Origin of the sequence: Wenyingzhuangia gilva (assembly GCF_030519655.1) — a bacterium.
Lineage (GTDB): Bacteria > Bacteroidota > Bacteroidia > Flavobacteriales > Flavobacteriaceae > Wenyingzhuangia > Wenyingzhuangia gilva.
Window position 1 is genome coordinate 57672 of record NZ_JAUMIT010000005.1, and the last position, 57671, is coordinate 115342.

Annotated in this window: 30 protein-coding genes and 2 tRNA genes (2 of these 32 cut by a window edge); 24 read left to right on the top strand and 8 right to left on the bottom strand. The window is 33.4% G+C overall.

What is annotated here, in order from left to right; translation table 11 throughout:
* The 3 genes from QVZ41_RS10505 to QVZ41_RS10515 all read left to right on the top strand — a co-directional run.
* Window positions 1-1985, top strand: partial view of an HD family phosphohydrolase gene (locus QVZ41_RS10505; RefSeq protein ID WP_302884531.1) — the 3' portion only. The gene continues 76 nt to the left of window position 1, outside the view; 1985 of the gene's 2061 nt are visible here — the last part of the coding sequence; its start codon lies off the left edge, out of view; the stop codon is at window positions 1983-1985.
* Window positions 1986-2064: 79 nt separating this feature from the next.
* Window positions 2065-2148, top strand: a tRNA-Ser gene (locus QVZ41_RS10510).
* Window positions 2149-2168: 20 nt separating this feature from the next.
* Window positions 2169-2243 (top strand) — tRNA-Pro (locus QVZ41_RS10515).
* A gap of 105 nt (window positions 2244-2348) precedes the next feature.
* Here the strand turns inward: QVZ41_RS10515 and QVZ41_RS10520 are convergent.
* Window positions 2349-2603, bottom strand: coding sequence for a transposase (locus QVZ41_RS10520; protein ID WP_302884726.1), 255 nt, complete (start codon window positions 2601-2603; stop codon window positions 2349-2351).
* A 3-nt stretch (window positions 2604-2606) separates the two neighbouring features.
* Window positions 2607-2738: a transposase gene (locus QVZ41_RS10525; RefSeq protein WP_338140803.1), complete on the bottom strand. Its 132-nt coding sequence runs from the start codon at window positions 2736-2738 to the stop codon at window positions 2607-2609.
* 81 nt (window positions 2739-2819) lie between these two features.
* On the opposite strand from QVZ41_RS10525, the gene QVZ41_RS10530 reads away from it, so the two are divergent.
* Window positions 2820-3698, top strand: coding sequence for an AraC family transcriptional regulator (locus QVZ41_RS10530; RefSeq protein ID WP_302884532.1), 879 nt, complete (start codon window positions 2820-2822; stop codon window positions 3696-3698).
* Window positions 3699-4163: 465 nt separating this feature from the next.
* Here the strand turns inward: QVZ41_RS10530 and QVZ41_RS10535 are convergent, their stop codons facing one another.
* From QVZ41_RS10535 to QVZ41_RS10550, 4 genes are all read right to left on the bottom strand, one after another.
* A complete protein-coding gene (locus tag QVZ41_RS10535) occupies window positions 4164-6377 on the bottom strand; it encodes an alpha-L-arabinofuranosidase C-terminal domain-containing protein (RefSeq protein WP_302884534.1) in 2214 nt (737 codons plus the stop codon).
* A gap of 424 nt (window positions 6378-6801) precedes the next feature.
* Window positions 6802-7071, bottom strand: coding sequence for a fibronectin type III domain-containing protein (locus QVZ41_RS10540; protein WP_338140799.1), 270 nt, complete (start codon window positions 7069-7071; stop codon window positions 6802-6804).
* Between the two features lie 238 nt (window positions 7072-7309).
* Complete coding sequence (locus QVZ41_RS10545) at window positions 7310-8707, bottom strand: alpha/beta hydrolase family protein (RefSeq protein WP_302884536.1); 1398 nt, start codon at window positions 8705-8707, stop codon at window positions 7310-7312.
* 17 nt (window positions 8708-8724) lie between these two features.
* A complete protein-coding gene (locus tag QVZ41_RS10550; protein WP_302884537.1) occupies window positions 8725-9654 on the bottom strand; it encodes a helix-turn-helix domain-containing protein in 930 nt (309 codons plus the stop codon).
* A gap of 354 nt (window positions 9655-10008) precedes the next feature.
* Here QVZ41_RS10550 and QVZ41_RS10555 point away from each other — a divergent pair, with 354 nt between their 5' ends.
* The 12 genes from QVZ41_RS10555 (at window position 10009) to QVZ41_RS10610 (ending at window position 36365) form a co-directional block, all read left to right on the top strand.
* Window positions 10009-12507: an L-rhamnose mutarotase gene (locus QVZ41_RS10555; RefSeq protein ID WP_302884538.1), complete on the top strand. Its 2499-nt coding sequence runs from the start codon at window positions 10009-10011 to the stop codon at window positions 12505-12507.
* A gap of 6 nt (window positions 12508-12513) precedes the next feature.
* A complete protein-coding gene (locus tag QVZ41_RS10560; RefSeq protein ID WP_302884539.1) occupies window positions 12514-13578 on the top strand; it encodes a Gfo/Idh/MocA family protein in 1065 nt (354 codons plus the stop codon).
* A 19-nt stretch (window positions 13579-13597) separates the two neighbouring features.
* Window positions 13598-15184, top strand: coding sequence for a sodium:solute symporter family transporter (locus QVZ41_RS10565; protein ID WP_302884540.1), 1587 nt, complete (start codon window positions 13598-13600; stop codon window positions 15182-15184).
* Window positions 15185-15251: 67 nt separating this feature from the next.
* Complete coding sequence (locus QVZ41_RS10570; protein ID WP_302884541.1) at window positions 15252-17441, top strand: alpha-L-rhamnosidase-related protein; 2190 nt, start codon at window positions 15252-15254, stop codon at window positions 17439-17441.
* 9 nt (window positions 17442-17450) lie between these two features.
* Window positions 17451-20315, top strand: coding sequence for a glycoside hydrolase family 2 TIM barrel-domain containing protein (locus tag QVZ41_RS10575; RefSeq protein ID WP_302884542.1), 2865 nt, complete (start codon window positions 17451-17453; stop codon window positions 20313-20315).
* Between the two features lie 84 nt (window positions 20316-20399).
* On the top strand, window positions 20400-21455 hold the full coding sequence (locus tag QVZ41_RS10580; protein ID WP_302884543.1) for a glycoside hydrolase family protein: 1056 nt from the start codon (window positions 20400-20402) through the stop codon (window positions 21453-21455).
* Window positions 21456-21492: 37 nt separating this feature from the next.
* On the top strand, window positions 21493-24720 hold the full coding sequence (locus QVZ41_RS10585; RefSeq protein ID WP_302884544.1) for a glycoside hydrolase family 2 TIM barrel-domain containing protein: 3228 nt from the start codon (window positions 21493-21495) through the stop codon (window positions 24718-24720).
* Complete coding sequence (locus QVZ41_RS10590) at window positions 24720-28112, top strand: glycosyl hydrolase (protein WP_302884545.1); 3393 nt, start codon at window positions 24720-24722, stop codon at window positions 28110-28112. The genes QVZ41_RS10585 and QVZ41_RS10590 overlap by 1 nt, the downstream gene beginning before the upstream one ends.
* A complete protein-coding gene (locus tag QVZ41_RS10595) occupies window positions 28109-29539 on the top strand; it encodes a sialate O-acetylesterase (protein ID WP_302884546.1) in 1431 nt (476 codons plus the stop codon). The genes QVZ41_RS10590 and QVZ41_RS10595 overlap by 4 nt, the downstream gene beginning before the upstream one ends.
* Window positions 29540-29562: 23 nt before the next feature.
* Window positions 29563-31884 (top strand): DUF5703 domain-containing protein, encoded by a 2322-nt coding sequence (locus QVZ41_RS10600; protein WP_302884547.1) that lies wholly within the window; start codon window positions 29563-29565, stop codon window positions 31882-31884.
* Window positions 31885-34341, top strand: coding sequence for a pectate lyase family protein (locus QVZ41_RS10605; RefSeq protein WP_302884548.1), 2457 nt, complete (start codon window positions 31885-31887; stop codon window positions 34339-34341).
* 5 nt (window positions 34342-34346) lie between these two features.
* On the top strand, window positions 34347-36365 hold the full coding sequence (locus QVZ41_RS10610; protein WP_302884549.1) for an aceric acid hydrolase: 2019 nt from the start codon (window positions 34347-34349) through the stop codon (window positions 36363-36365).
* Window positions 36366-36431: 66 nt separating this feature from the next.
* On the opposite strand, the gene QVZ41_RS10615 is transcribed toward QVZ41_RS10610, so the two are convergent.
* Together QVZ41_RS10615 and QVZ41_RS10620 are read right to left on the bottom strand one after the other, a co-directional pair.
* Complete coding sequence (locus QVZ41_RS10615; RefSeq protein WP_302884550.1) at window positions 36432-39203, bottom strand: T9SS type A sorting domain-containing protein; 2772 nt, start codon at window positions 39201-39203, stop codon at window positions 36432-36434.
* A 122-nt stretch (window positions 39204-39325) separates the two neighbouring features.
* Window positions 39326-40528, bottom strand: coding sequence for a T9SS type A sorting domain-containing protein (locus QVZ41_RS10620; protein ID WP_302884551.1), 1203 nt, complete (start codon window positions 40526-40528; stop codon window positions 39326-39328).
* A 482-nt stretch (window positions 40529-41010) separates the two neighbouring features.
* On the opposite strand from QVZ41_RS10620, the gene QVZ41_RS10625 reads away from it, so the two are divergent.
* From QVZ41_RS10625 to QVZ41_RS10660, 8 genes are all read left to right on the top strand, one after another.
* A complete protein-coding gene (locus tag QVZ41_RS10625; RefSeq protein WP_302884552.1) occupies window positions 41011-43515 on the top strand; it encodes a T9SS type A sorting domain-containing protein in 2505 nt (834 codons plus the stop codon).
* Window positions 43516-43854: 339 nt separating this feature from the next.
* Entirely contained in the window at window positions 43855-47238 is a 3384-nt protein-coding gene (locus tag QVZ41_RS10630) for a SusC/RagA family TonB-linked outer membrane protein (protein WP_302884553.1), read from the top strand.
* Between the two features lie 25 nt (window positions 47239-47263).
* On the top strand, window positions 47264-49216 hold the full coding sequence (locus tag QVZ41_RS10635; protein ID WP_302884554.1) for a RagB/SusD family nutrient uptake outer membrane protein: 1953 nt from the start codon (window positions 47264-47266) through the stop codon (window positions 49214-49216).
* A gap of 69 nt (window positions 49217-49285) precedes the next feature.
* Complete coding sequence (locus QVZ41_RS10640) at window positions 49286-51016, top strand: polysaccharide lyase (protein ID WP_302884555.1); 1731 nt, start codon at window positions 49286-49288, stop codon at window positions 51014-51016.
* A gap of 77 nt (window positions 51017-51093) precedes the next feature.
* Entirely contained in the window at window positions 51094-51759 is a 666-nt protein-coding gene (locus QVZ41_RS10645; RefSeq protein ID WP_302884556.1) for a DUF3826 domain-containing protein, read from the top strand.
* A 32-nt stretch (window positions 51760-51791) separates the two neighbouring features.
* On the top strand, window positions 51792-53453 hold the full coding sequence (locus tag QVZ41_RS10650) for a polysaccharide lyase (RefSeq protein WP_302884557.1): 1662 nt from the start codon (window positions 51792-51794) through the stop codon (window positions 53451-53453).
* 36 nt (window positions 53454-53489) lie between these two features.
* Entirely contained in the window at window positions 53490-56642 is a 3153-nt protein-coding gene (locus QVZ41_RS10655) for a DUF6298 domain-containing protein (protein WP_302884558.1), read from the top strand.
* Between the two features lie 15 nt (window positions 56643-56657).
* Window positions 56658-57671: the 5' portion of a glycoside hydrolase family 140 protein gene (locus tag QVZ41_RS10660; protein ID WP_302884559.1), read on the top strand. The gene runs 399 nt beyond the window's last position; the window shows 1014 of its 1413 coding nt (coding positions 1-1014); the start codon lies at window positions 56658-56660; its stop codon lies off the right edge, out of view.

Below are 57671 nucleotides of genomic sequence, written 5' to 3' on the forward strand. Positions count from 1 at the left end.
TTTCTATTGTTTATTTTTTTCCAAAAGGAGGGAAGTTTAAGTACGAGTTTCAAAAAGGAAAACCTTGGCAATACGAAAATTTATTAGCTCCTTTTGATTTTGCTATTCAGAAAACTGAAGCAGAAATCAACAAGGAAAAAAATGAATTGGTTAAAAATTCAAATGTTTATTATGAATATAAAGAAGGGGTTGAAAGTGAGATAAAAAATAAATTTTCGGTCAATTATGATGATGCAATTATTAGTAAGGGATTAAAAAAAGAATTTAATACTTCCATTTATAAAAAAACAGCAAACGATTTAATTGCTTTTATTTATGATTTGGGTTTTGTAGATACCAGTGTTAAAGATGAATATCCAGCTGATAAATCTATTTTTTTAAGAAAGCAGCAAGAAGTTAGTAAAATGGATTATGGGAGGTTAATTACTCCTAGAGAATTGTTACCACTGATTAATTCAACTTTGAATGATCAAATGGATTATGCTTACAGGAGCATCATCACAAACATTCTTACCGAAGTTTTGGTTCCCAATGTGTTTTTTGATAAAGAGTATACGGAGAAGGATTTACAAGAAGTGTTGAACAACATCTCTTACACCAAAGGGAAAATATCAGCCAAAGAATTAATTATTGCTAGAGGTGATATTGTAGAGGGAAGAAAATTAGAGGTTTTAAATTCTTTAAAGCAAGAATATAAATCTCAAATTTGGACCAAAAAGAATTATGCATGGATTTTGGTAGGATACATTATTTTGGTATCTCTAGCCATGGGAATGTTAATGTTGTTCTTGTATTTAGACAGGAAAGAAATTTTTGAAAACAACACGCAAGTCACTTTTATTTTTCTGAATGTTTTGTTAATGGTGTTTCTAGAAACATTTATTATTAAGCAGTTACCAGATTATTTATATGCAGTTCCCATATGCATTTTACCCATAATAATGAAAGCTTTTTTTGATGCACGTGTTGCCATGTTTTCATATTTATTGATGGTATTAATGCTAGGGTTTGTAGTGCCTAATAGTTTTGAATATATTTATTTACAAACCATTGCTGGTTTTATTACCATTTTAACGGTTTCTGACATTCATAAAAGAGGAAATTTATTTATTTCGGTGTTTAAAATCACCTTGGTGTATATGGTTACCTATTTAGCATTTTACATTATTCATGAAGGTGGAATAAGCCAAATAAAAGGACGTTATTTTGGATTGTTTGCGTTGAATGGAGTATTGTCATTTTTATCGGTATTCTTAATTTGGTTGTACGAAAAGTTATTTGGACTAGTTTCCGATATTACATTATTAGAATTATCTAGTACGAATAGTGTTTTGTTAAGAGAGTTGAATGAAAAAGCCCCAGGAACTTTTCAACATTCTATGCAAGTAGCCAATTTGGCTGAAGCGGCAGCAAATGCCATTAACGCCAATGTAATGTTGGTAAGAACTGGAGCATTATACCATGATATAGGTAAAATGTTAAATCCTTTTTATTTTACCGAAAATCAATCTACAGGTGTAAATCCACACAATGAGTTGCCTCCAAAAGACAGTGCTAAAATTATTATTGGCCATGTAACAGAAGGAATAGAACTAGCTAAAAAACAAAGGTTGCCAGACAGAATTATTGATTTTATTAGAACTCATCACGGAACTAGTTTGGTGTATTATTTTTATAAAAAAGAATTAGATGCAAACCCAGAAACGGTAAATATTGAAGACTTTAGATATCCTGGTCCTATTCCTTTTTCTAAAGAAACTTCAATATTAATGATGTGCGATGCTTCTGAAGCTGCTTCAAAAAGCTTGTCAGAACCAACAGCTACTGCTATTGATGAGTTAATTGAAAAGATTATAGAGAAACAAAAGGCCGAAGGTCAATTTTTAAATGCAAATATTACCTTAAAAGAAATTGAGACTGTAAAGAAAGTGATTAAGAAAAAGCTTAAAAACATCTATCATGTAAGGATTGAATATCCGGAGTAAAAAAAACTAAAAAAAGGTTGCAAGCATTTAACTAAACATATATATTTGCACTCGCAAAAGAAAGTAGTTAAATACTTTTGGAGAGGTGCCAGAGTGGTAATGGAGCAGATTGCTAATCTGTCGACGGGTAACTGTCGCCAGGGTTCGAATCCCTGTCTCTCCGCATTTTTTAGATGACTTTTTCGGGGTGTAGCGTAGCCCGGTCATCGCGCCTCGTTTGGGACGAGGAGGTCGCAGGTTCGAATCCTGCCACCCCGACAAAAATCTAATATTAGAGATAAAAAAACACCGATGATCAAAAGATTATCGGTGTTTTTTTATGCGTTTTTTAAATAAATATTGGATCATGCCTAATTGTTGTGTTTAGGCAAAAATATTGGTCAATCTAAAGAGGAAGAATTCTAGATTTTTTACTCCTCTGAATTGAGCTCTAAAGGCTTTTATTTTGGCATTGAAAGATTCAGTAGAAGCATTAGTACTTCTGTTATTAAAGTAATTTAGGACCGTTCTGTAGTTTAGTTGTGTTTTATTAGTAATTGTATTAAAAGCTTTAAGTCCTGATTTCTCTACTTGATTATACCATTGTGCTAGTTTTATAGAGTTGTTTTCCCTGTCAATAGCTTAACATCTATGTTTAATTCTAATATCTTGTAAAGCTTCTAATGCTAGTTTTTGTACATGAAATCTGTCGGTTACTTGTGTGGCTTTAGGGAAGCAAACTTTGATAATTGTTTTGAACTTGATCCCAAATATTCTTAATTACATTAAATCTCAAAATAGATGTACATTTGGTTTTGATGAACTATCTTATTATTTTAGCACAAAAAGCATATCATGATTAAATCTGATGGATTTCAGGATGAACGGACCGTTATTCTTCCAGAATTAATTATCGAAGAATTACAGGAAGATCCAATAAGCAGGAGCTTATATATAACAGATATAGGTTTTTATCCGAAAGCTAAAGATCATCTAAGAAAAAGACCAGAAGGATGTAAACAGTATATCTTAATGTATTGTGTTGATGGAGAAGGATGGATTTTAATGGGAAATACAAGAATTATTATAAATGCTAATCAATATTTCATAATTTCTCCTAATATTACGCACTCATACGGAAGCTCAAGCAAGAATCCATGGAGTATTTATTGGATTCATTTTAGTGGTGAAAATGCAGCATACTATTTGGAAACAACCCAAGAAGCGCAAAGCATTACTACTTCAGGAATATCACGTATAGATGAACGATTGGTGTTATTTGAAGAGATGATTCAAAATCTGGAAATGGGTTATAGCAAAGAGAATATTACTTATGCCAATATTTGTTTATCGCATTTCCTGGCTTCATTCAGGTATCTAAGTCAGTATCGTCAAGTAAGAAAATCTCAAGAGAAAGACTTAATTGAAAGTTCCATTCATTATATGAGAAAGCATCTGGAAGAAAAGCTTACGCTTGAGGATTTAGCTGAACAATCCAATCTATCCATTGCTCATTATTCGATGTTGTTTAAGCAAAAAACCGGACGTTCTCCTTTAAATTATTTAATACAGTTAAAAATTCAGAATGCGTGTAGATTATTAGATCATACGCATCTTAATATTAAAGAAATAGCCATTCGTATTGGTTATGATGATCCTTACTATTTTTCAAGGATATTTAAAAAGGTAATGAGCTTGTCTCCCAAAGAATACAGAAATAAATTGAAAGGTTGATGGAGGTGTTATAGTACAAGAGCTAATAACTAAATACGGCCAGAGACATGATGCAAAAAACATAGCGAGATGTTATGTCGAATTCAAAAGCATCACATTTAATATTTTAACTGATATTTCTAGTGAGATTTAAAGTGTTGAAAAACAGATATAAGGAATTGTGTTTTGTTAATTCTTTAAAAATTAGCGGCTTAATGTTTTTTATGTTCTCTAACACAAAAACATGCTTCAGAATTTAAGTATAAAAGTTTTTTCAGAGACATACTGCTTTTTTACTTCAAGTGAAAAAAGAAATTTATCGGATAATGGAATTTTCTATGGCTTATTCGGATTAGCATGAGCTAGGCCGTAGGTTAATACACCTCTTGGAACCTTTAGAAACAATGATAACGGAGTTAGAGGCAAACATAATTTAAAATAAGCTCCACTTCATTTTGCGGAGCTTATTTTAAACAATGAAAAAAACTATTTTTTTAGGGTAATTACAGTATAAGAATACCTTGGAAAGGTATAAGTTGCATTCTTTTTAGCAATTACCGCCTTAATTGGTCTAAAAACAACATTGTTTTGTTTTTCATAAGTATTGTATTCCGACAGATCGCAATCACCAATAACTTCGATATTTGCGTTAGGTTGGTATTTGAAATTGGAGATATTTAAAATGGCTTGAAGTGGTTCATTGCTCATGTTTGCCACATAAAGAGTCATTTCTGTTTTATCTTCATTAATTTTTGCTGTAATATCAAGTGAGTCGTTGCTACTCTGGGTTTTAACAACATTAGGTTTCCATGTTTTCATCATCATTTCATCTATATGTGCTGAAGGTTGAAACCACATTGCATCGTTTGTATAGTGAATACGCCCTTGATCCCACATATAATGTAAGCCATGAGGTTGAAAGGTATTTGCAGTACCAAGCATTTTAAAACAGTTACCATATCGTTGAAGGGTATTCCAATTGCTGGCGTGAGCAAGACCACGATACCAATCACATCGCTCCCCATTCTCCTCCATACAGGTAAGTGTTAATTTAAATCCTGGGAAATCTTTAGCTAACTCTTGTTGAAGTATAATACCCATTTCGTTTTCAAACCATTCTAAGTTATCAGAAAAGACAATATCTCCTCCATGATTATGTGCATCCCAAGCCAAATGGTTGCTTTTACCCTTTTCAATAAACCATTTTACCATTTCGGAAGCCATTGTGTAATTTTTACTTCCTCTTTTATAATAATCATATATATTAAGAGATGTCATAATGTTCATTGAAGCATCAACTTTCCATGCACTTGTTGCAAATTTTTTCATATTGTTTATATAGTCTTCAGAAATTGGGCGTTCGTTGTCTACTTGAATATACTCGAGGTTATATGGTTCAGGATGTCCTTGTTCGGCACGCAGTTTTCCCCATTTAGAAGTAATAGGTCCATTGACATATTCTACAAAATCACGAATATCTTCGGCCGTTTCATCCATACTCATACCTATAATGGCAACTGCACCAACAGCCTCTGTAAATTGAAGCATTTCTATAATACCAAAACTATGAGTAGCATACATATTAAATCCATTTCGAAGGGTAGTTCTTCTTTCATCTATAGGTCCAAGCATTTTCTTCCAATGATATAATTGTTTGTCTGCTCCTTGATCGACCATAGACCCATTGTATCGAATTGCCTTTATACCTTGTCGTTTAAGTGCCTCTACAAATTCTTTTCGAATATGATAACCATTTACACGCCCCCATTCACCTGGTTCTAAAAATGCAAAACCAAGTTCTATAGTTCCCTTTTCCTTTAATGTAATGCCAAATCTACCGTTAAGGGTACCTTTATTCGGAGTCAACTTAAATTCTACCTTTTCATACGTGCTATTTCCTTTAAGTTTAAATGGTTTCTCAGCTAGTATTTGTCCGTTTTCGTTCTGGATAGAAAGATATATCGTTGTAGGCAAGTCCGATTTAACTCGTAAAACACCTTCATAGAGCTTATCTTTCTCGAACTTTATACCCGTCTTATATAAGCCTTGGTTATATAAACCAACAGAACCAGAACCTTCTATAAAAGTGATTTTCTGAGTTTGACGACCTACGTATGCATTTCCGTCACGAATTAATTCATATTTAAACTGTGGATCGCCAGTAACTTGTTTGCTCCAAAATTTAGAAATTTGCTCATTTCCATTTATTCGCTCTAGCATTAATTTCTGAATATTGGGAGATAAAGAATCGAAAGGCATGAATCGGTGAGTAAAATATAGACCTGAAATATTTAGAGGAACTTTCAACTTCTTGTTAGTATAAACATCTTGAGATTTAACATCATATAACTCATTTCTGTCATTCCATTTTACTTTAGAATAAGCACTTGTCTGAGTAATTAAGTGAGGAATTCGTTTTTCATCGAGCAAAATGTAGATTTTGGAATAGTCTTTTCTTTCGAGATTTAGAAAATCTCCGTCAACATTTTCCTCAAAAATTTCACCATGAAGTAACTGGCTAAAAATACCTCCGTTGGTCTGATTATTAAGGTCCTCGATGTTAGTTCCATTAAATAATTTGGTTACAGTTGCAATTTGAGTTCCTGCATCTATATCCAACTGCACTGGCTTATTTTGCGCTTCAACTGAAGCAATTAATAGAAGAAAGGATAAAGTGTTGAATATTTTTTTAATGTTCATAGTTTTTAGGTTTTATATTAGTCAATAAAAAATCGAATATATTTAGTACTTGCGGCCTTATGTTTTAATAGTGTTTTGAATTAAACTCACCTCCAGTGGGAGCTTATGTTAAACAAAAAATAATTTCCAGATAAAATGTAAAGTAAGTTACTAGTTAGCTTAAATGGTTTCATAATTTTCCTGTTATTAATCTGGTGGGGTTTGTAGAATCAATAGCAAAATTCCATGGCCATTAAGAGTTTGTATTTCACGTACCTGACAAAATGCTCCCATTGAAAAAAACACTAATAATACCGAAAGAAGTGAAAAATTATTATTCATAACTATAAATTAAAATTATATCCGTTTGATGATGACCAATTTATAGATTTTGTAAAGTTTAAAAAATGGATGATTTGTGCTAAATAATGGATTATCTCTTTAATTAATATAAATGATAATTTTTACCTCCAGCTAATAGATGCCCGTTTGAGTAAATACTATAATCATAAGTTGTTGAAGGTTTAAGATTCGTTAGAATTACTTCATTAAATTTATTTCCTTCGTGTTTCACTAAATTACCTTTAACAGTAGTTTTGGTTGTTTCATTGATTTCATTAAAAATCACTGTACAACTTTCAGCATCTTTATTGGTTTTCCATGTAATAGTAGTTGTGGTAGGTCTTATCATTTGTAAATAAGGCTGGCGTAACAATATGGGTTTGATCTCTGAAGTACTTTTTTTAACGTTTGTTGTAGATTTACAGGCTAAAAAAAGTGATAGATAATAAGAAGAGTAAAAGATTTTTTTTCATGGTTGGTTCTAAGATTTAAGTGCTGTTTTTTTGAAGTTTTAAATGGATAAAATTTCATTTTACTTTATAAAGCAAGCAAGATAAACCTAAATAGTTAAATAGAGATTAAGGTTTGTTTACCAATAGATGATGTTTGTTTTATTTTGATTTACTGAGGTATTCCATAAAAAAATCATATAATTTTTTTAGGTCTTTTGTTTTTTGAGGAACAGTATGTCCTTTTCCATAATTAACAATCGTTTTGTTGGGGATGTTTAAACGATTTAATTTTGTTTTTAAATGTTGATATTGCACTAAATAATCAGGGCTGTCATCTGTGTTATGGAAAAATAATACGGGAGCTGTTACATTAGTCTCTACTAAATATTCCGACCCCATGGTTTTCCATAAATTGTAGTTTTCTTCTAAATTTCCCCAAGCCCAAGGACATCTAAGCTCTAGGTTTTTATCTCCATCATCAAGAGTGTTATAAATAATGGTATAATCAAATATTCCAGGACCAAGAACGGCAGCTTGTACCTTGTCAGAAACACCTATATGGTAACCTGTGTTTTCAAAAACCAAAACAGATTTGTCCCCTATAGCCATGGATCCTGCACTAGATCCTCTTGAGAAACCATATATTCCAATACTTTCTGATAAGTTAAAATTATCTTTCATTGCTCTTAAGGTTCTAATGGCAGATTTTACTTTTTGTGCAGTATCGGGATTGGTTTGATAAGATTTATAAGTATCGTTTTTTCCGTTTTCGGGTTTTCCACTTCCCCACGAACAATATTTTGGGTGGTCGGCAATAGCCCATGCAAAACCACTGGCAGGAGCTCCTTCTAAAAAAGAATCGTTAAATCCTGCTAAAGTATAGCTTAAATTTAATCGTTGATGTTTATTGGCATCAGTAAGTTTTTTTAAATCACCATTGTATGTAGCATAGCTGTTTGCGTAAGAAAATGATAGAATTACAGGAACTTTTGTTTTAGTATTTGCAGGATATACAATATCCATATATAACAAATCACCTTCAGTATATTCTTTAGGTCTGTTATAAATTTTAGGATTGTCTCTAAAATAAGGAACATCACGAGCAATTCTATAACCTTCAAATAAAATATAAGATCTGATATTTGAAAAATTATTAAGTCCGCAAAAATCATTAGAAGCCATGGCTTTATTTATGGCTATTATATCTATATTAATTTTGGGAGATACTGCACATGAGTGATGGTTGTAGTTTAATTCGATAACTCTATATCCTTGAGACAAAAGCCATTTTACATCTTTTTTGTTGTCGTTTTGTCCTATTTTATCAAAGCCTAAATTTTCTAAATAAACAACAGTCATCGGTTTTCCATAAAAATCTAAAGAAGCATTTTTGGCTTCGTTAACTTTATAGGTGATGTTTTGTTTTGTAACCTTACTTTTCCAAGTTCCTGTAGAGGAAGCCCAGAAAGTAAAAGGAAAGACAAGGGTAAAAATCCAAGTAATTAAGAAGTGATGGTTTGAGGAGTTTTTTGTGAAGAGGTTATTTTTAAGAGTCACTTAGATGTTGATTTTAATTATTTCTTGTATTTGCTAGGGCTCACTCCAATTCGTTGTGAAAATGTTGAGGTAAAATGTTGTAAAGATGAGAATCCACAAGCAAAAGCAATATCAGACATATTCATTTTTTTATGATTGGTAATTAAATCAATGGCTTTTTCTATTTTTAAATTGATGATAAAACTATTAGGAGGATATCCTGTTAGTTTTTTTACTTCATAGGTAAATTTGGTTTTTCCCATTCCAAATTTATAGGCCAAATCATCAATAATCCATTTTTTATTGATGTCATCAAGAATCATTTGAGAAAGATTGTCTATAAAATTATCTTCTTCATCTATTCTTTGTTTTCTAAAAGCCAATTGTCTGTGTATTTCAATAAGTAAATTTTCTATTAAGTTCCCAACAATAATTTCATAACCATCTTCTTCGTTAGAAAGTTCCTTTTCTAATTCTATAAAATATTTTTTAAACGTTTTGGCTTTTTCTATCACCAAGTTAGTTTCATCTGCAAGTAAATTCCCCAAACTTTCTTGAAAAGATTTAGGTAGCTTTGTCCATGAACCTAAATTTAAAGGAGTGTCTATACTAAATTCTTCAGGTTTAATTACAAGCCAATTTATTTGACCAATATCCATTTTTCCTTCAGGACTTCCATTTAATTGCCATGGAGCGGTAATGGATAAGTTATCTGGTAATAATTGAATATGATTATCATCAATCACCCAATTGTATTTTCCGCTGTGTACAAAATGTATTTCGATACCATCATTTAAATGTGGTTTCATGTTGTCATCAACATTCACTTTAGAAAATTTCATGCTCCCAAAATGCTTAATAAAAGGCATGTTTCTTATAGGGCCGATATTTTCTTTATGCCACCAAACTCCTTGGTTTCCTGATTTGTTTTTCTTTTCAGAGGAATTTTTTATTGGGGTGTTTTCCATGTTAAACTTTTAAAAATCAATTATGTATTTAATGTGTTTTGAGGTGTAAGTTTATAAAATTTAGAATAATAAATTTATAAAATTGACCATCGATTAAAAATAACACTAATTTATTATTAAAATCTCAATATTAGCGGAGTTTTAGCAAATGTTCTAGTAGAAAATCTTTTTTGATGAAAATGATTTGAATTCGTTCGGTAATAAAAATAATGATAAACAATTGCTTTAACAAAATTATTAATTCTTTGACTGATATAAACATTGTAAGATGAGCTTAATTATCGGATAAAAAACGATAAAAAAAATGATATCTTGTTTTTAGTAAGTAAAGTTGATAATGATTAAAACAAAAAAATGAAGACACAAGGAGCGTATAAATATGTTATTTTTCTATTACTATTATTTGTAGGTTTTGCAGGTAATGCCACAGAAATATGGGTGAGTAGTACAGGAAAAGATTCAAATGTAGGAACCAAAGAAAGTCCACTTGCGAGTTTAAATATGGCTTTGCGTAAGGCAAGAAATATGAGGCGTTTACATGACCCGTTGGTAAAAAACGGAATTCATATAATTTTAATGGATGGTGTTTATAATTTAGAAGAACCTGTATTTATTCGTCCTGAAGATTCTGGAACCAAAGAAAGTCCAACAATTATTGAGGCCGAAGCTAATGCTAATCCTGTTTTAAGTGGAGGTGTTCAAATAAAAAACTGGAAAAAAGCTAAAAAAATAAACGGATTAAAAAAAGGAGTAGTTTGGGTAGCTGATGCTCCTACCAAGGCAGGTGAAGTTTTAAATTATAGACAAATTTGGATAAACGGTAAAAAAGCAATCAGGGCAAAGAGTACCTCAGGTGATAAAATGGATAGAATTTTATCTTGGGATAAAACTTCTGAAACGTGTTGGATTCCTTATAATGATGAGTCTATAAAGTTTCAGCCAGGTATGGAAATGTTTATTCAACAATGGTGGGCAATAGCAAATCTACGTATTAAAAATATGGAGTTGAATGGTAATAAAGCCAAATTGTATTTTGAGCAACCAGAAAGTCGCATTCAGAGTGAACATCCATGGCCAGCCCCTTGGATTTCTGAAAAAACAGGGAATTCTGCTTTTTATTTAAATAATGCATTGTCTTTATTAAATGAACCTGGAGAATGGTATTTAGACAGAGCTAATGCAAAGATTTATTATTATCCAAGAGAGAATGAAGATTTAACATCTGCAATAGTTATGGTGCCTATGTTAGAAAATATAATCACCATTAAAGGGACCATAGATGCTCCAGTGCATCATGTTTATTTAAAAGGATTAACATTTAAGTTTAGTAGTTGGTTAAGACCTTCAAAACAGGGGCATGTGCCTTTACAAGCCGGGATGTATATGTTAGATGCATATAAATTAAAGGAGCCAGGTACGGAGGATAAGGCCGGACTTGAAAACCAAGCTTGGTTAGGTAGACCACGTGCTGCTGTTGAGGTCAACTACTCAAATCATATTCAATTAGAATCATGTTCCTTTAAACATTTAGCTTCTACAGGATTGGATTTACATAAAGGAACCAATCACAACATTGTAAGAGGTAATTTGTTTAAAGATGTTGGAGGAAGTGCTATTAATGTTGGAGTTTTTTCTGATGAGGCTTTTGAAACACATTTACCGTATCATCCTGAAGATGAAAGAGAAGTTAGTTTTAAGGATGTTATTACAGATAATTTAATTACTGATGTTACTAATGAAGATTGGGGTTGTTTAGGAATTAGTGCAGGGTTTGTAAAAAATATTACGATTGCTCACAATGAAATTTCGGATGTTTCTTATTCTGGAATTGGTTTGGGTTGGGGTTGGACAAAAACGATAAATACCATGAGTGGTAACAAAGTGATTGCCAATAAAATCCATCACTACGGAAAACATCTGTATGATACTGCTGGAGTTTACACACTATCAGCACAGCCAGAAAGTGTGATAGCAGAAAATATGGTGTATGATATTTATGAGAATCCATATGCTCACGATCCCTATCACTGGTTTTATTTATATACAGATGAAGGTTCGTCATATTTTACAGTAAAAAACAACTGGGTCCCTGCCGAAAAATTCTTGCAAAATGCCAATGGTCCAGGGAATGTTTGGGAAAATAATAATGCTTTTGTAGGTGATCATATCAAACACAATGCAGGAATTAGAGATCCTTATACTTCTTTGTTAAAAGAAGTGGTTATTGATAAAAGTTGGCCTTTACAAGAAATACCACATTTTGCAGCGGTAGAATTAATAGGTGAAAATTTTGATCCAGAAAAAATTAAATCAATTGCCAAAACCAATGGAGTGATTAATGCTCAATTGTATCAATGGAAAAATCATACGGTTTTATATGCCAAATTAAATCATATAGAACATTTAAAAAGTGAGTTGGTTTTGGAATATCCTAAAGCTGAAATCAAAACATATAACACTCCTGTATATCAGTTTAGCAAATCAGAAAGATGTGATGATGCAAATTTAGCGGCCGAATGGGATCATGTGTTGTTAACTGCAAACCTTGTTGAGGATGTAAAACTTCAGCAAGAATACCTAGAGTATCATAAAACTCAGTTTGAGAAGTGGCCAGAAGTGGCTCAAGGATTTTGTAATGCCGACTTTCAACAATTGCAAGTGTTTAAAAATGGAAGACAATTAATGTTAATTATTAGTATTCCAAAAGGAGCAGATTTAGATGCATTAAATCCTAAAACAACAGAAAATAATCCACGTGTAAACGATTGGAATGCCATAATGGCAAAATATCAAACAGGAATTAAAGGAACAAAACCCGGAGAAGTCTGGGTGTTTTTAAATAAATTAAATTAACGACAAATGTTAAAAATAGCTATTCTAGGTCTTGGGGAAGGACGTAGTACCATGTCTGCAGTTTTGCAAAGTGAAAGGTTGGAGTTGGTAAAAGTTTGCGATATAAATGAGGCACTTTGTTTGCAAAGAGCTCAGGAATTTGACTTTCCTTTTTATACTACCGATTACAATGATTTGTTACAAGATGAATCTATTGATATCATAGCTATTTATACACCAGATTATTTGCATGCATCTCATATCAAACAAGCTTTGTTACATGGTAAACATGTGGTTTGTACAAAGCCTTTTATTGATGATTTATCAAAAGCAAAGGAATTATTAGAGTTGAGTGATCAAACAGGAAAAAAAGTTTTTATAGGTCAAAGTTCTCGATTTTTTGAACCGATGAAACGTCAACGTGCAGATTTTGAAGCAGGAGTTATAGGAGATTTAATTACTATTGAGGCTCATTATCATGCAGATCATCGTTGGTTTTTAGAAAAAGAATGGTCTTTATTAGATGCTTTTAAATGGCTGTATGGAGGTTTAAGTCATCCTGTAGATTTTATTAGATGGTATCTGCCCGATATTGAAGAGGTAATGGGGTATGGTATGGTTAGTAAAAATGCAGAGGAAGCTGGTTTAAAAAATGAAGATACCATGCATTTTATTTTTAAAGCAACCGATGGTAGAATTGCAAGGGTAAGTGGAGTGTATACTTCGCCAACGCAACCTACAAAAAGAGATAGTGGTCTAAGTTGTATTTTAAGAGGAACAGAAGGGGCTAGTCAAGGTGATTATCATGAACTACGTTATTCTGTAACTACTAAAGAAGGAGAAGAGAAAATAATCCATTGGGGTGATGATAAATTAAAGTACTATTTTAGGTTTCAAGGACAAACCCATCATGCAGGAGAATATCAAAATTATTTAGAATATTTTGCCGATAGTATTGAACAAGATTTTACCGCTTATCCTGATATGGAAGAAGGAATAGGTACAGTGGCTTTGTTACAAGCAATGGATAGATCTTTATCAACTGGTTTACCCGTAAAAGTTTCCGATATTAGAGCAGAATTTAACATTTAATAAATAGGTTTTATATAGTATGAGTCAAATCAGTAGTTTTTTAGAACCCATAGATTATCTTGTTATTGTTGGATATCTTATTTTATTAGTAGCTTTTGGATATTATATTTCTTTTGTAAAAAATAAAAAAACGGATGCCAGTTATTTTTTAGCAGGAAATACTTTAGGTTGGCCAAGTATTGGTTTAAATATGTGGGGAACTAATGTAGGGCCTTCTATGTTAATTGCTTCTGCAAGTGTTGGTTTTACTACAGGAATTGTAGCAGGTAACTTTGCTTGGTATGCTTTTATATTTATTTTGTTATTAGCGGTTGTGTTTTCTCCAAGATACTTAGGAGCCAATGTGGTTACTTTACCAGAGTTTATGGGAAAACGTTTTGGCGATTCTACACGTAATATTTTAGCATGGTATACACTTATTACTATTTTAATATCTTGGTTGTCATTAACCTTGTTTGCAGGAGGTATTTTAGTACAACAGTTGCTAGATTTACCAATGTATCTTTCTGTGATTATGATGGTAATTTTGTCAGGTTTTTTTGCTGCTGCAGGTGGATTAAAAGCTATAGCTTATACCAATGTTTTTCAAATGTTGTTGCTTATTGGAGTTTCTCTTTTATTGGTTGTAATGGGAGTTAACAAAGCGGGAGGATTAGAACATATATATAACAGCACTCCGGGGTCTTATTGGAATTTATTACTTCCGGCAGATGATGCAAACTATCCATGGGTAGCTATTTTATTGGGATATCCTGTGATGGGGGTTTGGTTTTGGTGTACAGATCAATCTATGGTACAGTCCATGTTAGGAGCTAAAAATCTAAAAGAAGGTCAGTTAGGAGCTAATTTTATTGGATGGTTAAAAATATTAGACGTTCCATTATTTATTTTACCAGGAATTGTTTGTTTTGTTTTATTTCCTGAGCTAAAAAATCCTGATGAGGCTTACATGACCATGGTCACTCAATTGTTTCCTGCTGGATTAAGAGGATTGATTATTGTGGTTTTAATTGCTGCATTAATTAGTACGATTGGTTCGGCATTAAATTCTTTAAGTACAGTTTTTACTATGGATGTTTATGTAAAGAAATACGAACCCAAAGCAAGTCAAAATAAAATTGTAAAAACAGGGAGGTTGGTCACTTTGTTTGGTTCTATACTAGCAGTCTTAATTACCTTAGCAATTAATAGTATTAAAGGATTAAATCTGTTTGATATTTTTCAATCTATTTTAGGGTTTATCGCTCCACCTATGTCTGTCGTGTTTTTGTTTGGAGTTTTGTGGAAAAAGACCACGACTCGTGCCGCTAATCTGGTTTTAACTTTAGGAACTGTCATTAGTTTAGGAATTGGGGTTTTGTATTTGTGGATATTTCCAAATCAAATATACAATTGGCCACATTTTTTATTGTTGTCTTTTTACATTTTTGTAGGACTTTCAATCATGACTTATTTGGTTTCTATTACAGATAAAACAGCTCAAGATAATCATGATGTATTATTAAAAATAGATCCTAAAGCAAAACCAGACAATCAGGTTAAAATTTTATGGGTGGCTCTTACAATAGTTATGATATTATTATATGTGTTTTTTAACGGACATTAAAGAATGAAATTTACACTTAACTAAAATGATATAAAGCTCATTTTTAAATTTAAAATAATTCACAATTATGTGTCATAAAGTATCAATATCAGTATTCAAAATTTATTTCGGAATACTGTTTTTGTTTTCAACTTCTTTATTTGCTCAAACAAATAGCAAAGAAGCTACTTGGATTTGGTATCCAGGAGATTTTGAAATTTGGCTGAGCAATAAAATGCAAGTAAGGAGAACTGAACGTGAAGCTGTTTTTCCTCCTTTATGGAAATATTACAGCCCGTATGCTTTGGTAACGTTTCAAACAGAAGTTGATTTTCCTGAAGCTGATGATATTAAAATAGTATCCGAAGGACCTTTTCAATTATTGGTAGATGGTAAGCAGATTTATGGACAACCAAAATCGATTACCATTCCTAAAGGAAAACATAAAATTTCTTTAAAAGTTTACAATCAAGAAGTATTACCTGCCATTTTTATTGATGGAAAATATATTAAATCTAATGAAGATTGGATGGTTACCAACGAAGATAAACTTTGGATAGATGAAGCAGGAAAAGCGCAACAATCTGGAACCCCATGGGTGTTTGTAGGTTCATGGAATTTCAATACACCTAATAACAAACCATCAGAGTTTAAACTTGAAACGGAACCTTGGGCAGCTAAAGGGGCTGAAAAAACAGAGAATGGGGAATTGATAGACTTTGGAAAAGAAACCTTTGGTTATATTAAAATTCACGGTTTAAAAGGAAAAGGAAAACTAGCATTGTATTATGGAGAATCTAAAGAAGAAGCCTTAGATACTGCTAAATGCGAAACTTTGGATCATTTATATTTTGATGGAAATCAATCAAAAACGTACACTCATAATGGTTCTAAGGCATTTCGTTATGTGCAAGTTCAAAAAGAAGCTTCTGTACAGTACGATTCTATTTCTATGTTGTATGAATATTTACCATTAGAATATCGAGGAGCTTTTAAATCATCAGATAAATTATTGAACGAAATTTGGGATGTATCTGCGTATACCATGCATTTAACTACTCGAGAATTTTTTATTGATGGAATTAAGAGAGATCGTTGGGTGTGGTCTGGAGATGCTTATCAAAGTTATTTAATGAACTATTATTTGTTTTTCGATTCTGCATCGGTAGAAAGAACTTTGTTAGCACTACGTGGTAAAGAGCCTGTAACGGCTCACGTAAACACTATTATGGATTATTCTTTGTATTGGTTTGTGGGAATTTATGATTATTACTTGTATACCGGTGATACAAAATTTATAGAAACATTTTATCCAAGAATGAAAACTTTAATGGAATATTGTTTGGGTAGAAGAAATAAAAATGGATTTTTAGAACCTTTAGAAGGGGATTGGGTTTTTATTGATTGGGCTGATGGCTTACCTAAAACAGGAGAGGTTAGTTTTGAACAAATGTTGTTAGCCAGAAGTTTAGAAGCCATGGCAATAAGTGCAAAAATTGCTGATGAGACAGCCGATGAAAAACAATATCAAAAATTGGCACAAGATTTAAAAGAACAATTGTTTGAGGTGTTTTGGGATCAGGATAAAAATGTTATGAAACACCAACGTATTGATGGTGAAATGCAAGACATCGTAACCCGATATGCCAATATGTTTGGAATCTTTTTCAACTATTTTGATGAAGAACAAAAACAAAGTGTAAAAAATAAAGTATTGCTGAATGATGACATCCTAGAAATTACGACTCCTTACATGAGATTTTATGAGTTAGAAGCACTTTGTGCTTTGGGAGAACAGGAATTTGTATTAGATGAAATTCGCGATTATTGGGGAGGTATGTTAAAAGAAGGAGCGACATCTTTTTGGGAAAAATACGATCCAAAACAAACAGGAGAGGAACACTTAACTATGTATGGAAGACCTTATGGAAAAAGTCTTTGTCACGCTTGGGGAGCAAGTCCTATTTATCTGTTTGGAAAATATTACTTGGGAGTACAACCTATTACTGCTGGATACGAAACGTATACAATTGAACCTAATTTAGGTGGTTTAAAGTGGATGGAAGGAAAAGTACCAACGCCTAAAGGAAATATAGAGTTGTACATCAGTAGTAAAGAAATGAATATCAAAACAATTAGTGGAGAAGGAACTTTAATCATTCATAGTAAAAGCAGACCAAAAACAAACTTGGGAGCAATTATGCAAGTGGATAAAAACAAATATCAGTTAGTATTAGAGGCTAATAAAGAATATCAAATTCAATACAAAGCATTATAATTTAAAGGAATGAGCAAATTTATTTACAGATTATCTATTCTTTTGGCAGTTGTCAGTTTTTCGGCAAAAGCTCAAAATACAGAAACTCAAATTCAGTATTTATCAGGTAAAGGATATCAAGATACCAAAGAGTGGGAATTTAAAATTTCTGATGGAAGAAAAAGTGGAGAATGGTCTACCATTAATGTGCCTTCTGTTTGGGAACAAGAAGGATTTGGAAAATATCAATACGGAATTCGTTTTTACGGAAAACCTTTTCCAGAAGGAATTGCTGATGAGGTAGGAGAATATAAATATACGTTTGAAGTGCCAAAAGCATGGGAAAACAGACGTGTAAAAATTGTTTTTGATGGTGCTATGACCGATACAAAAGTTAGAATTAATGGACGTTCGGCAAGTGATGATGAACATCAAGGAGCTTTTTACAGATTTAAATATGATATCACAGATTTATTAAAGTTTGGTAAGAAAAACGAGTTGAGTGTTGTGGTGAGCAAAGAGTCTAAAAATGCCAGTGTAAACTTGGCTGAAAGACGTGCAGATTATTGGAACTTTGGTGGTATTTTCCGTCCGGTTTTTTTAGAAGCCTTGCCAGTAACACATATCAATTATACATCGTTAAAAGCGGAAGCTGACGGAACTTTTGAAGCCAATGTGTTTTTAGGAAATGCGGCTTCAAATATACGAGCAGAGATAACTGTCTTAGATATCAATGGGAAAAAAGTAGGAAATACAATTAAGGCTGATATCGTTGGTAGTGGAGATAAAATTCATTTATCAGGAAGTTTTAAAAATATCAAACAATGGACAGCAGAAACACCTAATCTTTATAAGGCAGAAATAGCTATTTATAAAGGGAAAGAATTGTTGCATAACATTTCTGAGACTATTGGATTTAGAACTATTGAAATCAGAAAAGGAGATGGAATTTATGTCAACGGTCAACGTGTGTTGATGAAAGGGGTAAATCGCCATAGCTTTTGGCCAGAATCTGGTAGAACTTTAAACAAAGAATTAAACTATGCAGATGTTCGTTTGATCAAAGAAATGAACATGAATGCAGTGCGTTTATCTCACTATCCACCAGATCCTGAATTTTTACAAGCTTGTGATGAACTTGGGTTGTATGTAATGAATGAGTTAGGAGGATGGCATGGTCATTATGATGATGCAGTTGGTAAAAAGTTGGTAAAAGAAATGGTTACTCGTGATTTAAATCACCCAAGTATTATTTTTTGGTCTAACGGAAATGAAGGTGGATGGAACACCAATTTAGACAATCAGTTTGATATTTGGGATTTACAAAAACGTCCTGTGTTGCATCCTCAACAAGAACACAATGGGGTAGAAACCATGCATTATCGTTCTTATGGAGAGACTTTAGAATATTTTAGAGATGACAATATTTTTATGCCAACTGAATATCTACACGGATTGTATGATGGTGGCCATGGAGCTGGTTTTGATGATTATTGGGAAATTATGAGAAAACATCCTAGAGGTGCAGGAGGTTATCTTTGGGTATTTGCCGACGAAGGAATTGCTCGTACCGATCAGGATGGAAGAATTGACAACCAAGGAAATTATGGTGCCGATGGAATTGTAGGACCACATCACGAAAAAGAAGGTAGTTTCTTTACTGTGAAGGAAGTTTGGTCTCCGGTGATGATTATGGAAAAACCAATCTTATCAAAAGATTTTGATGGAACGTTTACTTTAGAAAATCGTTACGATTTTACCAATATAAACACTTGTACTTTTGAGTGGGAGTTGGTTAAGTTTACTTCTCCTTTAAATGGAAAAGCAGAACGTAAAACACTTCAGAAAGGAAAAATTTCATCACCAAATATTCAACCTCACGCTAAAGGAGAATTAAAACTGAACTTACCGAACAATTGGCAAAATGCTGATGTGTTGTATGTAAAAGCCATCAACAAAAATGGAAATGAATTGTGGACTTGGGATTTTACTTGGGATAAAAAAGCAATAGATAAAAAAGAAGCTTCAGGAAATGTAGATTTAAAAGAAACAAAAGAGTTTTATACTGTTAAGGCAGATAAATCTGAAATTAAAATTGATAAACTATCAGGGAAATTAACTGAGGTAATTCAATCTGGAAAAATCATTAGTTTAACCAATGGACCAAAAATAATCATGGTTCGTAGAGGGGACAGAACGTTAGATGGAACTATCAATCCTGATTTCTTAAAAGGAGAAGATCGTATTTATAAAGAGTTTTCTTGTTGGGATGAAGAAGTAAATTGCTCTGAAAATTTGTTAAATATAGAAGCAAAACAAGAAAATGGAAAAGTAGTGGTTACAGCTAATTATCACGGGATTCTTCAAAAAGTAGTTTGGACAATCAATGCCGATGGATTGATTCAACTAGACTATGAATATGAATATAACGGTGTAGTTGATTTAGCAGGAATGTATTTTGAATATCCTGAAGAAAAAATGAGAGCTAAAAAATGGTTGGGTGATGGACCTTATAGGGTTTGGCAAAACCGTTTAAAAGGAACCACTTTAGATATTTGGGAAAACGATTATAACGATCCTATTCCAGGGGAATCATTCAATTATCCTGAGTTTAAAGGATATTTTAACAACTGGCATTGGGCAGAATTTACTACTGAAGAAGGACAAATTTATATTGAGAATAAAGATACGGATACTTATTTAGGTGTGTATTCACCACGCGATGGACGTGATGCTCTGTTGTACACCATCCCGAATACCGGGATTGCTGTTTTAGATGTTATTCCACCAGCAAGAAACAAAGTAAATGCCACCGATTTATTAGGGCCTTCATCGCAACCTAAATGGTTAAGTGGTCTGCAAAAACGTACAGTTTATTTAAAGTTTAAAAAGTAAGATTCACTTATGAAAACGAAACAGTTTTTTCAACTCGTACTAGTATGCTTTGCATTGGTAATGATTACATCTTGTTCTTCAAAAATGAAGAAAAGAGAGATTACAGATGCCGTAATGCAAGAAATATATAATGAAATTAAAACGCCACATAAGTACGGTTTGGTCATGGTGCCTAAAGACAACTCATACAAAATGGATTGTCCAAGTATCTTTAGAAAAGATGGAAAGTGGTTTATGACTTATCTAATTTTTGAAGGTCGTGGTTACGAAACTTGGTTGGCAGAAAGTGATGATTTGTTAAACTGGAAACACTTAGGAAAAGTCATGTCGTTTTCAAAAGACACTACAGAATGGGATGTCAATCAAAAAGCAGGATACATTGCTTTACAGGATCCTACTTGGGGAGGTTCTTACAAATGGGAATCTTATGACGATAAATACTGGATGAGTTATTTTGGAGGGAATACTACAGGATATGAAGCAGGAATATTATCTATGGGAATGGCTTATACGGATGAGTTGCCTACTACACCTCACGAATTTAAACGTTTGCCAGAACCTGTTTTAAGACCAAATGATGACAAAGCAAAATGGTGGGACAACAGTACCATGTATAAAAGTTCTGTGATTAGAGATGTTGAGAAAGAAACAGGACATGATTTTGTGATGTATTACAACGCTCGTGGAGATAGTATCAACCCTGCCAAAGGAGCTGAGCGTATTGCCATGGCGGTTTCAAACGATATGAAAAACTGGGAACGTTTTGGAGATGGACCTGTAATCAATCATCATAAAGGAATTTCTGGAGATGCTTATATTCAACGTATTAATGATACTTGGGTGATGTTTTATTTTGGAGCTTTTTGGACAGGCTGGGATCAAGGAGCGTTTAACCGATTTGCAGTATCGAATGATTTAATTCATTGGAAAGATTGGGAAGGAGAAGATTTAATTCAGTCATCAGAATCTTATGATGCACAGTTTGCTCACAAGTCTTTTGTGGTAAAACACGATGGTATTGTGTATCATTATTACTGTGCTGTAAACAAAGCAGGACAACGTGGTATTGCACTAGCAACCTCAAAAGACATAGGAAAAAGTGATATTCATTTTGTAGCTATAGAAGATGATCATAAATAAACTCATATTATGTGTTGCTTTAAATTTTGCAAGCTTAGTGACTGCACAAACAGTTACAGGAGAGCCTGCTGGGATTCCTGAAACACCTAAAAAATATAGTTATGCACCTTGGGAAGATCCGTTGGTAACTAGTATCAATAGACAGCCTGCAAGAGCTACTGCTTATTCTTATAAAACGGTAGCAGATGCATTAGAAGGGAATAGAGAAAAAAGTCGTTTCATCATGTTAAATGGTGAGTGGAATTTTAAGTATGCAAAAAACTTAGAAGAAGCTCCTAAAGACTTTTATAAAGATGAGGTAAAAGAATGGGACAAAATAGAAGTGCCTTCTAATATAGAATTACTTGGTTATGGGATTCCAATTTACAAAAGTGCAGTATATCCTTTTAGACCTATCAATCCACCTTTTGTTCCTAAGGATGATAATAGTATAGGGTCTTATCAACGTAAATTCACAGTGCCTAGTGATTGGCAAAAAAACATGACGGTTACGCTTCATTTTGGAGCGGTTAGTTCAGCTTTTCAAGTATGGATCAATGGGGAGTTTTTAGGTTATGGGGAAGATAGTTTTTTACCATCAGAATTTAATATTACACCTTATTTAAAAGAAGGAGAAAATGTATTGTCCGTCCAAGTAATTCGCTATAGTGATGGTGCTTATTTAGAAGATCAAGACCATTGGCGAATGAGCGGGATTCAGCGAGAGATTTTTGTGATGGCTGAACCAAAATTACGTATTCAAGATTTCTTTTATCAAACAAAATTAGATAAAGAGTATAAAGATGCTGTTTTTCAATTACGTCCAAAATTAGAAAACTTAACTGGAGACACTATTAAGAATGCTTCGTTTGAATTTCAATTGTATAATGATAAAAACAAGGCTTTATTTGAAAAACCTATTGATACTTTAGCCAAAGCTATTGTAAATGAAAGTTATCCTCGTTTGGATAATGTGCGTTTTGGTTTTTTTGAAAAAACGATCAAAAATCCCAAAAAATGGAGTTCAGAAGCACCAAATTTATACACGTTGGTCATGACTTTAAAAGATGAAAACGGAAATATTTCAGAAGTAAAATCTTGTAAAGTTGGTTTCCGTTCTATTGAGTTTTCTAAAGAAAACGGTAAGTTATTAATCAATGGAAAAAAAACATATATCTATGGAGTTAATCGCCACGATCATCATCCTATCAGAGGAAAAGCATTAACTAGAAAAGATATTGAAGATGATGTAAAAACCATCAAGCAATTTAATTTTAACACCATTAGAACCAGTCATTACCCTAACGATCCGTATTTTTATGAATTGTGTGATGTATATGGAATTATGGTGATGGATGAAGCCAATTTAGAAACACATGGATTAGGAGGGAAATTGAGTAATGATCCAAGTTGGACAAATGCTTATATAGAGCGTATGACCAGAATGGTAGAGCGTGATAAAAATCATCCAAGTGTGATTATGTGGAGTTTAGGGAACGAAGCAGGAAAAGGACCAAACCATGCAGCCATGGCAGGTTGGACACATGATTTTGATATTACCAGACCTGTACATTACGAGCCTGCTCAAGGAAATCCAAGGTTAGAGGGGTATATAGATGAAAGAGATTCAAGGTATCCATCAACAGGAGATCATTCACATCGTTTTGAAAACCCACAAGATGAACCTTATGTAGATATGGTAAGTCGTTTTTATCCAGGAGTTTTTACCCCACAGTTTTTGGTAGATAATAAAGCCGATACCAGACCTATTTTATTTGTGGAATACTCACATTCCATGGGGAATTCAACAGGAAATTTAAAAGAATTGTGGGATGAGTTTAGACGATTGCCTAGAGTTATAGGTGGTTGTATTTGGGATTTTAAAGATCAAGGTTTGTTAAAAGTTGATGAAAAAACAGGACAAGAATTTTATACTTATGGAGGTGATTTTGGAGAAAAACTACATGATGGAAATTTTTGTATCAACGGAGTGGTAGCCTCTGACGGTAGACCCAAAGCAGCCATGTATGAAAATAAATGGGTATATCAACCTGTAACTTGTCGTTTGGAAGGAAATCAATTAATTGTTAAAAACCGCCAAGCCACAAAATCTTTAATTGATTACATTCCTTTATTACAAATTTTAGAGAATGGGAAAGTCATCAAAAAAGAAATTTTATCTTCTTTTAATGTTGCAGCAGGTCAAGAAATAATAGTTAACATAAAGCAATATATTCCAAAAATGAAAGCCGATGCGGAGTATTTCTTAAATATTGAATTCCAATTATCAAAAGATGAGTTATGGGCAAATAAAGGTTATGTGGTGGCAGAAGATCAGTTTTTACTAAGACCAAAACAAGAGATTGTTTACCAGTCTCCTAAGTCAACTTCTTCTTTAGAAGTGTTAGAGTCTAATGACAATTTTAAAATAAAAGGAGCACATTTTAGTGTAATCGTTGATAAAGAAAATGGAGCATTAAGTTCGTACCTTTTTAAAGGTAAAGAACAAGTATATGCTCCATTATTACCAAATTTCACAAGACCTTTAACAGATAACGATCGTAAAGGATGGAAACCACATAAGATTTTAAAAACATGGTATACCAATCAGCCTAAATTAACCTCAGTAAAAACATCATTACTGGGAGATGAAGTGCGAGTTGTTTCTAATTATGAAGTAATTAAAGACAGTGCGCAAGTTTCTGTTACTTACAACATAGAATCGAATGGTTTTATTAGGGTTGATTATGTATTAAACGCTTCTATAGATTTGCCAAACATTCCAAAAGTAGGAATGCAAATGGGGGTTGAGAATAATTTTAAACAAATTTCTTGGTATGGAAAAGGAGTGTTGGAAAACTACATAGATCGTAATCACGGTTTTCCTATCAAGGAATATACATTGCCTTTAAACACTTTTACAGAACCTTATGTGATGCCACAAGAAAATGGAAATAGAACAGAAGTGAGGTGGATGAGTTGTTCTGATACAAAACAAGATAACGGGTTTTTAGTCGTTGGATTACAACCTTTAAGTATGAGTGTATGGCCCTATACACAAGAAAATCTTAATGAAGCTAAACACACGTATGATTTGGTTGATGCAGGTTATTTAATCTTAAATATCGATTTAATTCAGATGGGAATTGGAGGGAATGATAGTTGGTCTCCAGTGGGAGCTCCTATGGAAAAATATCAAATTTCATCAAAAGATTACAAATACAGTTTTTATTTAACCCCTTTTGATAAAGGATTGTCTAAGACACTTAAAAAGTTTAACTATTAATGAAACAAGGATTCAAATATTTGTTTTTTATGATGTTATTGATGGTTGCTTGTAAACCATCAGAAAAAACAGAAATGTCTTATTTTGAGCCTACTCAAGAGAGTGCTATGCCTTGGGTGTATTGGTATTGGTTAAAAAGTGCTTATTCTAAAGAAGGAATTACTGCCGATTTAGAAGCAATGAAACAAGCTGGAATTCGAGGTGCTTATTTAATGACTATTAAAGGTCCGGGAGAAAAACCTTTAATGAATCCACCTATAGTACAATTAAGTGATGAGTTTTGGAAATTGGTTCGTTGGGCTTTAACAGAGGCGGATCGATTGGGGGTTAAAATAGCTTTTCATCCTGCAGATGGATTTGCTGTTGCTGGCGGACCTTGGATTACGCCAGAAATGTCTATGCAAAAAGTAGTTTGGGCTGATACGATTGTTAAAGGAGCGAATCTAAAAGAGATGACCTTACCCATGCCAGCACATTATAAAAATTACTATAAAGACATTGCTTCTTTTGCCTTTCCAGTAGAAAATAAACATCAAACATCCATTGATGTTCAGCCTAAAATTAGTACTTCAATAGGTGAAGAAGCTTCTTTTTTGAGCGATGTTTCTACTGAGCAAACACAGTTGCGAATGTATGAGCCAGGCTATATTCAGTACGAGTTTAAGGAGCCTTTTTCTTGTAAATCCATTCATATTGAAACCAAAGGAAACAATTATCAAGCACATAGAATGATGGTTGAGGTGAGCGATGATGGAAAGACTTTTAAAAGTTTAGGGAGGTTAGAAACACCACGTTCGGGTTGGCAAGATACTGATGAAGATTATACCCATAGTCTTTCGGCCAAAGCAAAATATTTCAGATTTGTATACAATCCAGAAGGTTCGGAACCAGGGGCTGAAGATATTGATATGGCCAAATGGAATTCACCTTTAAAACTCACCAAAATTATTTTATCTGAGGAACCTTTAATAGAAAATTATGAAGGGAAATCTGGTGCTGTTTGGCGAATTAGTTCAAAACTAAATAATACACAAATAGGAAAAGAGGATTGTGTCGACAAGTCAAAAATGATTAATATCTCTAAATTTATAGATGAGAAAGGTGTTTTAAATTGGCAAGCTCCATCAGAAAAAAAATGGAGAATCATTAGGTTTGGACATACTTCTACAGGACATGAAAATGCAACTGCTGGAGGAGGTAGAGGTTTAGAGGTTGATAAATTTAATGCAGAAGCTGTTCGTTTTCAATTAGACCATTGGTTCGGGAAAATGTTAAGAGTAGCAGGCCCAGAATTATCCTCAAAGGTGGTGGAAATATTACACATGGATAGTTGGGAGTGTGGAAGTCAAAATTGGTCACCTGTTTTTAGAGAAGAATTTAAAAAACGTAGAGGTTACGATGTTGTGGAGTATTTACCTGTAATGGCAGGAATTCCGTTGGATGATATTGAAACTTCTGAAAATGTGTTATACGATATTAGAAAAACTATATCGGAATTAATTGTAGATAATTTCTTTGGGGTTTTGGCAGACGAAGCTAAAAAAGCTGGAGTTAAATTTAGTTCAGAAAATGTAGCTCCAACCATGACGAGTGATGGTTTGTTACACTTTAAACACATTGATTATCCTAGTGGAGAGTTTTGGTTGAGAAGTCCTACGCATGACAAACCTAATGACATGTTAGATGCTATTTCAGGAGGACATATCTATGGAAAAGATATCATTCAAGCAGAAGCGTTTACTCAGTTAAGAATGGATTGGGATGAACACCCTGGAAACTTAAAAACCTTAGCTGATAGAAATTATGCTCTGGGAGTCAATCGATTTTTTTACCATGTTTTTGTACACAATCCATGGTTGGATAGAAAGCCGGGGATGACTTTAGATCCGATAGGAACTTTTTTTCAACGAGATCAAACTTGGTGGAAACCCGGAAAAGCTTTTTTTGACTATTGTAAAAATGTGCAATTCCAGTTACAAAAAGGACATCCGGTGATAGATTTTGCAGTATTTACAGGGGAAGAAATCCCTTCGAGATCGGTGTTGCCAGATAGGTTGGTGTCATCTATTCCAAATGTTTTTGGAGCTGAACGAGTGGCATCAGAAAAGAAGCGATTGGCAAATGTAGGACAGCCATCGGCAAGAATGCCTAAAGAAGTAAAGTACTCAAAAAATAGTACAGATTTATCAGAGTGGGTAAATGCTTTAAATGGTTATAAATATGATTCTTTTAACAGAGATGTTTTGTTAGGAGCCTATGTAAAAGATGGAAAAGTTGTTTTCTCGGACAAAGTAATTTATCAATTTTTATTGTTTCCTGGGGTAACAAAAATGTCTCCAAACAAAATGATGTCTTTGGAGGTAGCTCAAAAGATTTTGAATTTGGTAAAAGATGGAGCTACTGTTTTTGTGAATGAAAAACCTACAAGTATTCCGGGAAAACATACGGTTGAAGAGATAGAAAAATGGCAACAGATTATTGATGAAATTTGGTCTGGTGAAGGAACTAAAAAATGGTCTTTAGGAAAAGGAACGGTGGTAAAATTACCTTATTTAGAATCTGATTTTTCTGCGTTTGGAATTGCTGCAGATGTAAAAATTAATAAAAAAGATGCGAGTACCATCGCTTGGGCACATAGATCGTATTATGAGGAAGATGTTTATTTTTTGGCAAATCAAAAAGAAGAACAAAGACAAGTAGCGGTGTCTTTTAGAGTATCCAATAAAACACCTGTTTTATATAACCCTGTGACTGATGAAACTTCAACCGTGCAAGATTGGAAAGTGGAAAAAGGAAGAACAATTATTTCGTTACAGTTTGATAAAAACGAATCCCTTTTTGTGATTTTTAAAGAAAATCAAGATGAGAAAAGTTTAGAAGAAAATAAAAATGGGTCGACTTATAAAACAGTTCAGACTTTAAATCAGGATTGGACTATTCAGTTTGATAAAGCATTTCATGGACCATCAAAATCAATTGAAATTCATCAACTTTTTGATTGGAGCACTTCAACCAATGATAGTATTAAATATTATTCTGGAACGGCTATTTATACCAAAAAATTTGATTGGAATAAGGAGATTGAAAAGGATTTGTTCTTGGAGTTTGATGAAATCAATCATATTGCTGAAATCAGTTTAAACGGGAAAGATTGCGGTGTTTTATGGACGTATCCTTATAGAAAAAACATTTCAAAAGCTTTAAAAAAAGGAGAAAACACCTTGACTGTAAAAGTGACCAATACTTGGGCTAATAGATTAATTGGTGATGAAAAATTATTAAAAAAAGATCGTTTAACATGGACCACAGCACCTTATAGGTTAGATGAAACCATGATGGTGAAATCTGGTTTATTAGGAAATATTAAAATACAAAAGACATTAAAGAAATGAAAAAATTAGTGACCATAACAATTATGTGTTTGTTTACTGTTATGAATATACAAGCAGAAATTAAATTGCCTGCTTTGTTTACAGATAACATGATATTACAGCAAGAAAGTAAGACGCCTATTTGGGGTTGGGCAAACAAACACGAAGAATTGATTATTTCTACATCTTGGGATGCAAAAGAATATCCGGTGAAAGCTGACAAATATGGAAAATGGAAAACAAATTTAGTAACTCCTAAAGATGGAGGCCCGTATATCATTTTGGTTTCTAATGGTAGTGAAATAAAAACAATAAACAATGTATTGATTGGGGAAGTTTGGTTGTGTTCTGGACAGTCTAATATGGAAATGCCTTTAAAAGGTTTTCCAGGACAACCTGTTATAGGAGGTAATGATGCCATTGTTCGTTCAACTAATAAAAATATTCGTTTGATTACGGTTCCAAGAGCTACTGTTTTAACACCCAAAGAAGATTTTGAAGGAGAATGGAAAGTGGCAGGTCCACAGAATACAGGTGACTTTAGTGCTACGGCTTGGCATTTTGGAAGCTTGTTACAAGAGGTGTTACAAGTTCCTGTAGGATTGATTCATGTGTCTTACGGAGGATCAAACGTAGAGGCCTGGATGAATCAAGAAATGTTAGAAGATTTTGATAACACACTACCCTTACCAAAAACAGAAAGTGATTTAAAAAGTAATCCAAACAGAGTACCCACAACTTTATTTAATGGAATGTTATCGCCTGTAATTGGTTATGGAATCAAAGGAGCTATTTGGTATCAAGGAGAATCTAATTACGAAAGACCTTTTGAGTATAAAGATTTTTTTAAAAAAATGGTGGTTTCTTGGCGTGAGTTATGGAATCAAGGAGCGTTTCCATTTTATTATGCCCAAATTGCACCGTTTAATTATGCCCAATTTCATCCAATAGGTCAGAAAGAAGAATACAATTCGGCTTATTTAAGAGAAGCACAGTTAAAGGCTTCTCAAGAAATATTAAATATAGGCATGGCTGTTCTAATGGATGTTGGAGAAGAAAATAACATTCACCCAAATAACAAAAAAGTTGGAGGAGATCGATTGGCATATTTGGCTTTGGCAAAAACTTATGGAATAGATGGGTTTGAATATTTAAGTCCAGAGTTTAATGCTATGGAAATAAAAGGAAGTACCGTAACGGTTTCTTTTAAAAATGTTCCTAATGGAATTACCTCGTATGATAAAGAGGTGAAAGGGTTTGAAATTGCTGGAGAAAATAAAGTCTTTTATCCAGCAACAACTTATATGAGAAGAAAATCAGTGGTTTTATCTTCTCCAAATGTAGAAAAACCTGTAGCGGTTAGGTATTTATTTAAGGATTATACCAAAGCCGAAATTTTTAGTACTGGAGGATTGCCTATGTCTTCTTTTAGAACGGATGATTGGTAGTAAATAGTTAAGTATATCAACTTATGAAAAAAAATATCATTTCCTTTTTTTTGATGTTTTCGTTATTCCTAAATGCTCAAATTCCTAAGCTTAACGATTATAATCAAATATGGACAAGTCAAAGTAAAAATGCTTCAGAATCTATGCCTTTAGGAGGAGGAGATATAGGGGCGAATGTTTGGGTTGAACAAGGAAGTGTATATTTCTATTTTTCAAGAAGCGGAACATTTGATGAACACAATACCTTATTAAAACTTGGGCGTGTAAAATTAGAGTTAAGTCCAAATCCATTTAAAAATAGAGATGGGTTTCATCAGGAGTTGGTATTGCATGATGGTTATGTGAAAATTTCTCAAAACAATACGGAGATAAAACTTTGGGTAGATGTTTTTTACCCTGTCATTCATGTAGAAGTAAAAAGCAAACAAACTGTAAGTGTAAAAGCCTCTTACGAAAGTTGGAGACATAAAAATAGACCAGTAAAAGGAAAAGCCAATAATGCAAATTCGTACAAATGGGCTCCTCAAGGAGATATTATTACCTATAAAGATTCCATTGATTTTGAAAACAACAGCATTTCTTTTTATCATCAAAATAGAGAAAAAACTGTGTTTGATGTGGCGGTAGCACAGCAACAAATGGGAGTTGTAAAAAACCAAATGATGAATCCTTTAAAGTACTTAACTTTTGGAGGTGTTATGAAAGGAAAAAACATGAAGATTGCTGGAACGTATATTGGAAAATACCAAGATACCGATTTTAAAGGATTTAGTTTAGAGAGTGAAAAACTAAGTAAAAAACATCAATTATCAATTTATTTACACACCAATCAAAACAAAGATTTATCGTTTTATAAAAAAGGGTTGAAGGATTTTGTAGAGGCTTATACGACAGATGAAAAAAGAACAAAAAAATGGTGGAATCAGTATTGGAATAGAAGTTTTATCTACACTCAAAACAGAAATGTAAAAGCACATGATTCTGTATATCAAATAGGGCAAAATTATCAGTTGTTCCGTTATATGTTAGGAGCCAATGCTTATGGAAAATATCCAACAAAATTTAATGGTGGTTTGTTTACGGTAGACCCTGTTTTTACCAAAGAAGATCACCCTTTTACACCAGATTTTAGAAACTGGGGAGGGGGAACCATGACTCAACAAAATCAACGTTTGGTTTATTTTCCAATGTTAAAAAGTGGTGATTTTGATATGATGACATCACAATTAGATTATTATTTAACTCTTCAAAAAAATGCGGAGTTACGTAGTGAGGTTTATTGGAATCATAAGGGGGCTGCTTTTACAGAACAATTAGAGAATTTTGGATTGCCAAATCCCGCTGAATATAGTTGGAAACGTCCTGTAGATTATGATGCTGGAATGCAATACAATGCATGGCTAGAATATCAATGGGATACGGTTTTTGAGTTCTGTAAAATGATGTTAGAGCAAAAAGAATATGCAAATATTGATGTTAGAAAGTACAATAATTTTGTGTTGAGTTGCCTTCGTTTTTTTGATGAACATTATCAATATTTAGCAAAGAAGAGAGGAAGAAAAGCTTTAGATGTCAATGGTCATTTGGTTTTGTATCCGGGGTCTGCTGTAGAAACTTATAAAATGGCAAACAATGCCAATAGTACCATTTCTGCTTTAAAAGTAGTGACAGAAAAACTATTAAAATATTCTTCTGAAGATTTAACAACCGATGAGGTTATTTACTTAAAGGAGTTTCAGAAAAGAATTCCACCTTTAAATTTCAGGGAAATCAATCATCAAAAAGTATTAGCCCCTGCAAAAACATGGGAGCGTATCAATAACACTGAAGCAGCACAATTGTATCCAGTGTTTCCATGGAAGATTTACAGCATAGGAAAACCCGATTTAGAAGTGGCACAAAATACATATCAATTAGATGGAGATTTGTTAAAATTTAGAAGTCATGTAGGATGGAAGCAATCTAATATTATGGCTGCTAGATTGGGGCAAACAAAAGAAGCATCAAAATATACTTTGTTAAAAATGGCAAATTCAGAAAGAAGGTTTCCTGCTTTTTGGGGGCCTGGTTTTGATTGGGTGCCAGATCACAATTGGGGAGGAGCTGGAATGATTGGAATGCAAGAAATGTTGTTACAAGAAGTAAATGGAAAAATAGTGTTGTTTCCTGCTTGGCCAAAAGATTGGAATGTACATTTTAAGTTACATGCTCCTCAAAATACAACGGTAGAGGTTAAGCTAGAAAATGGTGTGGTTGAAATTATAGAAGTGTTTCCAGAATCAAGAAGAAAAGACATTCAAAATATATTAGAATACAGTAACCAAGAAAAAATAAATTTTAGATAGATGAGATTGATAAAAGATATTACGAGTTCATTGCTTTTGGCGGTATTTGCATTGTTAAATGTGCAATGTCAAAACAATCAGAAAACAGAAAAGCAAGTAGTAAAGGTAGATTTTGATTTTTCGGGAAGGAGAATATCAGAAGTTCACGATCCTTTATATCAATCTTGGGTGATTAACGAAGGAACAAAAGATGAAAAATCTTTTAATGGAGTGACCGTAAAACTAAAAGGAGATTTTAAATCTAATTGGGTAAAAATAGGAATGAGTGCTCCTCATTATGCTCAATTGGTAAGTGATGGATTGGTTTCTGAAAAAGAAGTAGAAATGACCATTAGCGGACTAAAACCAGGAAAACATTCATTGTTAACATTTCATAATACCTTTTCTAACTTAAGAGAGCGAACATTAACTCCTGTTAAAGTTTATGTAAATGGTAAAGAGGTAGAAACGGTTTTGCAAAGCAATAGAGCTTTTGCTAAAATTGAATCGGCAATAGCTTATTTAACTTTTACAGTAGAAAAAAACAAAGAGACCGTAATTCGTTTTGAAGGAACTAAAGGATCAGATATTTCTGAATTTGTGATCAATGGATTTGAGATAGATACCCCTAATCTTAAAAAACAAGCGAATACTCCACAGCCTGAAAATCTAGATGAGCATGTGGTTGCAGAAGATGAGTTAGATTTAACATGGAAATCTCCAAAAGGTACAGTAGCACATCATGTATATTTTGGAAAAAATAAAGAAGAAATAAAAAACGCAGATGAATCATCTTCTTTGTATCGAGGGGAGCTAAAATCAAACGAGTTTACAGTAAATGATTTGTATAGTATGGATACTTATTATTGGCGTGTTGATGAGGAGGATGAAAATGGAGACATTACCAAAGGAAATGTGTGGTCTTTTAGACCTGCACAATTGGCTTTTCCAGGAGCAGAAGGATATGGGCGTTTTGCCATTGGCGGACGTGGCGGAAAAGTAGTAGAAGTAACCAATTTAAATGACGATGGACCAGGAAGTTTCCGTGATGCTGTAAATCAGGAAATTGGACCCAGAACTATTGTCTTCAATGTATCAGGGAATATCGAGTTAAAATCAAGATTGGTCATCAATCAACCATATATTACTATAGCGGGACAAACAGCTCCGGGTGAAGGTGTAACTTTTACTAGAGCTCCTGTTGGGTTAACAGGAGATGATGGAATTGCACGCTTTATAAGAGTAAGAATTGGTGCTGGTAGAACTTATGATGGAATGGGACTTACAGGGGCAAATCATAGTATTATTGATCATTGTTCTATTAGTTGGACGATTGATGAATCGTTTAGTTCTAGAGGAGCTCACCATATTACCTTACAGCGTACTTTAATTTCAGAAGCTTTAAATGTAGCTGGTCATGGTAAATATGAAAAGGGAAAAATGCATGGATATGCAGCAACTATTGGAGGAGATATAGGAAGTTTCCATCACAATTTATTAGCCCATAACTACGGTAGGAATTGGAGTATGGGAGGTGGATTAAATGGAGATGGTTACTACTCTGGTCGATTAGATATTAGAAATAATGTAGTATATAACTGGGGGCATAGAACTACAGATGGAGGAGCTAACGAAGTGAATTTTGTGAATAATTATTACAAGCCAGGTGGAGCTTCAGATATTTTTGTTGCATTAACTGCCGATCATGAAGGAGTTGGTAAAGGAAGTCAACGTTACTTTTTTAAAGGAAACGTAATGCCTGGACATTTTGATGAAAATAATCAAGAAAAAGGTAGAACCTCTAAGATAAAAAATAATGAAATTGTAGAATATGAAACTTTTGTAGACCAACCATTTTTTCCATCTTATATAAATACACAATCAGCGGAGGCTGCATATAAAGACGTACTATCTGATGTTGGTGCTACTCAGCCATTTTTTGACAAACATGATCGCCGTATTGTGAAAGAAACTTTAAAAGGGACTTATAGCTATAAAGGAAAGAAAAGTAATCTACCAGGAATGATTGATACTGAAAAAGATGCAGGAGGTTTTCCAAATTATACAAGTGAAATTCGTGATAAAAATTGGGATACAGATCATGATGGTTTACCAAATTGGTGGGAAGAAGCTCATGGTTTAAATACGTCGTCACCTAAAAATGATTTTTCTGATGCCAATGCTGATAAAGATAGAGATGGGTTTACACAGTTAGAAGATTATTTAAATTGGATGGCACAACCTCACTATTTTATAGAAAATGGAGAAGTAATTGAATTTAATGTTGAAGGTTATTTTAAAGGATATGAAAATCAACCTAAGTATAGTTTTTCAGAAGTAAAGAATGGAAAAGTGTCTTTAAAAGATGGAAAGATATCATTTAAAAACAATCAAAGAGGATTTGCTTCTTTTAAAATTTCTGTAGAAGATAAAAAAGGAGATCAAATGACAAGAATAATTAATGTATTTGTAAAATAAGAACAATGAAAATAAATAAAGGAATTGTATTAGGGGTTTTAGCCATCAATGCTTTTGTTTTTGGACAAGAAAAAGGACTAGTAGCAAATGCTGCTAGTCCTTATAGTAAACTGCAAAGTGTAAACATGCAAGATGTTACTTGGACAAGTGGTTTTTGGAAAGAACAATTTGATGTGGAGGTAGAAAACACGTTGCCTTATATGTGGGAGTTGTATCATAATGATTCTATTACCCATGCGTATGCAAATTTTGAAATTGCAGCAGGGTTGATGAAAGGAAAACATGACGGTCCTTCTTTTCACGATGGTGATTTTTATAAAATTTTGGAAGGAATGGCGGCTACATATGCCGTTACTAAAGACAAAAATTTAGATAAAGAAATGGATAAAGCGATTGCATTATTTGCAAAAGCACAAAGAAAAGATGGATATATAAATACCCCTGTACTGATAGAAGAGCGCTGGGGAACCTTAGGACCTGAAGAATTACAAAAGCAATTGGGTTTTGAAAAGTATAACATGGGACATTTAATGACTGCTGCATGTGTACATTACAGAGCTACAGGAAAAGATAATTTTTTAGAAGTAGCAAAAGACGTAGCTGATTTTTTATATGATTTTTATAAAAAAGCATCGCCAGAATTAGCACGTAATGCTATTTGTCCATCCCATTATATGGGAATTATAGAAATGTATCGTACCGTAAAAGATCCACGTTATTTAGAGTTGGCTAACAATTTAATTGATATCCGTGGAACGACAAATGATGGTACGGATGATAATCAAGATCGTATTCCCTTTAGAGAGCAAACTACAGCCATGGGACATGCAGTTCGTGCAAATTATCTATATGCAGGTGTTGCCGATTTATATGCGGAAACAGGAGAGAAAAAATTATTAGATAATTTGGAGTCTATTTGGAATGATGTGGTGTATAGAAAAATGTACATCACAGGGGCTTGTGGAGCTTTGTATGATGGTGTTTCTCCCGATGGAACAGTCTATGATCCATCAGTTGTTCAGAAAATTCATCAAGCTTATGGAAGACCCTATCAGTTACCTAATGCGACCGCCCATAATGAAACCTGTGCGAATATTGGAAATGTATTATGGAACTGGAGAATGCTACAAATTACAGGTGAAGCTAAATATGCTGATATTGTGGAGTTGGCCTTATACAACAGTGTGATGTCTGGAGTGAGTTTAAGCGGACAAGAATTTTGTTATAACAATCCTTTAAATGTATCAGAAAATTTGCCTTTTAAACAACGTTGGGGGAATTTTAGAGAAGGATATATTTCTCTTTCCAATTGCTGTGCCCCTAATGTAACCAGAACTTTGGCAGAGGTAAATAATTATGCATATAATTTATCAAAAGATGGGTTGTATGTGAATTTGTATGGAAGTAACCATTTAAAAACGCAAACAATTGAAGGAGATAAAATAGAATTGGAACAAGAAACCAATTACCCATGGAATGGAAAAATTACTTTAAAAATTGTGAAAGCTCCTAAAAATACATTTGATATTTTGTTAAGAATTCCGGGTTGGAGTAAAAACTCAATCATTTCTATAAATAATAAAAAAATAGAGAAAGAAATTATATCAGGTACGTATTCTAAAATATCGAGAATTTGGAAAAAAGGAGATATCATCACATTAAATATTCCAATGTCTGTTGAAGTCATGCAAGCCAATCCTCTGGTAGAAGAAACCAAAAATCAAGTGGCAGTAAAAAGAGGTCCTATGGTCTATTGTTTAGAGACAGCTGATATGACTAAAAAAGTAGACATCAATAGTATTGTATTAGACGTAAATTCTGATTTTATGACCAAAAATATTATTATTAATAATAGAAAAGTAATAGGGTTAGAATCAAAAGTTTTTGTTGATAACAAAAATTGGAAAAATTCTTTATACAAGTCTATATCAGAAAATAAAGAAAGTATCAATATAACACTAGTTCCTTATTATAGTTGGGGTAACAGATCTAAAGAAGAAATGACGGTTTGGATGTCGTACTAACCATAAAAAAAGACCTAAAGTATTCAATACTTTAGGTCTTTTTTTATTCAAAAAATAATCATGTTGTTACTGCACTATAATTTTTTGGGTATGTAATACTTGTCTAGTTTTCGTATTAATTATGTTCAAAATATAGACACCTTGATCGTCTATGGAGATTTTTTCTATCTCATTACTAATCGTACCGGTTTTTATAAATCTTCCATAGATATCATATATTTGATATTCTGACTCTTTACTAGTCTTGTTCATTTGTATAAAAAAAGAACCATTGTTAGGAACAGGCCAAATTTTAAATTTTGAAGCAACTGTCTCTTTAGTATTCAATAAGTTGTAACCGTTAAGAATGTTTACGGTACGTGTCATACTGTCTCCCTCATTATCTGTTACTGTAAAATCAAAAGAACCAAGTCCTGTTGTTGATGGTGTAAACTCAGCAATGTTACCTGTTAGATTAGTAGTTCCATTGACAGTATTTGAAATTTGATAAGAAGGATTGTTGATAAAACCTCTTGAAAGTTCTTGTAGATTAATACTGATTTTTTCACCAGATTCAGTGCTGTAATGTGGTAAAGACATCCACTGTAAGTAGTAATCTAAATTGGTGTAACCATCTAAATTGTCATCTGCATTGGCATCTGAAAAATCATTAGCTCCAGAATTAATATTGGTACCTATAATGTTTTCCCACCAGTTAGGTAAACCATCATTGTCAGAGTCCCAGTCACTTGCTCTTATTATCTCTGGATAATTTTCATATCCGCCAGAATCTGCTTCGTTATCAGGGAAACCTTTTTTACCAGTAACACTACCCGTAACAGAGTAGGTTCCATTTAAAGTTTCTGAAACCATTCTTTGATCATGATCATCAAAACTAGGTTGTGTAGCACCCACATCAGAAAGAACTATTTTATAAGCATGTTTAGCAGTTTGAGTTGTTACATGTGATGGAAAGAAAGGTTGGTCTACAAATGTTTCGTATTCATATGAAGCACCGTTAGAGTATCTTATTCTTCTACCAGCTGATTGATTATTTTCATCAAAATGCCCAGGCATAACGTTTCCAGAAAAATAGGCACGTTGCATACCCATTCCAACATTTTCGTGTTCTTGAGTAAATGCATAAAAAAGAGTTGTTCCTGCTCCTGGTTTGTAATAATTGTTCACAAAATTCACTTCTTTAGTACCACCATCTGTAGCTCTTGAACCCCAGTTGTATACAACGTTATTTGTAATGTCCATTGAACCAGCGTAGTATCCATTACCGTCTAAACCACCTGCCAAACTCCAGTTTCTACCGTAGTTATGTGCTAATAAATTGTGATGGAAACTTCCTATGTCTCCTCCAATGCTAGCTGCATAACCGTGCTCTGTTCCAACAGGATAGTTTTGATGTCCAGCAGCATTTAGAGCTTCAGAAATTAATGTACGTTGTAAGGTAATGTTGTTTGCTCCTCTTGAACTAAAAGCTTCATCAATCGTCCAACTAATAGAACAATGATCAATAATACTATGATTTGCACCTGTAAGCCCCATTCCGTCAAATGTTGAACCACCACCTAAGCGAACTCTTATATTTTGAACAACATTATCGTTACCTGTAATACCAAAAGGAGCTTTTCTAATGGTAATTCCTTTTCCAGGTGCTGTTTGACCAGCAATGGTAACATAAGGTTTACTAGATACTAATCTAGATTGTAGCTGTATGATACCAGAAACATTAAATACAATAGTTCTAGGACCTATGTCGTTAGTAACTGCTTCTCGTAAGCTTCCAGGTCCGCTGTCATTTAGATTAGTTACTACAACGACTTTACCACCACGACCACCACGTGCAAAACGTCCATAACCTTCTGCACCAGGGAAAGCCAATTGTGCAGGTTTAAACATCCAAGTGCTCCCTTTGGTTATTTTGTTATTTGCATCAATTTGATCTATTCTCCAATAATAAGTTTCTCCACTATACAATCCATTTAGTTGAAAAGTATTATTAGTATTGTCTTGATTCCCCATAAATTCTGATGATGCTGTATTAGCTTCGTTAACATCATTTATATCAGTACCATAGTAGATGTCTTGAGAAACAGTACTAGCAGCAGGAGTCCATTGTAGTAATAGATTATTTGAGTTTAATTCTACATGTTCGTTATTGTGTGCAGGAATTGGATTACTTGCTTGGTTAAATATATTTGGTGTATTTAGCTCAAAACCATTTAGCAAAACGTTTTTAAAATCTTCAGATCCAGATGTTTCAGCTGCAAATAAAATGACAACATCAGTATTTTCAGTAGCTTCAAATGTTAAATATACTGACTTAGCATCGGTTGTATTTAAAGCACGAATTGATGGAGCTACGTTGTCTTCAACTATATTGCCATCAATAGAAATGTCAATAGGACTGTATGTATAACTATCACTGTCTACGGCATTTAAATAAACAAGTAAACTATGTTCTCCTGCAGCTAAACCACCCAGACGAAGCTCAATCTGACCTCCTTGATTAGCAGTACCACCTTTTACAGTAATTCCATCATTTACTAATTTTGCAGCAGCACCAGATTGAATTCCTGCTTTGTACCAGCTAGAACTTATTTGATCTCCAAAGTTACCTGTTTTGTTTATTGTAAAAGTAACTCCGTTTTCAGTTTTTGTTGCTGTTGTGGCTCCAGAAATAACCCATGGTGTATATCCAACTTGATTGACTTCTGATTGACTTCTACCTGCTTGATCAAAGTCTATTTTAACAACAGGGGTTTGTGCTTGTAATTGGTTAGTTTGAGCCAAACAAAAAAACAGAAATGATTTTGCTAAGTTTTTAATTATTGGTTTTAATATCATAATTCTATAGTGTAATTAAAGTATTTGTAGTGGCGTAAGATAGCTAGTTATTGATATCGAAAAAGCAGGAATATTAGTATTACAAATATTCCTGCTTTTAAGTTGTCATAAATTATGTACAATTACTGTACTAATAATTTTACTGATTTTGTACCTTCAGCTGTTTTTATAGTTGCAATCCATGGCCCTGATTTAAATTCAAAATCAATATCTTCAGAAGTAGTTAATGATTTTACCAAAGCTCCAGTGATACTATAAATCTTAACTTCTGATTTAGATTTTACACCAGATACGTATACTCGGTTTCCTCTAGCCTTCAAATCGGTAGTTACTTTAGTATTGTTGTAAGTACTAAGCGCTAGAGTTTTGCTGTAAACACCATTTTCATAAACTTTAGTTTCAACATTAGCTCCTAACGAAACATCTACTTTTCCTAAATAGATTCTATACACACGTAATGTACCACCTCTATTTGCAAGTTTGTATGTTCCGGCATCAGTTGCTTGAAACTGCATAACTCTTGGAGCTTCATCACCAGTATCGGCACCATCTATAGGCCCTTCAAAAGCACCTGTACCACTTCCCCAATCATTGTACTCTACAGGTACTCCGGTTCCTCCTTCGTTTTGAAATTTGATATATCCAGTACTAAAACCAAGTGTTCCATTACCTTCAATATCAGTGTATTGACCAGCTCCTACAACAGTAACCCATTGAGCTGCTTCTAAGTTTATTAGGAAACCTCTACCCCCACTTCTGTTCCATCTTTTTTCACCAGGAGTCGTAAATTGTAAACAACCAGGGAATAAGTTAGGGTCTACATTATCTGGCATTTCTGTACGCTCATCAAAACGAGTAACGTTCTTGTTAACAGTTAATATTCTATCACTATTGCTATCTCTTTGAAAAACAAGATCAGCACCTCCATCTAAATCAGCTAAATTTGTTGGTTTAGTATACAAACTTCCTCCACCAAGTAAAGTACCTCCTGGAGGTGTTGGAGAAGAACCTTTAGAAGTTACTTGAAAACGAGCATCCGAACCGGCATATTTTTTGTTTTTTGTAGCTATTAATAAGGATTCAGAGCTATGACCGCTTTCATTCTCATATCCTTCCATAGGGAATTGTTCAACACCATTTTCGTCAGTATATTGAATCTGTCTATTGTAGTTAGCAAATGCATTTAGGTAGTTTAGAGGCATTACGTTTTCAAACCCTGCTCCTAATTCCTTAGCTCCAAAATCCCAATACTTAATGTCTTGAGCGTAAAAACTTGTTACAAAAAGCATCAATACTAGTTTTAATAAAAGTAATTGTTTTTTCATGTTGATATTATGTTTTTAGATTTAATTATTAATAGTGTTTTTTGATATAAATTATAAATATATCAGAATATATGACTGCAATTTAAGAATTTATCACTTTTTTTTAATATGTTTTTGTTCTTCGGTCGATTTTGTAAATCTATATAATTGCGTTAAGCTGATGACTGTGTGTTATAGATTTATTGAATACTGTAATAAGAACGATTATATCTACAGTTATCTATTTAAAGGCAACAATACATGGATAGTAACGAATTTTTATTTTATTGATAATAAGGTTTTAACTGTTGTTTTAGAGATTTAAAGTTTATGTGTGTATGACAATTTATAAATTTTATGAGATTTTTTTTATAAAATCGACCGTCGTTCAATAAAGTTGTTTAATTATTAATAATTATTAAAATTGCACCGTGTTATTTTAAGGTATATTTATTTATACTGCATAAATAATATTAAATATTAACTAAACAAAACATTTAATTATGAAAAAACAAATTACTTTATTGTTGACGTTTTTGTTTGCTTTTGCATTTAACGTTATGCAAACGCAGGCACAGGTAAAAAACGTACTTTACATCAATCAGGTTGGTGTTGAAGCACCATCAGGGTCTGGAGCTTCAATACCAGGAGATGACCCAATAACTAGAATGCTAAGTTCTGATTCAAACTTCACGGTTTCTTATGTTGAAATTGATCAGCAATTTAATGTAACTAAAGTAGGTGCTAATAATGTTGGTAGCAATGCGGTAGGACAAACTATTAATTTTAGTGGTTTTGATTTAATCATAGCTTCGGATAGTATGGCTTCTTCAAATGATATTTTTAAAGATGGTAATCCTTTGCATATTGATGAACTTACTGTTCCAGTAATCTACTCAAAAACATTTGCGTTTAGAGGTGGATATGTTGATGCTGCTGATGGACTAATTAAAAACACAGATGCCGTTAGCTTAACTAATGGAGCTAAGGTAACAGAAACACAAAACTTATCTGTTACTGTTTTAAATACAGCTGATGATATGTTTAGTGGTATTGATTTTACAGGAGGAAATGAAGTTCAATTATTTAGAACAACTTCAGATGATAGAGGAAATCAATCAGGTATTAAAGCTATAGATGTACTAAATGGCTTAGATAACTCTACTTCAGGTACTTTATTAGCAGCTGTAAAGGAAGTTATAGCAGGAGAAGAAGATAAAGCTGCAGTTATAAATTACATTCCTTCTGGAACAACCCTTGGGTCTAATACTGAAATTACAAGTAAAGACATTGTAATTTTTGGATTTAGCTATGGTGCTACTGTAAAAAAAGACGGAGGTAATGTAACTTCAGAATATCTAACGATTTGGAGAAATGCGGCGTATAAATTAACTGGGCAAGTACCTCCAGCTACATTGTATGTTAACTCAGACTATGATAAATATGAAATTATTACTGAAACAACTGTTTACGACTTTAGAGATGGTTCAATAATTCCAAATTCTGTAGATGGTTATGTAATTACTGGGTCTCCAGAAGCAGAAGCTGCACCACAAACGGACAGGTTAAAAAGTGCTGATGGTGCTTTAGATTATAGACATATTGCTGGCGATAACTATCATGGAAGTACTTATGGGTTAGATTTGAAAGCGGGTTCTAGAGTTTTTATAAAACCTTTAGCTACATCTGTTGTTAAAGTGCCTTTATCTCAATATTCAAATTTAGAATTTGATTTAAAATTACCTAATCATAACAAAAAAGCTATTATAACAGTTAATGGAGTTCCGGCTGGTTCTGTAAGTACTTACCAAGAAATTTTAAATGCTACAGCTGCCGACGGAAATGATTTACAAGAATTTATTACTATAGAATATTTTCATAAAAGTGGGCAAAGTTTAGAGTTTACGGCATCTAATGTTAATGGAGGTTCAGATATTTATTTACCATATATTGAGGTTACATATGAAATCTTACAAAGAAAACCTACGGAAGTTCTTTATGTGACTAAAGCTGGTTTTGCTTCAGGAGAAGGAGCTTCGGTTTCAACAAATGACCCAATTATCAGAATGTTACAAGATGATGAGAATTTTAATGTAACTGTGGTTGAAGTTGATGGGGCTGGAACAGGGGTAGATTTTACAGGTTATGATTTGGCAATAGCTCAGGAAACTTTTAGTTCTGGCGATGATATATGGAAGTCTACTGGGGCTTTTGGAATTCAAAATATTACTATTCCTGTGATTTACAATAAAACTTGGGCTTTAAGAAACGGTAAAGGAATTTCTTCTGCAGGAGCTACAGTTGTACTTTCGGGAGAAGTATCGGTTACTATAGATCCTAGCAATCAGTCTAATACTTTATTTAGTGGAATTGATTTTTCTAGTTCAAATGACATAAGGTTGTATAACGAGTTATCAGATAATTATGGTACAGCTGGAGCGGTCGGAACAAATGCTATTGATGTATTACAAAATATTGAAATTAGTACTACAGGAACAAATCTTGCAACAGTTTCAGATTTAACTACATCAACAGATACATCAATTGTTATTAATGAGATCCCATCTGGAACACAGATAGGTACAGTAGCTACAGATGTATTACAGGCTCCTGTAATTGCTTTTGCTTTTAATTATGGTCCAATCATTAAAGGTGATGGAGCAAATATATCTCCAGAAGCATTAACTGTCTGGAGGAATGCGGCTTACAAATTAAGTGGTCTTTCTGTTCCGACTACTCTAGTAGATAATCCAGCATATGTTCCGTTGAGTATTGATAAAGTAGGTGAGTTCTCTAATGTTTCTTCAAATGTTAACTCTTTTGGAGGTAAAGTATATATATCAAATGTTAAAACGACCACTCAGGTTAAAGTTTATAGTATTGCAGGAGTTTTAGTTAAAACTGTAACCACAAAAGATGATACTAGTTTTGAATTAGGTTCTGGTATTTGGATTGCTACTGTAAAAACAGAAGAGGGTATGAAATCAGTTAAGTTTGTTACAAATTAATTTGTTAGCGTAAAGTAAATTAATATTGTAATTAAGAAGGTGGCTTGTATGTTAATACAAGTCACCTTTTTTATTTGTAGGTATTAGCTCATTGTATACAAAAGATAACTGTAAGATCCTTATTGTTTTTTATTAGTGATTGGATTAAGTATTTAAAAAGTAATCAGTTAGTATGCTTATTTATTTGTATTTTTTTACTTGATTTTATGGAATTGTTCACAGTTCAAAAATAGTAGTGAATTATTATTAATTTGACAATATTTGTAACTTAAGTATATACTTAATTTAAGTATTTCTAAAAAAATAAACTAAACATTTAATTAAACTAAACAAATAAGTATGAAACAAATATGTATTAATGTATTTATTTTGTTGATTTTCAGTACTTTAACAAGCGCTTTGTTTGCTCAAACTACAAATGATAAAATTAATGTAACGGGTGAGGTTGTTGATTCTGAAGGACTTCCTTTGCCTGGTGTTACTATAGTGGAAAAGGGAGAAACTAACGGAGTGTCTACGGATTTTGATGGAAAATTCAACATAAAGATCAGTTCTGAAGGTACACTGGTTTTTTCTTATGTGGGGATGAAAAAGAAAGAAGTTGTTGTTAAAGGAAAATCAAAAATAAACGTTACTCTTGAAGAAGATATCTCTGCTTTAGATGAAGTGGTGGTAGTGGGTTATGGAACCCAAAAGAAGGAGGCTATAACAGGAGCTGTGGAAAGTATTAAAGGAGATGAGGTTGAAGATTTACCTGTCGGAAGTTTAGGAGCTGCTCTTGTAGGTAGGGTTTTGGGAGTTGGTGTTACAGGAGGTGATTCAAGACCAGGCCAAGCAGCAAGACTTACTATTCGTGATCCAACTTTGTCAAATGACGTGAGGTCTAAGTATTCAGTAGCTCTAGGTGCAAATCAGCCTTTATATGTGATAGATGGAGTAGTGCAGATAGATCCTAATACTGGTTATAGTGACTCAACATTGTTTGATAGTTTAGATGCGTCGCAGGTTGAGAGTATTTCCTTTTTAAAGGATTCAGCAGCGGCTATATATGGTTCTAGGGCTTCACAAGGAGTTGTTTTAGTAACTACAAAACAGGGGCAAAGAGGACCGGCAAAGTTTTCTTATTCAGCAAATTTCTCGTTTTCGGATGAAACCTATAGGACTAAAATGTTAAATGCCAATCAGTATGGTAGGGTGTTTAATATAATGAATAGTATCAATCCTGAACAAAATATTGGTGCAGGCTACGATCCCTCGAATCCTACGCCTAGTAATGCTTTTTTCTTTTCTCCAACAGAGTTGGAGCATTTTAAGACGATTGATTATGATGCTTTAGATGAATACTGGACATCCTCAGGATCTCAAAGACATAATATTAATTTGTCAGGAGGGTCTAAAGATGCAACTTATTTTGGGGGTATTTCATACTATACACAAGATGGTAACTTAGGTTCTTTGGATTATAACAAGTGGTCTTTCAGGGCTGGTTCTAATGTGAAGCTTGATAAGGGATTTGATGCAAGTTTTCAGGTGTCTGGTTTTTTTACAGATGTAACCCAAACATCAAGTTCTATAGGAAATCAAAGTGGAGAAGATGATTACAGACAGTTGTTAAATAGAACACCTTTTATGCCAATGTATGTAGATGGTTTACCAGTAGTTCTTAATGGTGCTACTACAGGAGATAATCTTATTAATTTTCATTATGGAGAGTTACTTAGATTACAAAATTTATCGAAAACTTCAGATAATAGTGTAAGTGCTAACCTTAATGTGAAATATGAGGTTCCTTTCATTAAGGGCTTAAAGTTTAATCTAAGTTATTCTAGACAAGAGAATAGCGAGAGAGGAGATCAAAGAGGAGGTGTGTATAATTTGTATCAAGTATATGGAGCTGATCAGCTATCTAAACCTGGTAGCGGACAGACGTATGTGGTTTATGAAAATGGAGAAGGGCCTTTAGGTACAAATGATGTTAAAGTTTATACTACGGGACCTAACGCTGGTAAACCAGTAGTTACTAGGGTTGAGAATAGTGATAGATTGTTAATAGATTACGGTAAAAGTAAGAATGAGCAGTTACGTTTTCAAGCTTCTTTTGAAAGAGATTTTGGAAGACATAGTGTTTCTGCGTTGTTTGCCGCTGAAAGATCAGAAAGAGAATTAAATTCAATACGTGTTATTAAATCAGGTGTGCCAGATTGGTCTCAGGGTATGTTATGGCAAAATACTGGAGAGATTGATAATGAGCATACAGTTAATAAAAAATCTGAGGCTGGTGATTTAGGTTATATTGGTAGGTTAAATTACAACTATGATAGAAGGTATTATGGAGAATTCCTATTTAGAAGTGATGCATCTGCAAAGTTTGCACCAGAGAATTATTGGGGAAGGTTTTACTCATTGTCTGGTGGTTGGATTGTTTCTAATGAAAACTTTTTTATGTCTAATGTCTTTGATTTTTTAAAGTTTAGAGCATCTGTAGGTTTAGCAGGTAATGATGATATTAGACCATGGACGTGGTTGCAAACTTTTAATTTTGAACCAAGTCAAGGTGCTGTATTTGGAGGAAATGAATCTGTAACTCCAGGGTTAAAAGATTCGGGACAAGCTAATAGAGGGGTTAAATGGAGTGATGAATTAAAAACAAATTTAGGTATTGATACTAAGATTTTAGACAATAGATTGTCTTTAACATTTGAGCAATATTATAACCATATAACAAATTCACTGATAGGATTAACAACAGGGGTTCCCTTCACTGTTGGAGGGGCTGTTGCTCCTTCAAATTATGGAGAATATAAAAGATGGGGTACGGAAATTTCAATAAGCTGGGATGATAAAGTTGGAGCTGATTTTAGTTACGGAGTAACTCTGAACACTTCATGGAATAGAACTAAATTAATTCAAGGGAATTTTGACAATGAAGATTATTGGTATCCATGGACAACCAAAAGACCTGGTTATAATGACAGAGGGACTTGGGGATATGATAATTTAGGAATGTTTAAAACTCAAGATGATATAGATAACTATATTGCAGAAACAGGAATTACTAAGGTTTTTGATATCGAAGCAGATAAACTTAAGCCAGGGATGTTGTATTATAGAGATATAAGAGGACCTTGGGATCCAGAGACTAAAACATTTGCGCCTAAAGATGGTATTATTAATGAGTTTGATAAGGTTCAGTTAATAAAACGTGCGAAAGGCCCACAGGGGTTTTCTTCTGCAATTCGATTGGCTTATAAAGGTTTGAGTTTACGTACAGTTTTATCAGTTAACTGGGGAGGATATAGAGAGGTTGGTTCAGCTAAAGATCCTTTTGATAGTTATCTTATTGGGGGGAATTATGAAAATAGACCAGCTTTTTGGGCTAATATGTATCACCCAACTTTAAATCCAAATGGAAATATACCAAACCTTCTTAGTAGAGTTAATAGAAGTGTGGGGAATAGTGAGGGAGGTATAAATACGGTAAGGTCTAATTTCTGGAGAGTAAGTAGTTTTAATTTATTGATGAGAAACATTAATTTAAGTTATACAATCCCTAAAAAATATGTAGAAAAAGCTGGCATAAGTACATGTAGAGTTAATCTAGTTGCGATGAACCCATTTATCTTATATAACCCTTATAAGGATTATGGTTTAACACCATATGGTTCTTACAATAATTATCCTGTTTTAAGCACGTATTCATTAGGAATTAATATTGGGTTTTAATTTAAAGTTTAAAAAATAGATAATGATGAAATATATAAAAATAAAAAGTCTTTTAGTTCTTATAGCTGTCTATTTTAGTGGTTGTAGCACTGATTTTATTGAGGAGAAAAAAGATTATACAAGCGTTAACATTGGTATATATCAAGAAGAGGTTTTAGCAACAAATTATCTAGATTATCTATATTATTTGATGTCACCAAGTAACAATCCCAATATGGCAATGTGGTCAAGAGCTGCAAACGAACATTCTAGAGCGGATTTGTTTGCAAAAGCTACAGATGAAGTTGCAGGAGAGATTGATATTAATAGGGAGTATACAGAGATTTCTAGTTTAAATAACCATTGTCTTAAATCATTAGGAGCTAGAGTATCTCAAAGTGCTAGTAATAATGTATGGACAAGGATACGTTATTGTAATTTATATTTAAATAATGTAGATAATTATAAAGGCTTGGAAGAAGATTTTAAAAATCAAATTAAAGGGCAGTTTTATTTTTGGCGTGCTTGGCAATACTTTGAAATATTTAGGCTTTATGGAGGCGTACCATTAGTTTTAATTCCTCAGGTATCTGATATTTATAGCCCTGTTAATCAAACACCAAGAAGTTCTTCGACAGAAGTGATAGATCAAATAGTGGCTGATTTAGAAATGTCACAAAGTTTATTGGAAAATGCAAGACCTTATACAGATAAAGAAAAAGGTAGAATTACAGTTTCTGCAGCGGCTGCGTTAAAAGGTCGTGTATTGTTAACATGGGCAAGTCCGTTGTTTAATAGAAATGATGAGCAAGCTAGATGGCAACGTGCTTATGATGCTTGTAAAGAAGCTTATGATGTTTGTTTGGCTGCGGGTAAAGGGTTGGATCCAGATTGGAAAAACATGTGGTTTCAAGACAACGGAATGGAATCAATATTTGCTTTTGGATTTAACAACTACGGACCAGGTTCTTCAGAAACAGCAAAAAATAATCGTACGGAAAATCAATCACGTTCTAGAGATCAAGGAGGTAACGGAGGAATATCGCCTACTAAGAATATTGTTGATGCTTTTCCAATGGCTGATGGTACTCCGTACGAGCCAAGTGGAGATTTAAATCATTTTTATAGAGATAGAGATCCTCGTTTTTATCACACGTTTGCTTATAATGGATGTATATGGCCTTATAAAGAACAACCTAATTATAGAAACTGGACGTATTCATGGTATTTATTTGAGGCTGGACCCGATGAGTTTACTATACAAACCAATGAAGCTCCAGATAATACGGGAATATATTTAAGAAAGTTTACTAATGATAATTCTAGTAATAGCAATGGTTTTGGTAATAATGGAAATGATTATATGGAAATCCGTTTTGCAGAGGTTGTTTTAAACTTAGCTGAATCGGCTGTAGGTGTTAATAAGCTATCAGAAGCTAAAGATTTAATAAGACAGATTAGAATAAGAGCAGGAGTTCTAGCTGGCACAGAAGATTATGGTTTATCAAATGTAAATAGTAGAGACGAGCATTTTGAAGCTATAATTAACGAAAGAAAAGTTGAGTTTGCTTATGAAAATAAACGTTTTCACGATTTAAGACGTTGGTTGCTATATAATGATGATTTTCAAACCTGTACTAGATTAAATCAAACACCAATAGAAGGAACTAGAAGAAAAGGATATTATATTTTATCAAAAAAAGATCCATCAACTTATTATGTTGGTTTTTCAGATCCGTTTTTAGGAAGTGGGGCATCAATTGTAAATAGAAATGCTACGAGTTATCCCGCCGGAGTTGATTCATATGAAGAGTATGTAGATTATTTATACGACAATCATTTTGATGTGGTTGTGAATGATGATATAGATCCTGAAGGATTTGTTTTTAAATGGTATAATGAGTACTATTTCTTTGGAATCCCTCAAGAATTAATAGAAACAGCACCGTATTTAGAACAAACTCAAGGTTGGGGAGGATCATTTAATCCACTAAACTAAAAAGTTATAAATATACGACCTGTTTTTTAATGTTAATACAGGTCGTTTTTTAATCATAAAAATAACAACATGAATAACCATATGAACAAGTTAAAATTTATTACATGCATTTTTTTATTAAGCTTGGCTAGCACTTATGCTCAATATCCAAAATTAACGGATGAGGATAGAGCTAATGAAAAAGCAATAATAGATGAAGCCTATAAGCATTCTGATGAAGCTTGGGTTGAAGCTAGTAAAATTGTACAAAAAGAAGCTAGAGAAGGAAAGCCATATATCCCATGGGCTGCAAGACCAACAGATTTACCTCAAGCAGATCTTCCTGTTTTTCCAGGAGCTCAAGGAGGAGGGATGTATTCTTTTGGTGGTCGAGGAGGTAAAGTATATACCGTAACAAGTTTAGCAGATGATGGTCCAGGAACTTTAAGAGAAGCTTGTGAAAAAGGAGGAGCAAGAATTATTGTCTTTAATGTTGCAGGGATAATTAAACTGAAGAGCCCATTAATTATTAGAGCACCTTATGTAACTATTGCAGGACAAAGCGCACCTGGTGATGGAGTTTGTGTAGCCGGAGAATCTGTATGGATAGATACTCACGATGTTGTAATTCGTCATATGCGTTTTCGTAGAGGAGAAACTTTTGTAGGTCGTAGAGACGATGCTATTGGAGGAAATCCTGTCGGAAATATCATGATAGATCACGTATCTGCAAGTTGGGGATTAGACGAAAATATGTCTATTTACAGACATATGTACAGTCCAGGAAGAGGTTACAAAGATGAAAAACACCCAACGGTTAATATTACTATTCAAAACAGTATTTTTTCAGAAGCTTTAGATACTTACAATCATTCCTTTGGAAGTACTCTAGGAGGTGAAAACTGTATGTTTACTGGAAACTTATGGGCAAACAATACAGGTAGAAATCCATCAATTGGATGGAATGGGATTTTTAACTTTGTTAATAATGTGGTGTTTAACTGGAAGCATAGATCTACCGATGGTGGGGATTATACTGCTAAATTTAACATGATCAATAATTATTATAAACCAGGACCTGTAACACCAAGAGATGAAGCTGTTGGACATAGAATTTTAAAACCTGAAGCAGGAAGAAGTAAATTAGATAGCGTGGTTTTTGGTCGTGCTTATGTTAATGGTAATATTGTTGAAGGATATCCAGAGGTAAACAAAGATAACTGGAGAGGTGGTGTACAAATGGAAGGAAAAAATGGTGAGTTAATGACATACGAAGAAACAGAAGCTTATTTTCCTTATATTAAAATGAATAAACCAAATCCAATGCCTTGGTTAAAAAATATAACATCAGCAGAAGATGCTTTTGAAAATGTTTTAGTAAAAGCAGGGGCTACATTACCTGTAAGGGATGCTGTAGATCAACGTATTGTGAGAACCGTTAAAACTGGAAAACCAGAGTATGTAAAAAATTTAGACCCTAAATCTTTCTATCAATTTGAACATCGTAGATTACCTGCGGATTCTTATAAACAAGGAATTATTACAGACATTAGACAGGTTGGTGGTTATCCAGAGTACAGAGGGACTCCTTATACAGATACCGATGGAGATGGGATGCCAGATGCTTACGAAAAGAAATTCAAATTAAATCCAAATGACCCATCGGATGCCAATGATGATGCTTCTGGAGATGGTTACACAAATATTGAAAAATATTTAAATGGAATCAACCCTAAGAAAAAAGTTGATTGGAAAAATTTAGAAAATAATGAAGATACTTTGGCTAAATTAAAAGATGGTTTAGCAAAATATAAAATATAATAAATAAAAAACATTCAGAAATTCCTGCTTGTTTTTAATAGAACATGCAGGAATTTTTATTCATAAAAGTAGATAACATGAAAAAGTTTAAAAATATTATAACAGTTATATTATTTGTGTTTGCTGGTGTTCAAGTTTCTTTAGCACAAAAGGTAGATCCAGAATATGTAAAAGTAACCAATGAAAGAGCTCAAAAGATTGTAGATCATATGAGCTTAAACAATTCAGAAAAAGAATTAGAGGTTAGGGATCTTATTGCAAATCAATATCGCGAATTAAATAATATTCATGAAACTAGAGATAGTAAAATACATAAGATAAAAGTAGCGAACTATAATAAGGCAAAAACAACTAAAATTATTGATAAAATAAAAAGTAAAGCAGACAAAAAAATTAAAAAATTACATGATTCATATTTGAAAAAGTTAAATAAGGTCTTAACGGATGAACAAGTGGATCAGGTAAAAGATGGAATGACTTACGGTGTTCTTCCTAAAACATATACTGCTTTTTTAGAAATGATTCCAAGTTTAACGGTTGAAGAAAAAGAGTATATCTACAATAACTTAAAGGAGGCTAGAGAGTTTGCTATGGATGGTGGTTCTTCTAAAGAAAAGCATGCTTGGTTTGGTAAATACAAAGGAAGAATTAATAATTACTTATCTGCTCAAGGTTATGATTTAGAAAAAGAAAGAGACGGCTGGTATGAGCGTATAGAAGCTAAAAAGAAAGCAAATCATTAATAACAACTAGCAATATATATATGAAAACTTCGATGAATAAAATCATAAAATCAGGATTAGTATTTAGTTTGTTGAGTATATCATCAGCATTTGCTCAATATCCAGAAATTCCTCACGATCTTCAAGCTAAGACAGATGCAATGTTGGCGAAAGAGGAGATTAGATTGCAGGAAATTTGGAAAGAAAATTACCATATTATTGAAGAAGAAACCAAATTAGGTCGTCCTTATATTCCATGGGCAGCGTATCCAAAAGATTTGGTTCAAGCAGAAATTCCTGCTTTTCCCGGAGCTGAAGGTGGAGGTGCCTTTACCCAAGGAGGTAGAGGAGGGAAAATATTTGTAGTCACTAGTTTGTCAGATAGTGGAGCAGGAACTTTAAGAGAGGCTTTGGAATCTGTTGGTTCAAGAACCATTGTTTTTAATGTTTCGGGAATTATTCGTTTAGAAAAACCATTAAGTATTCGTGCACCATATGTAACCATTGCAGGACAAACAGCCCCAGGAGATGGAGTTTGTGTAGCAGGAGAATCTGTGTTAATAGATACACATGATGTAATTATTCGTCATATGCGTTTTCGTAGAGGTGCTACCGATGTTACCAGAAGAGACGATTCTTTAGGAGGAAATCCTGTAGGGAATATTATCATAGATCACTGTTCGGTAAGTTGGGGATTAGATGAAAATATTTCATTATACAGACATATGTTTGTAGAGCATCCAAAGGCAAAAGCTAGAAAAACACCAACGGTAAATATTACCATTCAAAATACCATTTCATCAGAAGGATTAGATACTTATAATCATGCTTTTGGTAGTACCATTGGTGGATTAAATAGCACTTTTGTTCGCAACTTATGGGCAAATAATATTTCTAGAAACCCATCTATTGGAATGTATGGAGATTTTAATTTTGCTAACAATGTTTTGTTCAATTGGTGGAATCGTTCTTTAGATGGAGGGGATTATAGATCGATGTTTAATATTGTGAATAACTATTTTAAACCAGGTCCAATGACTCCAAAAGATGAGCCTATTAGACATAGAATTATAAAACCAGAATCAGGGTATTATCAACCTAAATCTTTTGGTAGAGCTTATGTTGAGGGTAATTATGTAGAAGGTGCTCCTGAAGTTACTGCCGATAACTGGAATGGTGGTGTACAGCCAGAAGGAATTAAAGATTTGTCTTTGTTAAAACAAACAACTCCTTTTAAATTTAACAACGTTAGGTTATTGGATGCTCAAAAAGCCTATGATTTTGTGTTAGATAATGTAGGAGCAACGTTGCCAAAACGTGATGATGTAGACAAACGTGTTATTAAACAAGTGCGTACAGGTGAAATTAAATACAAAGATGGTTTAGAAAATACAATCGGGAAGGAGTTTATTCACAGACGTTTGCCTGCGGATTCTTATAAAAAAGGAATTATTACCAGTGTAGAACAAGTAGGTGGGTATCCTGATTATAGAGGAAAACCATATCAAGATACTGATGGAGATGGAATTTCTGACAAATGGGAAAAGAAATATGGTTTAAATCCAAATGATCCTTCAGATGCTAATCAAGATATTAATGGTGATGGGTATACAAATATTGAAAAATACATCAACGGTATAGACCCTACACAAAAAGTTGATTGGAAAAATCTTGAAAATAACATAGACACTCTAAGTAAAAGTTTGTTACAATAAGGTAAATATATATTAACTGTTAAAGCCCACTTTAACATGCATAACACAATTGATAAACATACAAATTGGTTTAAAAAGGATAAAGCTATTTTATCCTTTTTGCTAATTATTTTAACCGTGTTTACTAGTTTTTCACAAACTACGTATCCTGATATAAAAAGGGATGGGAACAGTGTTAAAAGCATTCCAGATATTTTAGGAAATCAAATTCCAGACTTTTCTTATGCGGGGTACATGGCTTCTGAAAAAGTCATTCCTACAGTAGAGAACAAAATAGTAGTGTCTCCTCAAAAAGAAGATGCTACCAAAATAATTCAAGCTGCTATAGACTACGTTGGGGATTTAAAGCTCAATAAAAACGGAATTCGTGGAGCGGTACTCTTAGAACCTGGCGTTTATCATGTAAAAGGTACGTTGTATCTCAAAAAATCAGGAGTGATATTGCGTGGTAGTGGAACTTCAGAAAAAGGGACTGTTTTAAAAGGAACTGGCTTAAAGCGTGAAGCTTTGATTAGAGTTTTGGGAGTAGATGATAGAGTTTATAAAGACACTTTAGAGTTGTCATCAGCATATATTCCATTGGGAGCAAAAAAAATAACGATAAAAAGTACTTCAACTTTAAAAAAAGGGGATGAAATTAAAATTCAAAAACCTATTACCAAAGAATGGATAAAAACTTTAGGAACAGATTTTTTTGGAGGAGAAACAGGTTGGATTGGTTGGAAACCCCGTGATTTTAAAATTAATTGGGAGAGAGAAATACATCAAATAGATGGAAATAATATAGTATTAAATGCTCCTTTAACCATGGCATTGAATAAAGGGGATGGTGACACAAAAGTGATTACCTATATATGGCCAGGTAGAATTGAAAATGTTGGAGTAGAAAACTTAATGATGACTTCTACCTTTGATGCATCAAATCCAAAAGATGAAGAACACCGTTGGTTAGGAATTGCCATGGAGTCGGTAAAAAATGCTTGGGTAAGACAAATCAACTTTAAACATTTTGCAGGAGGAGCTATATCGTTATTGAAGACAGCGCAACAAATCACAGTAGAAGACTGCATTGTTACAGAACCTGTTTCTGAAATAGCTGCTTTTAGAAGACATACTTTCTATACGGAAGGACAACAAACATTGTTTCAACGTTGTTATTCAGAATATGGATACCACGATTTTGCTGTCGGAGGATTAGGAACCACTGGTCCTAATGCTTTTGTACAGTGTAAATCGCATTTACCATATTCCAATAGCGGAGCCATAGGAAGTTGGGCAACAGGTGTTTTATTTGATATAGCATATATTGACGGGCAAGCTTTAAGTTATAACAATAGAGAACAAGATGGAAGAGGAGCTGGTTGGACAGCAGCGAATAGCGTTATTTGGGAAACTTCGGCATCAAAAATAGAATGTTATAGTCCACCAACTGCTCAAAACTGGGCTTTTGGAGTTTGGGGACAATGGGCAGGAAATGGTCATTGGTCTGATGTGAATAATCATATTTCGCCAAGAAGTTTGTTTTATGCTCAATTAAAAAACAGATTGGAAACGCTGCCTTTCAATCCTTATGTTTTTGATGTGGGAATAGAACCAACATCAAGTCCTACAGTAGATCAAGCAGCAGAATTAACAGCAATGGCTAATCAAAAATTAAAAAGTTTGCCAGAGTGGATTGCTGAGGTGTCAAGCAAACAAGAAATTCCTACAAACTGTGTGGGACTTAAAAATGCTAAAACATTAAAAATTAGCAATGCAAAAAAATCATTACACAAAAATTTAAAAATTCAAGTGGTCGATGGAAAAATTGCTTTTAATCATTCCCTTGTCATAGGAAAAAAACATAACGTCGCGTGGTGGAGAGGTAGCTTAAGAGATAGAGATGTAGCACAATCAACACCTCATGTAACACGTTTTGTACCTGGAAGAAGAGGAACCGCATTTACGGATAATATTAATGAAGTTGTAGATTATTTAAAAGAAAACAATGTTGCTGCTTTAGATCATAATTATGGATTATGGTATGACAGAAGAATGGACGATCATGAACGCATTCGTAGAATAGATGCAGATGTTTGGCCTCCTTTTTATGAGCAACCTTTTGCTAGAACAGGACAAGGTTTGGCATGGGATCATTTAAGTAAATATGATTTAACCAAATACAATGCTTGGTATTGGGATCGTTTAAAAAGATTTGCAAATGCAAGTGAAGTAGAAGGAAAGATATTAATTCATCAACAATATTTTCAACACAATATTATAGAAGCTGGAGCACATTGGTCTAGTTCTCCTTGGCGATCTATTAATAATGTAAACGGAACAGATTTCCCAGAACCTCCGCCATATGCAGGAGACAAGCGCATTTTTATGGCAGAACAATTTTACGATGTAAGCAATGAAAATCGTAAAAAATTACATCAACAATACATTCAAAAGTCTTTTGATAATTTTAAAGACAATAGCAATGTCATTCACTTTACAAGTGAAGAATATACAGGCCCTTTACATTTTATGCAGTTTTGGATAGATGAAGCAAACAAATGGAAAAACAAAAATGGAAACAAAACTTTAGTTGGGTTAGGAGCGACCAAAGATGTACAAGATGCTATTTTAAAAGATAAAGAGAGGTCTAGAGTTGTAGATGTTATCGATATAAAATATTGGCATTATAGAGAAGATGGAACTGTTTATGCTCCAGAAGGTGGAAAAAATTTGGCTCCACGTCAACATGCTCGTAAAATGAATACAGGTAAAGAAACAGAGGAGCAGGTATACAGAGCAGTAAGAGAATACAGAGAAAAATATCCCGATAAAATGGTATTGTATTCCACCAATGCAGCCCCTAGATTTGGATGGTCGGTGTTGATGGCTGGCGGATCTTTACCAAGTATTCCAAACGTAAATGTTGAAGGTTTTAACAAAGCACTTGTTTTAATGAAACCAACCCCAAATACATCTTATAAAGATGAGGTTTGGAGTCTAGAGAATGAAGGAGAAGCTTATGCCTTTTATTTTGTGAACAGTACTTCATCAGCAATCGATTTATCAAACCAATCAGGAAAATTTAATCTGTATTGGATTGATTCTAGCAATGGTGAATTAATATCAAAATCAACCATTAAAGGAGGTGAAAAAACAAACTTAAAAGCTCCAAAAAATAAAGCCATCGCTTTTATTAAAAAGAAATAATCATATATCAACAAGATGAAAAATATCAACATTATAAATTTTTTTGCAACTGTTGGACTAGTGTCTTTAATGATTTCTTGTTCTAGAGCTAAAAAAGAAAAATCAAACGAAGTAGAACAACCAACCATTTCACAATTAGAAACAGATGGACATTATTTTAAAACCAAAAAAGGAAAACCATTTTTTTGGTTGGCAGATACAGGTTGGTTGACATTTAATAAATTGAATAGAGATGAAATCAAAACGTATTTTCAAGATAGGAAAGACAAAGGGTTTAATATCATTCAAATTATGACAGTTCACTCTTTAGGAGTGGCTAATGTTTATAAAGATTCGGCTTTGGTCAATCAAGATTTGTCTAAACCCTTGATAACTGAAGGAAACGATTTTAATAAGCCAGAGGAATATGATTTTTGGGATCATATAGATTACGCTTTAGATGTTGCCGAGGAAAAAGGATTGTATTTGGGAATGGTGCCAGTTTGGGGTTCTCCTATTGCAGGTGGAGAGGTAAATTTAGAACAGGCTCAGGCTTACGCTAATTTTTTATCAGACAGATTCAAAGGACGAAAAAACATTATTTGGCTTAATGGAGGTGATACTTATGGGAGTAAAAACACTGAAATTTGGAATGCCATAGGGGAAACGCTACATAAAAACTTTCCCGATTTGTTAGAAACGTTTCATCCAAGAGGACGAACAGATTCTTCAGATGATTTCCATAATGAATCTTGGTTAGATTTTAACATGTTTCAATCAGGACACAGACGTTACGATCAAGATGATACAGAAAGAAATTACGGAGAAGATAACTATAAATTCGTCCAAGTAGATTTTAATTTAAAACCTGTAAAACCAACCTTAGACGGGGAGCCATCTTACGAAGGAATTCCACAAGGATTACACGATACCTTACAACCAGTTTGGAAGGCTAAAGATTTACGACGTTATGCGTATTGGTCAGTTTTTGCTGGAGCAGCTGGGTTTACATATGGAAACAATCATATCATGCAAATGCATGCCAACCAT

Coding starts and splice junctions, on each gene's coding strand:
- QVZ41_RS10650 (WP_302884557.1), top strand. CDS start 51,792: ATGAATAAAATCATAAAATCAGGATTAGTATTTAGTTTGTTGAGTATA.
- QVZ41_RS10570 (WP_302884541.1), top strand. CDS start 15,252: ATGTGTCATAAAGTATCAATATCAGTATTCAAAATTTATTTCGGAATA.
- QVZ41_RS10535 (WP_302884534.1), bottom strand. CDS start 6,377: ATGAACATTAAAAAAATATTCAACACTTTATCCTTTCTTCTATTAATT.
- QVZ41_RS10590 (WP_302884545.1), top strand. CDS start 24,720: ATGAAACAAGGATTCAAATATTTGTTTTTTATGATGTTATTGATGGTT.
- QVZ41_RS10600 (WP_302884547.1), top strand. CDS start 29,563: ATGAAAAAAAATATCATTTCCTTTTTTTTGATGTTTTCGTTATTCCTA.
- QVZ41_RS10620 (WP_302884551.1), bottom strand. CDS start 40,528: ATGAAAAAACAATTACTTTTATTAAAACTAGTATTGATGCTTTTTGTA.
- QVZ41_RS10630 (WP_302884553.1), top strand. CDS start 43,855: ATGAAACAAATATGTATTAATGTATTTATTTTGTTGATTTTCAGTACT.
- QVZ41_RS10610 (WP_302884549.1), top strand. CDS start 34,347: ATGAAAATAAATAAAGGAATTGTATTAGGGGTTTTAGCCATCAATGCT.
- QVZ41_RS10575 (WP_302884542.1), top strand. CDS start 17,451: ATGAGCAAATTTATTTACAGATTATCTATTCTTTTGGCAGTTGTCAGT.
- QVZ41_RS10655 (WP_302884558.1), top strand. CDS start 53,490: ATGCATAACACAATTGATAAACATACAAATTGGTTTAAAAAGGATAAA.
- QVZ41_RS10550 (WP_302884537.1), bottom strand. CDS start 9,654: ATGGAAAACACCCCAATAAAAAATTCCTCTGAAAAGAAAAACAAATCA.
- QVZ41_RS10645 (WP_302884556.1), top strand. CDS start 51,094: ATGAAAAAGTTTAAAAATATTATAACAGTTATATTATTTGTGTTTGCT.
- QVZ41_RS10595 (WP_302884546.1), top strand. CDS start 28,109: ATGAAAAAATTAGTGACCATAACAATTATGTGTTTGTTTACTGTTATG.
- QVZ41_RS10560 (WP_302884539.1), top strand. CDS start 12,514: ATGTTAAAAATAGCTATTCTAGGTCTTGGGGAAGGACGTAGTACCATG.
- QVZ41_RS10635 (WP_302884554.1), top strand. CDS start 47,264: ATGAAATATATAAAAATAAAAAGTCTTTTAGTTCTTATAGCTGTCTAT.
- QVZ41_RS10625 (WP_302884552.1), top strand. CDS start 41,011: ATGAAAAAACAAATTACTTTATTGTTGACGTTTTTGTTTGCTTTTGCA.
- QVZ41_RS10640 (WP_302884555.1), top strand. CDS start 49,286: ATGAATAACCATATGAACAAGTTAAAATTTATTACATGCATTTTTTTA.
- QVZ41_RS10565 (WP_302884540.1), top strand. CDS start 13,598: ATGAGTCAAATCAGTAGTTTTTTAGAACCCATAGATTATCTTGTTATT.
- QVZ41_RS10615 (WP_302884550.1), bottom strand. CDS start 39,203: ATGATATTAAAACCAATAATTAAAAACTTAGCAAAATCATTTCTGTTT.
- QVZ41_RS10530 (WP_302884532.1), top strand. CDS start 2,820: ATGATTAAATCTGATGGATTTCAGGATGAACGGACCGTTATTCTTCCA.
- QVZ41_RS10605 (WP_302884548.1), top strand. CDS start 31,885: ATGAGATTGATAAAAGATATTACGAGTTCATTGCTTTTGGCGGTATTT.
- QVZ41_RS10555 (WP_302884538.1), top strand. CDS start 10,009: ATGAAGACACAAGGAGCGTATAAATATGTTATTTTTCTATTACTATTA.
- QVZ41_RS10580 (WP_302884543.1), top strand. CDS start 20,400: ATGAAGAAAAGAGAGATTACAGATGCCGTAATGCAAGAAATATATAAT.